The 56338-nt window shown below is 71.6% G+C and carries 41 protein-coding genes, 3 tRNA genes, 1 pseudogene and 1 riboswitch; of the genes and pseudogenes, 27 read left to right on the plus strand and 18 right to left on the minus strand.

All coding sequences use genetic code 11. The features are described from left to right. The coding region (locus ACWC09_RS37490; protein ID WP_450855505.1) for a DNA-directed RNA polymerase subunit alpha at positions 1 to 775 on the plus strand (775 nt) is incomplete at its 5' end. A gap of 203 nt (positions 776 to 978) precedes the next feature. On the opposite strand, the gene narI is transcribed toward ACWC09_RS37490, so the two are convergent. The 6 genes from narI to ACWC09_RS37520 all read right to left on the minus strand — a co-directional run bounded on the left by narI (position 979) and on the right by ACWC09_RS37520 (position 9869). Further along, positions 979 to 1749 carry a respiratory nitrate reductase subunit gamma gene (narI, locus tag ACWC09_RS37495; protein WP_450855506.1) on the minus strand — a complete coding sequence of 257 codons (771 nt, stop codon included), beginning with the start codon at positions 1747 to 1749 and terminating at the stop codon, positions 979 to 981. Further along, the gene (gene narJ / locus ACWC09_RS37500; protein ID WP_450855507.1) at positions 1746 to 2408 is read right to left on the minus strand and encodes a nitrate reductase molybdenum cofactor assembly chaperone; all 663 of its coding nucleotides are present in this window, start codon (positions 2406 to 2408) and stop codon (positions 1746 to 1748) included. Before narJ ends, narI begins: the two co-directional genes overlap by 4 nt. Next, on the minus strand, positions 2405 to 4120 hold the full coding sequence (gene narH / locus ACWC09_RS37505) for a nitrate reductase subunit beta (RefSeq protein ID WP_450855508.1): 1716 nt from the start codon (positions 4118 to 4120) through the stop codon (positions 2405 to 2407). Before narH ends, narJ begins: the two co-directional genes overlap by 4 nt. Further along, a complete protein-coding gene (locus ACWC09_RS37510) occupies positions 4120 to 7809 on the minus strand; it encodes a nitrate reductase subunit alpha (RefSeq protein WP_450855545.1) in 3690 nt (1229 codons plus the stop codon). The genes narH and ACWC09_RS37510 overlap by 1 nt, the downstream gene beginning before the upstream one ends. A gap of 253 nt (positions 7810 to 8062) precedes the next feature. Then, a complete protein-coding gene (locus tag ACWC09_RS37515; RefSeq protein ID WP_450855509.1) occupies positions 8063 to 8539 on the minus strand; it encodes a hemerythrin domain-containing protein in 477 nt (158 codons plus the stop codon). Positions 8540 to 8582: 43 nt separating this feature from the next. Continuing rightward, entirely contained in the window at positions 8583 to 9869 is a 1287-nt protein-coding gene (locus ACWC09_RS37520; protein WP_450855510.1) for a nitrate/nitrite transporter, read from the minus strand. Between the two features lie 303 nt (positions 9870 to 10172). On the opposite strand from ACWC09_RS37520, the gene ACWC09_RS37525 reads away from it, so the two are divergent. The 5 genes and pseudogenes from ACWC09_RS37525 (at position 10173) to ACWC09_RS37545 (ending at position 14337) form a co-directional block, all read left to right on the plus strand. Continuing rightward, positions 10173 to 10595 carry a pyridoxamine 5'-phosphate oxidase family protein gene (locus ACWC09_RS37525; protein ID WP_450855511.1) on the plus strand — a complete coding sequence of 141 codons (423 nt, stop codon included), beginning with the start codon at positions 10173 to 10175 and terminating at the stop codon, positions 10593 to 10595. A 177-nt stretch (positions 10596 to 10772) separates the two neighbouring features. Then, entirely contained in the window at positions 10773 to 10937 is a 165-nt protein-coding gene (locus tag ACWC09_RS37530; RefSeq protein WP_450855512.1) for a hypothetical protein, read from the plus strand. Positions 10938 to 11386: 449 nt separating this feature from the next. Then, entirely contained in the window at positions 11387 to 12979 is a 1593-nt protein-coding gene (locus ACWC09_RS37535; protein ID WP_450855513.1) for an oleate hydratase, read from the plus strand. A gap of 348 nt (positions 12980 to 13327) precedes the next feature. Beyond that, positions 13328 to 13663 (plus strand): annotated as a pseudogene (locus tag ACWC09_RS37540) (respiratory nitrate reductase subunit gamma); the annotation flags it as partial. A 95-nt stretch (positions 13664 to 13758) separates the two neighbouring features. Next, complete coding sequence (locus ACWC09_RS37545; protein WP_450855514.1) at positions 13759 to 14337, plus strand: vitamin K epoxide reductase family protein; 579 nt, start codon at positions 13759 to 13761, stop codon at positions 14335 to 14337. Positions 14338 to 14548: 211 nt separating this feature from the next. Here the strand turns inward: ACWC09_RS37545 and ACWC09_RS37550 are convergent, their stop codons facing one another. Further along, positions 14549 to 15754: a globin domain-containing protein gene (locus tag ACWC09_RS37550; protein ID WP_450855515.1), complete on the minus strand. Its 1206-nt coding sequence runs from the start codon at positions 15752 to 15754 to the stop codon at positions 14549 to 14551. Between the two features lie 649 nt (positions 15755 to 16403). On the opposite strand from ACWC09_RS37550, the gene ACWC09_RS37555 reads away from it, so the two are divergent. The 8 genes from ACWC09_RS37555 to ACWC09_RS37590 all read left to right on the plus strand — a co-directional run bounded on the left by ACWC09_RS37555 (position 16404) and on the right by ACWC09_RS37590 (position 25628). After that, positions 16404 to 17414 carry a zinc-dependent alcohol dehydrogenase gene (locus tag ACWC09_RS37555; RefSeq protein ID WP_450855516.1) on the plus strand — a complete coding sequence of 337 codons (1011 nt, stop codon included), beginning with the start codon at positions 16404 to 16406 and terminating at the stop codon, positions 17412 to 17414. A gap of 107 nt (positions 17415 to 17521) precedes the next feature. Next, on the plus strand, positions 17522 to 17854 hold the full coding sequence (locus tag ACWC09_RS37560) for a cupin domain-containing protein (RefSeq protein WP_450855517.1): 333 nt from the start codon (positions 17522 to 17524) through the stop codon (positions 17852 to 17854). Between the two features lie 120 nt (positions 17855 to 17974). After that, the gene (locus ACWC09_RS37565) at positions 17975 to 18352 is read left to right on the plus strand and encodes a hypothetical protein (RefSeq protein WP_450855518.1); all 378 of its coding nucleotides are present in this window, start codon (positions 17975 to 17977) and stop codon (positions 18350 to 18352) included. Between the two features lie 1052 nt (positions 18353 to 19404). Next, on the plus strand, positions 19405 to 19908 hold the full coding sequence (locus ACWC09_RS37570; RefSeq protein WP_450855519.1) for a hypothetical protein: 504 nt from the start codon (positions 19405 to 19407) through the stop codon (positions 19906 to 19908). Between the two features lie 330 nt (positions 19909 to 20238). Next, on the plus strand, positions 20239 to 21513 hold the full coding sequence (locus tag ACWC09_RS37575) for a TIGR04053 family radical SAM/SPASM domain-containing protein (RefSeq protein WP_450855520.1): 1275 nt from the start codon (positions 20239 to 20241) through the stop codon (positions 21511 to 21513). Beyond that, on the plus strand, positions 21494 to 24130 hold the full coding sequence (locus ACWC09_RS37580) for a multicopper oxidase domain-containing protein (RefSeq protein WP_450855521.1): 2637 nt from the start codon (positions 21494 to 21496) through the stop codon (positions 24128 to 24130). Before ACWC09_RS37575 ends, ACWC09_RS37580 begins: the two co-directional genes overlap by 20 nt. Next, positions 24130 to 24576 (plus strand): hypothetical protein, encoded by a 447-nt coding sequence (locus ACWC09_RS37585; protein ID WP_450855522.1) that lies wholly within the window; start codon positions 24130 to 24132, stop codon positions 24574 to 24576. The genes ACWC09_RS37580 and ACWC09_RS37585 overlap by 1 nt, the downstream gene beginning before the upstream one ends. A 35-nt stretch (positions 24577 to 24611) precedes the next feature. Beyond that, positions 24612 to 25628 carry an Acg family FMN-binding oxidoreductase gene (locus ACWC09_RS37590; protein WP_450855523.1) on the plus strand — a complete coding sequence of 339 codons (1017 nt, stop codon included), beginning with the start codon at positions 24612 to 24614 and terminating at the stop codon, positions 25626 to 25628. Between the two features lie 349 nt (positions 25629 to 25977). On the opposite strand, the gene ACWC09_RS37595 is transcribed toward ACWC09_RS37590, so the two are convergent. Next, positions 25978 to 26050 (minus strand) — tRNA-Glu (locus tag ACWC09_RS37595). A gap of 80 nt (positions 26051 to 26130) precedes the next feature. Then, complete coding sequence (locus ACWC09_RS37600) at positions 26131 to 27717, minus strand: metallophosphoesterase family protein (RefSeq protein ID WP_450855524.1); 1587 nt, start codon at positions 27715 to 27717, stop codon at positions 26131 to 26133. 85 nt (positions 27718 to 27802) lie between these two features. Here ACWC09_RS37600 and ACWC09_RS37605 point away from each other — a divergent pair, with 85 nt between their 5' ends. The 5 genes from ACWC09_RS37605 (at position 27803) to ACWC09_RS37625 (ending at position 33037) form a co-directional block, all read left to right on the plus strand. Continuing rightward, a complete protein-coding gene (locus tag ACWC09_RS37605; protein ID WP_450855525.1) occupies positions 27803 to 28153 on the plus strand; it encodes a metallopeptidase family protein in 351 nt (116 codons plus the stop codon). A gap of 75 nt (positions 28154 to 28228) precedes the next feature. After that, positions 28229 to 28750: a hypothetical protein gene (locus ACWC09_RS37610; protein ID WP_450855526.1), complete on the plus strand. Its 522-nt coding sequence runs from the start codon at positions 28229 to 28231 to the stop codon at positions 28748 to 28750. Positions 28751 to 28986: 236 nt separating this feature from the next. Further along, a complete protein-coding gene (locus tag ACWC09_RS37615; protein WP_450855527.1) occupies positions 28987 to 31155 on the plus strand; it encodes a DEAD/DEAH box helicase in 2169 nt (722 codons plus the stop codon). Between the two features lie 151 nt (positions 31156 to 31306). Then, entirely contained in the window at positions 31307 to 32866 is a 1560-nt protein-coding gene (locus ACWC09_RS37620) for an amino acid permease (protein WP_450855528.1), read from the plus strand. Between the two features lie 98 nt (positions 32867 to 32964). Further along, a tRNA-Lys gene (locus ACWC09_RS37625) sits at positions 32965 to 33037 on the plus strand. 105 nt (positions 33038 to 33142) lie between these two features. Here the strand turns inward: ACWC09_RS37625 and ACWC09_RS37630 are convergent. Then, the gene (locus ACWC09_RS37630; protein ID WP_450855529.1) at positions 33143 to 35059 is read right to left on the minus strand and encodes an N-acetylmuramoyl-L-alanine amidase; all 1917 of its coding nucleotides are present in this window, start codon (positions 35057 to 35059) and stop codon (positions 33143 to 33145) included. A gap of 225 nt (positions 35060 to 35284) precedes the next feature. Between ACWC09_RS37630 and ACWC09_RS37635 the strand changes: the two genes are divergently transcribed. Continuing rightward, the gene (locus ACWC09_RS37635) at positions 35285 to 35833 is read left to right on the plus strand and encodes an NADPH-dependent FMN reductase (RefSeq protein ID WP_450855530.1); all 549 of its coding nucleotides are present in this window, start codon (positions 35285 to 35287) and stop codon (positions 35831 to 35833) included. 30 nt (positions 35834 to 35863) lie between these two features. On the opposite strand, the gene ACWC09_RS37640 is transcribed toward ACWC09_RS37635, so the two are convergent. After that, complete coding sequence (locus ACWC09_RS37640) at positions 35864 to 36460, minus strand: O-methyltransferase (RefSeq protein ID WP_450855531.1); 597 nt, start codon at positions 36458 to 36460, stop codon at positions 35864 to 35866. Between the two features lie 183 nt (positions 36461 to 36643). Here ACWC09_RS37640 and ACWC09_RS37645 point away from each other — a divergent pair, with 183 nt between their 5' ends. Further along, positions 36644 to 37798 carry a histidine kinase gene (locus ACWC09_RS37645; protein ID WP_450855532.1) on the plus strand — a complete coding sequence of 385 codons (1155 nt, stop codon included), beginning with the start codon at positions 36644 to 36646 and terminating at the stop codon, positions 37796 to 37798. 95 nt (positions 37799 to 37893) lie between these two features. Here ACWC09_RS37645 and ACWC09_RS37650 read toward each other — a convergent pair whose 3' ends face one another. Both ACWC09_RS37650 and ACWC09_RS37655 read right to left on the minus strand, forming a co-directional pair. Beyond that, entirely contained in the window at positions 37894 to 38520 is a 627-nt protein-coding gene (locus ACWC09_RS37650; protein WP_450855533.1) for a GTP cyclohydrolase II, read from the minus strand. A 139-nt stretch (positions 38521 to 38659) separates the two neighbouring features. After that, the gene (locus ACWC09_RS37655) at positions 38660 to 39181 is read right to left on the minus strand and encodes a MarR family winged helix-turn-helix transcriptional regulator (RefSeq protein WP_450855534.1); all 522 of its coding nucleotides are present in this window, start codon (positions 39179 to 39181) and stop codon (positions 38660 to 38662) included. A 74-nt stretch (positions 39182 to 39255) separates the two neighbouring features. On the opposite strand from ACWC09_RS37655, the gene ACWC09_RS37660 reads away from it, so the two are divergent. After that, positions 39256 to 40386, plus strand: coding sequence for a dihydrofolate reductase family protein (locus ACWC09_RS37660; protein ID WP_450855535.1), 1131 nt, complete (start codon positions 39256 to 39258; stop codon positions 40384 to 40386). A 144-nt stretch (positions 40387 to 40530) separates the two neighbouring features. Here the strand turns inward: ACWC09_RS37660 and ACWC09_RS37665 are convergent, their stop codons facing one another. Continuing rightward, positions 40531 to 41397, minus strand: coding sequence for a helix-turn-helix domain-containing protein (locus ACWC09_RS37665; RefSeq protein WP_450855536.1), 867 nt, complete (start codon positions 41395 to 41397; stop codon positions 40531 to 40533). Between the two features lie 198 nt (positions 41398 to 41595). On the opposite strand from ACWC09_RS37665, the gene ACWC09_RS37670 reads away from it, so the two are divergent. The 3 genes from ACWC09_RS37670 (at position 41596) to ACWC09_RS37680 (ending at position 44290) form a co-directional block, all read left to right on the plus strand. Next, a tRNA-Met gene (locus ACWC09_RS37670) sits at positions 41596 to 41669 on the plus strand. Between the two features lie 329 nt (positions 41670 to 41998). After that, a riboswitch (cyclic di-AMP (ydaO/yuaA leader) is annotated at positions 41999 to 42155 on the plus strand. Between the two features lie 12 nt (positions 42156 to 42167). Beyond that, positions 42168 to 43196, plus strand: a complete 1029-nt coding sequence (locus ACWC09_RS37675) for a M23 family metallopeptidase (RefSeq protein ID WP_450855537.1) — start codon at positions 42168 to 42170, stop codon at positions 43194 to 43196. A 146-nt stretch (positions 43197 to 43342) separates the two neighbouring features. After that, on the plus strand, positions 43343 to 44290 hold the full coding sequence (locus ACWC09_RS37680; protein ID WP_450855538.1) for an aldo/keto reductase: 948 nt from the start codon (positions 43343 to 43345) through the stop codon (positions 44288 to 44290). Between the two features lie 850 nt (positions 44291 to 45140). Here the strand turns inward: ACWC09_RS37680 and ACWC09_RS37685 are convergent. From ACWC09_RS37685 to ACWC09_RS37700, 4 genes are all read right to left on the minus strand, one after another. Further along, positions 45141 to 46475, minus strand: a complete 1335-nt coding sequence (locus tag ACWC09_RS37685) for a PrsW family intramembrane metalloprotease (RefSeq protein ID WP_450855539.1) — start codon at positions 46473 to 46475, stop codon at positions 45141 to 45143. A gap of 10 nt (positions 46476 to 46485) precedes the next feature. Then, the gene (gene trmB / locus ACWC09_RS37690; RefSeq protein WP_450855540.1) at positions 46486 to 47352 is read right to left on the minus strand and encodes a tRNA (guanosine(46)-N7)-methyltransferase TrmB; all 867 of its coding nucleotides are present in this window, start codon (positions 47350 to 47352) and stop codon (positions 46486 to 46488) included. 39 nt (positions 47353 to 47391) lie between these two features. After that, entirely contained in the window at positions 47392 to 48603 is a 1212-nt protein-coding gene (gene lhgO / locus ACWC09_RS37695) for an L-2-hydroxyglutarate oxidase (RefSeq protein WP_450855541.1), read from the minus strand. Between the two features lie 158 nt (positions 48604 to 48761). Then, positions 48762 to 50186 (minus strand): MFS transporter, encoded by a 1425-nt coding sequence (locus ACWC09_RS37700; protein WP_450855542.1) that lies wholly within the window; start codon positions 50184 to 50186, stop codon positions 48762 to 48764. A 697-nt stretch (positions 50187 to 50883) separates the two neighbouring features. Here ACWC09_RS37700 and ACWC09_RS37705 point away from each other — a divergent pair. Then, positions 50884 to 52983: an asparagine synthase-related protein gene (locus tag ACWC09_RS37705; protein ID WP_450855543.1), complete on the plus strand. Its 2100-nt coding sequence runs from the start codon at positions 50884 to 50886 to the stop codon at positions 52981 to 52983. Positions 52984 to 53302: 319 nt separating this feature from the next. Beyond that, complete coding sequence (locus tag ACWC09_RS37710) at positions 53303 to 56269, plus strand: BTAD domain-containing putative transcriptional regulator (protein ID WP_450855544.1); 2967 nt, start codon at positions 53303 to 53305, stop codon at positions 56267 to 56269. Positions 56270 to 56338 lie beyond the last annotated feature (69 nt).

Consider the following 56338-nt stretch of genomic DNA (forward strand, 5'->3'; position numbering starts at 1 on the left):
AACCGGCAGCGGCACAACACCGAGCACCACCGGCAGGTTGATGTACCTGCGCAAGCAGGGCCCGGGTCTGGTCACCGCCGCCGACATCGCACCCCCGGCCGGAGTCGAGGTGTACAACCCCGACCTGGTCCTCGCCACCCTGAACGGCAAGGGCAAGCTGGAGATGGAGCTGACCGTCGAGCGCGGCCGCGGTTACGTCTCCGCCGCGCAGAACAAGCAGGTCGGTCAGGAGATCGGCCGTATCCCGGTCGACTCGATCTACAGCCCCGTGCTGAAGGTCACGTACAAGGTCGAGGCCACCCGTGTCGAGCAGCGCACCGACTTCGACAAGCTGATCGTCGACGTCGAGACCAAGCAGGCCATGCGTCCCCGTGACGCCATGGCGTCGGCCGGCAAGACCCTGGTCGAGCTGTTTGGTCTGGCCCGCGAGCTCAATGTCGACGCCGAGGGCATCGACATGGGCCCGTCCCCCACGGACGCCGCCTTCGCCGCGGACATGGCGCTGCCGATCGAGGAGCTGGAGCTCACCGTCCGCTCGTACAACTGCCTCAAGCGTGAGGGGGTCCACTTGGTGGGTGAGCTCCTGGCGCGCTCCGAGGCCGACCTGCTGGACATCCGCAACTTCGGTGCGAAGTCGATCGACGAGGTCAAGGCGAAGCTGGCCGGCCTGGGCCTGGCCCTGAAGGACAGCCCGCCCGGATTCGACCCGACCGCCGCCGCCTTCGGCGCGGGCGATGACGCGGACACGAGTTTCGTGGAGACCGAGCAGTACTGAACGCGCTACGGATCGCACGGGAGCCGGGTGCACTCCTGACCAGGCGATCCGGGTGCGGGCCCGACTCGGCGGACGTTGGTGGCACAGGGCAGAGTCCGCCCTCAGGGGCGATACACGTGTGAGGAGGCGGGGAAGACCTCGCACGGGTGCAGGGCGCCCGGTGGGCGAGGCGCCGGATCACCGAGGGTCTGTGGTCGGGCCGCTCACGAACCGGTGCGTTCCCAGCCGCGGTGGGGGGCCCGGGCGCCGAGTCGGGTGTCGCGGCTGCGATAGACGATGTAGGGGCGGGTGAGGTAGCCCAGCGGTGCGGTGAGCATGTGGACGAGCCGGGTGAAGGGCCAGAAAGCGAAGAGCAGCAGGGCACTGATGGCGTGGAGTTGGAACAGGATCGGGGCGCCGGTCATGCGGTCTGGGTCGGGCTGGAGGTAGAAGATGGAGCGGAACCAGGGGGAGATGGTTTCGCGGTAGTCGTAGCCGCCGCCGACGAGGTTGGCCGCCACCGTGGCCGACAGGCCGAGGCCGATGGTGAGGGCCAGGGAGACGTACATGGCCTTGTCGTTGCGGGTGGTGGCGGAGAAGACCGGCCCGACGGTACGGCGCCGGTAGATCAGAATGGCCAGCCCGCCCACGGTGGCGACGCCCGCGATCGTGCCCAGGACGACGGCGGAGACGTGGTACGTGTGCTCGCTGATACCGGCCGCTTCGGTCCAGCTCTTGGGGATGACCAGGCCGCCGATGTGGCCGAGCGCCACGACGAGGATGCCGAAGTGGAACAGCGGGCTGCCGATGCGCAGCAGACGGTTCTCGTACAGCTGGGAGGAGCGGGTGGTCCAGCCGAACTTGTCGTAGCGGTAGCGCCAGACGTGGCCGAGGACGAATACCGCGAGCGCCACATACGGCAGCACGACCCACAGCAGGATGCCGCCGGTTCCGGAGGCCACCGCCAGGGTGACGGGCTGGACGGGCGCGGTCATCGCGGGCCTCCTGCGACGGGGTCGGGGAGGAACACGGGCGACGCGTACGAGTCGAGGCCGACCTCTTCCTCGGGCGGGCCCTGGGCGGCGAGGCGCAGGACGGCTTCGCGGTCGTCGCCGGCGAGGGCGGGCAGGGTGGCGGAGACGGAGTCCAGCACGTGTGCCCAGGGTGAGCCGTCGTCGTTCAGGGCCAGGCGCAGGAGTTCCAGGCCGGCGCGGTGTTCGGTGAGCAGGCGCGCTCCCCGGGCGGGGTCGGCGGCGGCGAATTCGAGGACGACGGCGAGGTGGTCGGGCAGTTCGTCGTCGCCCAGACGCCAGCCGGCCTTGGCGTAGGTCTGCTTGAGCCGCAGCAGGGCGAGGCCGCGCCTGCGGGTGTCGCCGTGGGCATAGTAGGTCAGGTAGGGGCAGCAGCGTTTGCGGTGGTCGAAGGTGGCCACATAGGCGGCCGCCAGGTCCGCGGGGGTGGTCTCCTCGGCGTGGGCGCTGAAGCGGACCAGGGGGCGGGCGACCTGTGCCGGCAGAGTGGCGGCGACCCGACCGGCCAGGGCGAGGCGCTGCTCGAACTGTTCGTCGGGGTAGGCGAGCAGCAGGGACTGGGCCTGCCAGGCGTGGGGGTGCCAGGGCTCGGTGCGAGCGGTGTGCGGGGTCTTCCTTCTCATGGCTTCGGCTCGACCTCCCCACCGGCACCGCTGCCGTCGGATGGTGTGTCCGGGAACAGGCCGGGCGGGGAGCCCTTGCCGTCCCAGTTCAGGAGGTTGACCCGGCCGGCCTTGTCGGTGGGGGTGGCGGGGGTGTCGGAGGTCTGGCGGTCGCGCAGGGCGTGGAAGTTCTCCACGGCGATGGGTGCGGCGCCGCCGGAGGTTTCGCCGAAGGGGCCCGAGCCGCCCATGCCGGGGCCGCCCTCGTAGTCGAGGCTGCACTCGGTGGCCAGCTCTTCGAGCTGGTGGGCCTGTTCAGCGTGGGCGGGCGGGATGACGTACCGCTCGTCGTACTTGGCCAGGGCCAGCAGCCGGTACATGTCGTACATCTGCTCCTCGGTCATCCCGACGGCCTCGGGAATCGACGCGTTCGGTTCCCTGCCGAGGTTGATGTCCCGCATGTAGGCGCGCATCGCCGCCAGGCGGCGCAGCACCGCGTCCACAGGCTGTGGATCGCCCGCGGTGAACAACTGGGCCAGGTAGTCGACGGGGATGCGCAGGGCGTCGACGGCGGCGAACAGGGTGCGGTGGTCCTCGGCGTCCTCGCCGGTGTCGCGGACGGCGTCGACCACCGGGGACAGGGGCGGGATGTACCAGACCATGGGCATCGTCCGGTATTCCGGATGCAGGGGCAGGGCCACCTTGTACGTGTTGATCAGGGCGTGGATCGGGGAGCGCTGGGCGGCCTCGATCCAGTCCCGCGGGATGCCCGCGCTCTCGGCCGCGGCGATGACGTCCGGGTCGTCGGGGTCGAGGAACACCTGCCGCTGGGCCTCGTACAGGCCGGTGTCGTCCGGGGTGGAGGCGGCTTCCAGGACGCGGTCGGCGTCGTAGAGGACGAGCCCGATGTAGCGCAGCCGGCCCACGCAGGTCTCGGAGCAGACGGTGGGGATGCCCACCTCGATACGCGGGAAGCAGAAGGTGCACTTCTCGGCCTTGCCGGTGCGGTGGTTGAAGTACACCTTCTTGTACGGGCATCCGGTCACGCACATCCGCCAGCCGCGGCAGCGGTCCTGGTCGACCAGGACGATGCCGTCCTCCTCCCGCTTGTAGAGGGCGCCGGAAGGGCAGGAGGCCGCGCAGGACGGGTTGAGGCAGTGCTCGCAGATCCGCGGCAGGTAGAACATGAAGGTCTGCTCGAACTCGAGCTTGATCTTCTCGGAGATCTCGTTGAGGAGCACGTCCTTCTCGCCGTGGTCGGCGGATCCGCCGAGGTCGTCGTCCCAGTTCGCCGACCAGGCGATCTTCATGTCCTTGCCGGTGATCAGGGACTTGGGGCGAGCGACAGGGGTGTGCTCCTGCAGCGGCGCGTTGGTGAGGGTCTCGTAGTCGTAGGTCCAGGGCTCGTAGTAGTCGTCGAGGGACGGCAGGACCGGGTTGGAGAAGATGGTGATGAGCTTCTTGAAGCGGCCGCCCGCCTTCAGCGCCAGCCGGCCTCGCTTGTTCAGTTCCCAGCCGCCGCGCCACGTCTCCTGGTCCTCGTAGCGGCGCGGATAGCCCTGGCCGGGGCGGGTCTCGACGTTGTTGAACCAGACGTACTCCACGCCCGTGCGGTTGGTCCACGCCTGTTTGCAGGTGACCGAGCAGGTGTGGCAGCCGATGCACTTGTCGAGGTTCATCACCATCGCCATCTGAGCCATACAGCGTCCAATGGCGGCTTCGCCACGGGGCATCAGTACGTCACCTCCTGGTTGCCGCGGCGGCGGATGACGGTGACCTCGTCGCGCTGGTTGCCGGTCGGGCCGAGGTAGTTGAAGGCGTACGACAGTTGGGCGTAACCGCCGATCAGATGACTCGGCTTGATCAGCAGCCGGGTCAGGGAGTTGTGGATGCCGCCTCGTCGGCCGGTGGTCTCGGTGCGCGGTACGTCGATCAGGCGGTCCTGTGCGTGGTGCATGTAGACGGTGCCCTCGGGCATGCGGTGCGAGACGACCGCTCGGGCGGCGACCACCCCGTTGCGGTTGACCGCCTCGACCCAGTCGTTGTCGTGCACGCCGATCTTCGCCGCGTCCCGCGTGCTCATCCAGATCGTCGGCCCGCCCCGGGACAGCGACAGCATGAACAGGTTGTCCTGGTACTCGGAGTGGATCGACCACTTGTTGTGCGGCGTCAGATAGCGCACCGTCACACCGAGCTCGCCCGTCTCCCCGATACGCGGCTCGTCGAACAGAGCGTGCATGTTCAACGGGGGCCGGTAGACCGGGAGTTGCTCGCCGAGCGCGGTCATCCAGTCGTGGTCGAGGTAGAAGTGCTGGCGGCCGGTGAGGGTGTGCCACGGTGTGAGGCGCTCGACGTTCACGGTGAACGGGGAGTAGCGGCGCCCGCCGGTCTCCGAGCCGGACCACTCCGGGGAGGTGATGACGGGGACCGGGGCGGCCTGGGTGTCGGCGAAGGTGATCCGCTTGCCCTCGTGCTCGGCGGCCAGGTCGGCCAGTTGCCGGCCGGTGCGGGCTTCGAGGGCGTGGAAGCCCTGGGTGGCGAGGTGGCCGTTGGTGGTGCCGGACAGGGCGAGAATCGCCTCGCAGGCGTGCGTGTCGCGGTCGATCGAGGGCCGCCCGTCGGCCGCGCCGCCGCGCACCGTGCCGTTCTTGTGCCGCAGGTACTCCAGCTCGCGGTCGACCTTGAAGGTGATGCCCTTGGTGGTCGCGCCCAGGGTGTCGAGCAGCGGGCCGAGGGCGCCCATCTTGTCGGCGACGGCCGCGTAGTCGCGCTCCACCGTCACCAGCTTCGGCATCGTACGGCCGGGGACCGGCTCGCACTCGCCCGCCATCCAGTCGAGCACCCTCCCGCGCGGGTTGGCCATCTCGTCCGGAGTGTCGTGCTGCAGTGCTGCGGCGACCACGTCCTTGCGGACCCCCAGGTGATCGGCGGCCTGGCGGCTGAACTCCTTGGCGAGGGTGTGGAACGCGTCCCAGTCGGTGCGGGTCTGCCACGGCGGGGCGATGGCTGGATTGAAGGCGTGCACGAAGGGGTGCATGTCCGTGCTGGACAGGTCGTGTTTCTCGTACCAGGTGGCGGCGGGCAGGACGACGTCGGAGAAGACGGTGGTGCTGGTCATACGGAAGTCCAGCGTCAGCAGCAGATCGAGCTTGCCCTCGGGAGCCTCCTCCCGCCACACCACGTCCCGTGGGCGGGCATCCGGCGGCGCCTCGGCCGCCCGGACCGCGTGATCGGTGCCGAGCAGGTGCTTGAGGAAGTACTCGTTGCCCTTGGCAGAGGAACCCAGCAGGTTGGCCCGCCAGATGGTCAGCACCCGGGGGAAGTTCTCCGGGGCATCCGGGTCTTCGCCCGCGAACCGCAGCCGCCCCGCCCTCAGTTCGTCCACGATGTGCTCGGCGACCGGACGGCCCGCAGCGCCGGCTTCGTCGGCCAGGTCCAGGGGGTTGCGGTCGAACGTCGGATACGAGGGCATCCAGCCCATCCGCGCCGACTGCGCGATGACGTCGGCGGTGGTCTTCCCGGCGAACGGGCCGCCCGTGCCCGGACCGGCCGCCGCGAGGGTGTCGGCGGAGAACGGGTCGTAGCGGAACTGGTCGGCGTGCAGGTACCAGTAGGCGGTCTGGATCATCTGCCGGGCCGGGCGGTTCCAGTCGGCGGCTGTCGCGATCGCCGAGTAGCCGGTGATCGGGCGGACCTTCTCCTGGCCCACGTAGTGGGCCCAGCCGCCGCCGTTGACGCCCTGACAGCCAGTGATGGTCGTCAGGGTCAGAAACGCTCGGTAGATGGTGTCGGAGTGGAACCAGTGGTTGGTCCCGGCACCCATGATGATCATCGAACGGCCGCCGGACTCCTCGGCGTTGGCGGCGAACTCCCGCGCGATACGCGCCGCCTTCCCCGCGTCCACACCGGTGATCGCCGTCTGCCAGGCCGGCGTGTACGGCTCCCTCGCGTCGTCGTAGCCCGAGGGCCATCGGCCGGGCAGCCCCTCGCGGGCCACCCCGTACTGGGCCAGCAGCAGGTCGTACACCGTGGTCACCAACCGTCCGGCGACCCGGTGCACCGGCACGCCGCGCCGCAGCCGTCCCGCGCTGCCGTCCGCCGCGTCGAAGCGCGGCAGTTCCACGGCGACGGGGAGCTCGTCGCCGCCCTCGGCGGACAGCAGCGGATCGATGGCACCGAGATCCAGGTTCCACTTTCCCGCGCCGGCCTCGCCGTAGCGGTCACCGAGAGTGCCGTTCGGTACCACCGGCCGTCCGGTGGCCGCGTCCAGCAGCACGGTCCGGAACTCCGCGTGCTCCGCCTCGGCGTGCTCGCCGCCGAGGTCGGCGGCGGTCAGGAATTTGCCCGGCGTGTAGGTGCCCGGCTCGTCCGTCGTCTCGTCGAGGGTGACCAGGAAGGGCAGGTCCGTGAAGCGCTTGACGTAGTCGGTGAAGTACGGCGTCGTCCGTTCGGCGAAGAACTCCTTGAGGATCACGTGCCCCATGGCCATCGCCAGCGCCCCGTCGGTGCCGGGCTGGGCCGCGAGCCACTCGTCGGCGAACTTCACGTTGTCCGCGTAGTCGGGCGACACGGCGACGACCTTCTGGCCGCGGTAGCGGGCCTCGGCCATCCAGTGCGCGTCCGGGGTGCGGGTCACCGGCAGGTTCGACCCCCACATGATCAGGTAGCCGGCGTCCCACCAGTCCCCCGACTCCGGTACGTCGGTCTGGTCGCCGAACACCTGCGGGGAGGCCACGGGAAGGTCGGCGTACCAGTCGTAGAAGGAGAGCATCACCCCGCCGAGCAGCGAGTAGAAGCGGGAGCCGGCGGCGTGCGAGACCATCGACATCGCCGGGATCGGCGAGAACCCGGCCAGCCGGTCCGGGCCGTGCTCCCTGATGGTGTGCACGTGCGCGGCGGCGACCATCTCGACCGCCTCGTCCCAGCTCGCCCGCACCAGGCCGCCCTTGCCGCGCACCGCCTTGTAACGGCGGGCACGCTCCGGGTCCGAGACGATGTCCGCCCAGGCCGCCACCGGATCGCCGAGCCGGGCCTTCGCCTCCCGGTACATCCGCAGCAGCACGCCCCGCACGTACGGGTAGCGCACCCGCGTGGGCGAGTACGTGTACCAGGAGAACGCCGCCCCGCGCGGGCAGCCCCGCGGCTCGTACTCGGGGCGGTCCGGGCCCACCGACGGATAGTCGGTCTGCTGCGCCTCCCACGTGATGATGCCGTCCTTGACGTACACCTTCCACGAGCACGAGCCGGTGCAGTTCACGCCGTGCGTGGAGCGGACCACCTTGTCGTGGGACCAGCGGTCCCGGTAGAACTCGTCCGCCTGCCGGCCGCCCTTGCGGTGGAGGGTGCGCAGGTCGTCGGAGACCTCCGCCCGGGTGAAGAAGCGGCGGGAGCGCACCAGCGCCTCCGCCAGCTCGCCGTCCATGCCCGCCCGTGCCGGCCCCCGGTTGGTCTCCGTGCTCACCGTGCCACTCCGCCCCGGGCACGTGGCCCGTTCGAGTTGTGATCGGTTTCGGCCGTTGACGACTCTACGACCGTCGTCCCCGAGGAGGTCAACAGCCACTCCACGAACACCCTGTGGCTTCGTAAAGATCGTCTGCGTGCGGAGGGCGGTTACCGCTGCTCCGGGCGCCCACACCTGCGTGGACCGCTGCGTTGTCGGGGCCGGAGTGGGGCGGTCAGGCGGTCGGCCGGGACAGGGCGCCGCCCGCCTTGGCGCGGACGGCCTCGACGGCTTCCCACTCCTCGGTGCTGAGGTTGGCGAGCGCGGCCGGGAAGACGCCGTCCTGCTCCTTGAGGATGTGATCGCGCAGGAGGGCCATCGCCTCCAGCAGCCGGTCCGGCCAGGTCGGATCCGAGGGCGTGCTGTCGTCGGCGGCCTCGGCCAGGACCTCCTCGATGCGGCGGTGTTCGGCCTCCAGGGCGGCGATCTGCTCGGGGAACTCGTCGGCCATCGCGGGGAACAGGCCATGCTCCTCCACCTGGGTGTGCGGGTCGAGCACGGTCGCGATCTCGCGGGCGACCTGCGCCATCCGGGCCCCGTCACTGGCCTGGTGGGCGGTGCGGAGGTGGCTGATCAGGCGGACGACCTCGTCGTGCTCCCGGGTCAGCTCGTCGATCGACCCCAGCGACTGGCAGCCGCAGTACTCACACACCGGATCTTCTCCTGTCCTTCGTTCCTGTTCGTCTCGTCCGTGCCTACGCGGTGGTGCCGGCGGTGGTGTGGCGCCCGCGCCGACGGCCGGTGCGCGGCCTGCGCGCGCCGCCTTCGGCCGCCGCGCGGACGCCGGTGAGGGTGAAGGCCAGTGCGGCGGCGGCCACGATCGCGAGCAGGACGAGTCCGGCCGCGTACGTTCCGTACTCGCCGTACAGCGAGCCCATCACCAGCGGCGGCAGGAAGCCGCCCAGGCCACCCGCGGCGCCGACGACGCCGGTGACAGAGCCGACCTGGTCGGCCGGGGCCAGCAGGGCCACCAGGGCGAAGGTCGCCCCGCTGCCGGCGCCGAGCGCGGCGGCCATGGCCAGGAAGGCGATGGTCCCCACCGGTGCCAGGTCCGGGGTGAACGACTGCGCGACAGCACCGGCCACGACCACGGTCAAAGCGCCGGCGAGCACCCGCACCGGGCCGATCCGGTCGGACAGCCAGCCGCCGACCGGGCGCATCGCCACCGCCAGCAGCACGAACCCGGCCATGCGGTTCGCCGCGTCCGCCTGGGTCAGCCCGTAGCCGGTCTTCAGGTACGTGGGCAGGTAGACGGAGAAGGCCACGTAGCCGCCGAACGCGACCGCGTACAGCGCGGATGCCTGCCAGGTGATGCCCAGGCGGGCGGTTGCGGCCAGGCGCCGGGCCAGCGGCTCGGTCGGCACGGTGCGGCCGGGTGCGTCGCGCAGCAACAGCGCGGCCGTCACCGCGTACACGGCCAGGACGGCGGCGGTGATCAGGAACGGGGTGGACATGCTGTGCGCGTCGACCAGCTTCACGGTGGTCAGGGCGCTGACGGCGGTGCCGCCCATGCCGGCCCCGAAGACGCCGATGGCGAGGCCGCGCCGCTCGGGCGGGAACCAGGCGCTGACGAGCGGCACACCGACGGCGAAGGCGGTGCCGCCGATGCCGAGGAAGAACCCGCCGACCAGCAGTGCGGCGAGCGAGGAGTGGCCGGCCAGGCCGAGGTAGAGCACCGGCACGATGGTGGCCGCCGACACGATCGGGAACATCACCCGGCCGCCGAACCGGTCGGTCAGCGCCCCCACCGGAATACGGCCGAGCGAGCCGACGACGACGGGCACCGCCACCAGCAGCGACTGCTGGACGGAGGACAGCTCCAGGGTGTCCTTGAAGCGGGGGCCGAGTGGGCTGAGCAGCGCCCACGCCCAGAAGTTGACGGCGAATCCGACGGTGGCCAGAGCCAGCATCAGCCAGGCCCGGCCGGGCACCGGCGCGCCCGAGCCCGCCCTGTCGCTCTTTGTCGTCGAGGACTGGACCATGGTGTCCGTTCCTTCCCTCTCACGCTTGTTCTGTGACAGCTGTTCTGTGACGGCTGTTCTGTGACGGCTGTTCTGTGACAGCTGTTCTGTGACACGGGGGTCGCACCGGAACCGCAGGTCACTCGCCCGCACATCGGCGCCCCTCAGCCACTGTCCGCTTGAGGACACCTGCGCGGCATGGGCCGTGGGTCCCTGCCACCGGCCAGACGGTCCCGGCCTCGGAGCCGGCCGTTCCCTCCCCTTTGGGCAGAAGAGGGCCGGTCGGCCCTACCGTGCGCCGGGGTGCATACCGACGATGGTTCGATGCTCGAACACGACGCCTTTCGCACGCTCGACCGGCAGGAGTGCCTGCGCCTGCTGGCCAAGGTGCCGGTGGGCCGCGTGGTGTACACCCGGCAGGCGCTGCCCGCGGTCCTCCCGGTCAACTTCTCCCTGGACGAGGACGCCTCGGTCCTGCTGTTCACCTCGGCAGGCTCCGACCTCGTGCGCGCCGTCGACGGTGTCGTGGTCGCCTTCGAGGCGGACGAGTTCACCGCGGCAACCCAGTCCGGCTGGAGCGTGGTGGTCACCGGACGGGCCATGGTGGTGACCGACCCCGCCGAGCACCAACGCCTGTCGCAGAGCGGACCGCGCTCCTGGATGCCGGTGAAGGACGGGGTCTTCGTACGGATCGAGTCGGAACTGGTCACCGGACGCGAACTCACCGGGGCACGCACCACGCAGTGAGCCGCAGTCGGCGCGGCCACCATTGGCCCGTGTCCGGTCGACAAAGCGTCCGTCGGCCAGACACGGTCAAGCGAAGGGAACGGTCCTCACGCCCGTCGGCGGAAGGGGACGACCGGCCCGCCCACAGGCGCCCTGTACGACACGTCCCGCCTGCTCGCGCCGGACCGGAGCCGCCGCATGACACGACCTCGGCTCCGGGAGCACCGTGCGGTGCTGGAGACGGCCGAACGACGGCTGGTGAGGCAGCGGTTGCACGGGCGGATCGACGCGACCACATACCGGGCGGGCATGCGCTTGCTCGCCGACGTACAGCGCGCACCTGGACGCGGACGCCACGGCTGACACGGAACACGGGCCAACCGCCTCGGCACAGGCTTTGGCGCGCCGACCGAGCGGACCGCCCACGGACGGACCGACCGCGGACGGACCGACCGCGCACGAAACCCCCGCCACGGAACGCGCTCCCATGACGCGACGCTGAAGAACGCCCCTTCCTCGGGTTGGTCCGCCCGGGGCTTCGGGCGTGGCTCTTCAAGGAGCGCGCAGGGTCCGGCCGACAGCATGCCCCCAGGTTCGGGCCGCTCGGCAGGCGGGCAGGGACATCCGGCCCCTGCCTGCGCAATCACCGCACGCGTTGACTGATGACCCTAGGCGCCACGTCCCGTCAGATGGCGTCCGCGCCTCCCCGAACGCCACACCGCCGCTGTCGAACCAGGACGCGTGTCCGGCACACGGGATCCCGAACCACAGTCGGCCGCCTGTGAGACCCGGCGGCAGAACGGAGGGACGTCATGACAGACGCTCCGCACCCATCCCGCGCCTACCTCGTCGGCGGCGGCATCGCCTCTCTCGCGGCAGCCGCCTTCCTGATCCGCGACGGCGGCTTCCCCGGCGAAGACATCCACGTCCTGGAGGAGCTCCCGGTCGCCGGCGGCTCCATGGACGGCAGTGGCGAACCCGCGGGATACGTCACACGCGGCGGGCGGATGCTGGAGGAGGAGGCGTACACCTGCCTGTGGAACCTCCTGGAGACGATTCCCACCCTCGCCGACGAGACAGTGACGGTGCGCGAGGAGATCACCGAGTTCAACGCCAAGTGGCCCACCGACGCCAAGGCCCGCCTCATCGGCAAAGGCACGACGATCCTGGACGCCTCCGACTACGGCCTCGACACCCGGGACCGTCTGGAGCTGACCCGGCTGCTGGTGCTGCCCGAGGCGGTCATCGGCGCCCGCCGCATCGAGGACTTCTTCTCCCCGCACTTCTTCGAGACCAACTTCTGGGCGATGTGGCGCACCACGTTCGCCTTCCAGAACTGGCACAGCGCCATCGAGCTCAAGCGCTACTTCCTGCGTTTCATGCAGGAGTTCCCGCGTATGCACACCCTGGCCGGCGTGCGCCGCACCCGCCTCAACCAGTACGACTCGATCATCCGTCCGCTGCGGGCCTGGCTGGAGGCCCGGGGTGTGCGCTTCGAGTACGGGGTGCGGGTCACCGACGCCGACTTCACCACCGACGAGCAGGGCGCCCGGCGTGTAAGCCGCCTGCATCTCGAACGCGAGGGGCAGCCGGACAGCTACGAACTCGGTGACGGCGACTACGCGTTCCTGACCCTGGGGTCGATGACCGCCGACGCCGCGTACGGAAGCGACACCGCCGCCCCCGAACTGGTCTGCGACAAGCGCGACGGCGGATGGCGGCTGTGGGAGACCCTCGCCGTCAAGGCCGATGACTTCGGCCGCCCTCTCGCCTTCAACGGCACTGTGGGCGAATCGAAGTGGGAGTCCTTCACCCTCACGATGCGCAGCCCGCTCCTGCTGCACCGCATCGAGGAGCTGTCCGGCAACCTCCCGGGCACCGGTGCGCTGATGACGTTCAAGGACTCGCGCTGGCTGATGTCCATAGTCGTGCCTCATGCCCCGCACTTCGACGGACAGCCCGACGACGTCTGCACGCTGTGGGGCTACGGCCTGTTCGTCGACCGCGAGGGCGACTTCATCGGCAAGCCGATGGCCGAGGCCACCGGCCGGGAGATCCTCACCGAACTCCTCGGCCACCTCGGTCTGTCGGACATCGAGGAGCAGGTCGCGGCGACGACGACGGTGATCCCGGTGATGATGCCGTACATCACCAGCCAGTTCGCCCCGCGTACCGTCCACGACCGGCCGCTGGTCATCCCGCGCGGAGCCGCGAACTTCGCCTTCCTCGGCCAGTTCACCGAGATCCCGGAGGACGTCGTCTTCACCGTCGAGTACTCCGTGCGCGGTGCCCTGCACGCCGTCTACGGCCTTCTCGGCATCGACGACCACGAGATCCCCGGCATCTACCACGCCCTGGCCGATCCCAGGACCGCCGTCGACGTCCTCAGGGCAGCGCTGGCCTGAGCACTGTCAGCATGCGATGTCCCCCGCCGCGACTCGGACCAGGACCAGGACCAATGGTCCCTGTCACGGCGGCGGTGACTGGGCCGGTCGGCCATCCAGCGGGGACCGACCGCCCCAAGTGCTGCAGGGTTCGCGCCGTCTAGCGTTCCCGATCATGGAGAACGATCAGAGTGCACGGCGCCGGTCGCCGCGCGTCGCAGAGGGCCGGCCGCCGATGCCCGCTCCGCCGAGCCGCGTGCCGCGCACTCCTGGCCACCGTACGGAAGACCGTCGATGAACGCCGCATTCTCTTCCCTGGCCGCGAAGGCGACCCACAGGAGCAGATCGGTGCTGCTCGCCGAGGCGGAGGGCAGCCCGCTGTTCCACCTGGGCGCCTTCATGGTGATCGCCGGACATGCAGTCTGCCTCGCCATGGTCACCGGGCTGGGCATGCTGTGCGCCGGCCGGCTGCTGACCCGCCGGATCCGGCTCACCACCGACCGCGGCGACAAGCTCCTCTTCCCGCTGCTGTCCGCCACGGTCCTCCTCGGCATCACCGCCACTGCCGCCCACAACGTCTTCGGCCCCGGCTACGACTACCGCGAAACCGTCTCCGTCTGGTTCCGCGGCCTGTTCGTCCTCCAGCCGCAACCGGAAGCCATCGCCGGCGCACCGCTGCTGTTCCGGCTGCACGCTCTCACCGCGGGTCGGCCCCGGTCGGCCTCCGGCTCCCGGCGAACCGTATGAGTCACGAACCCGCGTTCGCATCGGACGCCACGACCACACGGAGCACGCAGGCGGTGGGCGCGAGCCGTCGGACGGGCCTGGTGATGCTCCTCACCGGGATCGTCGGCTGGCTCGCCTCGTTCGAGCTCTCGGTGGACGACTGGCGGCTGCTCCGCGATCCCGCCTACCAACCGCCCTGCAATATCAGCCCCGTCGTGAGCTGCGGCAGCGTCATGTCCAGCCCGGAGGGCAGCCTGTTCGGCTTCCCCAACATGCTGCTCGGACTGGGTGCCTTCGCCGCCGTCGCAGCCCTGGGCGTCGCCGTGCTCTCGGGGACGGGGCTGCACCGGCGGTTGTGGCTCGCGCTGGACGCCGGGGCGCTGGCGGGGGTGGTGTTCGTCCACTGGCTGATCGGCCAGTCGCTCTACGAGCTCAACAAGATCTGCCCCTACTGCGCCGTCGTCTGGGTCGTCACCATCGCCCTGTTCTGGTACGTGACCCTGCACTGCCTGGAACAGGGAATCGTCCCGGTGTCCCGGAGCGTGCTGGTGGTCGTCCGGGACACGCACTGGATGCTGCTCGGCGCCTGGTACGGCGTGATCGCACTGCTCGTACTCACCCGCTTCTGGGCTTATTGGAGCAGTCTGCTGTGACCGGCCCGCGGATCTGGCCGTCTCCCGCGACGGGGCCGACCGCTGGGTTGGGCGCCGGGCGGCGGGACCTCGAACCGGTCGGAGTCAAAGGAATTGGCCCCGGCAGCCCGTTGCGGCTGCCGGGGCCGAGGGCTTTCGGCGGCCCAGCCCGGTTCAGGATGGTGACCAAGAGGTGGCCCTGCGCCTGCGAGGGCCGGACCGGCCGCGGTTGTCAGCCCTCGGCGTGGGCCAGCCACAGGTCGGGGCCGAAGACCTCGTAGCGGATGTGGCGGGCCGGGATGCCGGCCGTCAGCAGTTGTGCGCGCACGGCGCGCATGAAGGGAAGCGCGCCGCACAGGTACACGTCGGCGTCTGCGGGCAGGTTCAGGCCGGTGAGGTCCATCAGACCGTTGCGGGCGCCGGGTTCGTCGGCGGCGTCCTGCTCGTACCAGAACTGAGCTCGGGCCTCGGGGAGTTCGCCGATGAGTCGGCGAGTGTCCGCGCGCAGGGCGTGGTCGGCCGGGGAGCGGTCGGCGTGCAGCACGGTGACCGGGCGAGCGGTGCCGGTGGCCGCGAGGTGTTCGAGCATGCCGACCATCGGGGTGCAGCCGATGCCGGCCGAGACCAGCAGCAGCGGGCTGTCGGCGTCGTCGAGAACCACGTCGCCGAACGGGGCGGAGAGGGTGAGTTCGTCACCGGCCCGGACCGTGCGGTGCAGTTGGTTGGACACCTCGCCCTCGGGTGCGTCGGCAACACTCGCGACCCGTTTGACAGTGATACGGCGAAGCCGGTCACCGGGGGCGTTGGACAGGCTGTACTGGCGCAACTGGTGTATGCCGTCGGGCATCTTCACCCGGACGCTGACGTACTGGCCGGCGCGGGCGTGCGGCACCGGCGCGTCGTCGGCCGGGCGCAGCAGGAAGGAGACCGCGTCGGGGGTCTCCTCCCGCCGCTCCACCACCGTCCACTGCCGCCACGGGTCGCGGGGATCGACCTGCGCCTCCTGGTACAGGCGGGCCTCCCGGGCGATGAGGGCGCCGGCCATCAGCCAGTACACCTCGTCCCAGGCGGCGGCGACCTCCGGCGTGACCGCCTCGCCGAGCACCTCGGCGATTGCCCCGAACAGGTACTTGTGGACGATCGTGTACTGGTCCTCGGTGACACCGAGTGCGGCATGTTTGTGAGCGATCCGCGACAGCAGCGCGTCCGGGCGGGCGTCGGGGTCGGCGACCAGCGCCTGGGCGAAGCCTGCGATGGACCCGGCCAGGGCACGACGCTGCTGGCCGCTGGCCTGGTTGCCGCGGTTGAACAGCCCGTCCAGCAGCTCGGGCTGCTCGGCGAACATCGTGTCGTAGAACCGCGCGGTGATCTCATCCAGGGCTCCGCCGACGGCGGGCAGGGTGGCGCGGACGACGGCGGCCGAATCGGGCGAAAGCATGGCTCTCCTCAGCAGTGCGGGTGTGAGGGGGGATTGACGCTCACCATCGTGGCCAGGCCGGTCTCCTGGGGCACATGGGCCGGTGGGCCTTCACAATGGGCCGGTCGGCTCGAATGAGTTCGGACATCCTCGGAGCGGCCCCGACAGCGTCGGCCGGTTCACGTCGTGGATGGTGAGCCCTTGTTCCGAACGACTCACCGGTGACCGCGGCGGCCAAACACCCCACTGGACGCTCCTCGTTCTGCCGCGCTCGCCACCATCGAACGCGTCAACGGCATGGCCCTCATCGACACCTGAGGCGCCGTATGCGGCCTTGTCTCAGGGTTTCGCCAGGGGCGGCTCGAACAGCCGGTGGAGGCACGGCAGTTGCCAAACCCGACTTCACGAGGCCAGGCCCGTCAGCTCCTGCCTCTCGTCACTTCCCGAATAGAACCATCTCCTGCGCGGGCTCACCCGGTCAGCTCGGGCAGCGCGTCCGGCTCCTCCTCCTTCTCGGATCGGCGCCACGACCACACCGTTCGAAGGGCCGGTCGCCGCGTTGGCAGGGCCGGGCGGCCCCACCCACAAGGACGTCCAGGACCTGCCGTCACACCACGACTCGTTCGACTCTGGAACCGCACCGCACCGAACAGTTCTCAAGGAGCAGGCAATGAAGGCAGCAGTCGTCCGGTCCTTCGGCGAGCCGCTGGTGATCGAGGAGCGGCCCGACCCGCAGCCCGGTCCCGGCCAGGTCCGCATCCGGCTGGAGGCGTCCGGACTGTGCCACACCGACATCCACGCCGCGCACGGCGACTGGCCGGTCAAGCCCACCCTCCCGTTCGTGCCCGGCCACGAGGGCGTCGGCATCGTCGAGGCACTCGGTGACGGGGTGACCCACCTGGAGATCGGGCAGCGGGTGGCCGTGCCCTGGCTGGGCTGGGCCTGCGGACGCTGCGAGCACTGCCTGTCCGGCTGGGAGACGCTGTGCGAGCAGCAGGTCAACACCGGCTACGGCCGTGACGGCGGCTACGCGGAGAAGATGCTCGCGCCGGCCGACTTCGCCGCCCCCGTCCCCGACGGCATCGACCCGCGCGACGCCGCCCCGCTGACCTGCGCCGGCGTGACGACGTACAAGGCGCTGAAGGTCGCCGGGGTCCGCCCGGCCCAGCTGGTGGCCATCTCCGGCGTCGGCGGACTCGGACACCTGGCGGTGCAGTACGCGAAGATCGCCGGAGCCACCGTCGCCGCGATCGACGTCACCGACGACAAGCTCGAACTCGCCCGCGAGCTCGGCGCGGACATCCTCATCGACGCCCGCAAGGAGGACCCGGCCGAGGTGCTCAAGCAGCACGGCGGCGCCCACGCGGCGATCGCGCTGGCCGTCAACGAGCAGGCGTTCACCGCCGTGTACGGCGGTCTGCGGCGCGGCGGCAAGCTGGTCATGGTGGCCCTGCCCGCCGGCGGCACCATCCAGGTGCCGATCTTCGACACCGTCCTGAACGGCACCTCCGTCATCGGCTCGATCGTCGGCACCCGGCAGGACCTCGACGAGGTGTTCCGGCTCCACGCCGCCGGACGCACCAGGGTCATCTACGAGACCCGGCCGCTGGAGACCGTCAACGAGTCCATCGCCGAGGTCCTCGACGGGCAGGTCAAGGCACGCATCGTCTTCGAGATGTGACCCGCCTGGTCCATACCGCCGGCGCCACCACCGGCGCCGTGGCGGCGTCCGCCTGCGACCACCCGCACGGCGCGCGTGGCCCGTCACGTCCGTGGAGACTGGAAGCCATGCAGAAACTGTCACTCGACGCACTGGCCCGCGAGCACCTGGAACGCGCCACGGCCGGCTCCACCGGGCGCAGCGCCGCCACCGTCTACGGCGGCCACGAACACGTCCTGCGTCAGACCGTCCTCGCACTGACCGCCGGCACCTCCCTCGCCGAGCACGAGAGCCCCGGCGAGGCGACCCTGCTGGTACTGCGCGGACGCGTGAAGCTCACCAGCGGCGACACCTCCTGGGACGGCCGGACCGGCGACCTGATCACCATCCCTGAGACCCGTCACGGTCTGCAGGCCATCGAGGACGCGGCGGTGCTGCTCACCGTCGCCAAACACGGCTGACGCCGAACCGCCGCCGACGCCGGCACGCCGAGAGGCACATACGACCAGGCCGCTCGACGCCGATGTCCCCGGAACGGCGCATCCGTGACGACCCATCACTTGTCCAGTAAGGGAAGCGAAATGACCAGCGATGACGCCCAGGTCACGCCCACGGTGAGGCTGCGCTCCGACGGCGCGGTGGACGAGGGCACCCTTGCCTACGCGCGCACGAAGATCGACGCCGTGGTGGGCCGGCCGGGTCTGCCCGCCGTCAGCGGCGAGGTGCGGATCGTGCGGGCGACCGCTCACCATGCCGACCGCCCCTGGTCGGCCACTGCCGACCTGCACGTCGGCACCCGACAGGTGGTCGTGGTCGCCGAGGATGCCACCGGCCACGAAGTCGTCGACCAACTCCAGGACCGGCTGCGCCGACAGACCGACAAGGCCGCCCACGCCTGGGACACCGGCCACCGGACGACGGCGCCGCCATGGCGCGGCGGTGATCAGCGCCCGGTGTGAAGCCTCGGGTGAGCCACAGGGCACCAGGGGCCGGCACCCCGAGGCGGTCCGAAGGGACGACAAAAGCCACGCGTCCGGGCGGGCCCTGCGTTCCGGCCCCCAGTGCCCGCAGCAGGCGCGGCGCCCCGCACTCTCCGCCGGGCGGTCCGGCGCAGCACTCTCTGACGCCGCGCCGGTGGACGGCGGACGAGGAAGAAAGCGGGCGCCGGCGGCAGGCCTGGCCGATGGCGCCGCCGGTCAGGGGCAGCCAGCCGTGGCCCGCCCGCGGTTGCCCCGGACAGCCACAAGCCGGAGGTGCGCCCGCGGCGGCCGCACCTCCGTGCGACGTACGGGCACCCGGCCGGTGCAGCGCCCGCCATGATGCAGCCCCGCTCGTTGGACCTTGCCGACGACCACGAGCCGCTGGAAGACCGCGGCGGCTCCTGAAGGAACTCTGCCTCACCCACGCCGGGCCGCTCGATCTTCCGTGGCACGCGCTCAAGGTGGCACACGACGGCGGCGAAGGCGCCGAGGCCGAGCAGCGGGTCGGGGAAGTCGAACAGATTGCCTTGCGGGCTGTTCGTCGTGGATCCTCCGCCCCTGGGGGCTGCCGGTCCGGGACGGGAGTGGCCGGACGGCAGCCGGCACGCTGCGGCACGTGGGCCGAAAGCCCTCCACGCGTGGCCGATGGGCCCTGCTCGGCGGGGGCGGTCGAGGACCAGCGGCCCGCGCGGCGAGGCCCGCCCGGCCCATGCGCCGGCGCCCGCGGCGTTGTGATGCTGGCCCGTGACCGGCCGGGAGGCGCCCTGACAGGGGTGTCAGGCTGCTCGGCCCCGTCTTCTCGCACCCAGGGTCGCGGCAGGCACGGCGCCCCCGGACCGGTCGGTGTCCGGCCCGTCCCCAGTCCCGCCCGGACCCGCCATCCGCCACGTCCCGGCGTCTTCGCCGTGGAGTACCTCCTACGGGGCCCGGCGGACTGGCGCCTCCGGCTCAGCCACCACTGACCCCGGGCCATCACCCATCGGATCGCGGCATCGTGCCGCGGCCGGACCAGGAAAGAAGGAAGTCACGTCATGGACGGTGCACACCGCCGGACCAGCACCCTGCTCGGGGCGGTCGGCCTGGCCCTCGCAGCCGCGGGACCCGTCATGCTGCTGCGTGCCCGCAGCGGCAGGAAGGAGATCCGTGGCGAACTGGCCGCCCAGAAGATCACCTTCCCGGACCACGGGCTGCCCGCAGCGCTCACCGCGTTCGCCGGTCGACGCGTGGAAACCGGCCCGGAGGCGCACGCCTACGCCGAGCTGATCAAGGATCACCTCGTCCACGCCACCGGTGGCCGCACCTACGCCGAGATCACCGAGGAACTGCATGCCACCGGCGGCGACGACGAGAAGCTCGTGAAACTGCGGCAGACCGCTTTCATGGGCGAGACCTTGCGTGGCTCGCTGATGTCCGCCTACCAGGCGTGGCACCTCACCACGCTGGTCGCGGGTCTGGGCGTCGCGTTCACCGGCCTGGGAGCAGCGCTGCTGGCCACCGCCGAGGCCGTGGCGCCGGGGCCCGCCCACCGTCCCTGACCCCCCGGGCACCCCGCCCGTACCGGTCCCCCTCCGCCGCCCGGTTGTGCCGCACCCACCGCCATCCACCGCGGACAGGGACCGTTGGTCCCTTCCCGAGGGAACATCGGCCGCCGCGCGAACCCCGGCGACAGCGGATGCTGGCACCGACCGATCCCGGAGGTATCCCGTGTACGACCGTTCCGAGCACCCGCTCGGCCGATTCCCCCGCTGTCGCTCGCGGTGGGAGCCGCGCACGGTCCGGGCCGGTCACCGTCCGGCCGCCCGCATCGTCTGCCCTGACACCAGGGCGGCCGGACACAGCAGCGGCGTTGTGAGGGGGGCGGTGCGGTGAGCGCCGCCGTCCACGCCATCCGCCGCCGGCGCCACGACGCCGCGGAGCGGCCGTTCATCGTCATCTGGGAATCCACCCGGGCCTGCCCGCTGGCCTGCCGCCACTGCCGCGCCGAGGCCGTACCCGACCGCGACCCGCGCGAACTGGACACGGACGCCGCGAAGGATCTGCTGCGTCAGGTGGCCGCGTTCGGGAAGCCCGCCCCGCTGTTCGTGATCACCGGCGGTGACCCTTTTCAGCGCCCCGACCTGAACGAACTCATCGCCTACGGCCGGGAGATCGGCGTCCCGGTTGCCGTGTCCCCGTCCGGGACACCGACGCTCACCGAGGAGCGGCTGCGGGACGTGCACGCCGCGGGCGCCACCGGGCTCTCCCTCAGCCTGGACGGGTCCACCGCCGAACTCCACGACGACTTCCGAGGCGTGCCCGGAGTGTTCCGCTGGACCCTGGACGCCTGGGACACCGCACGCGCCCTCGGTATGAAGGTGCAGATCAACACGACCGTGGCCCGGCACAACCTGCACGACCTCCCGGACATCGTCCGCCTCGTCGCGGACCACGGGGCGATGCTGTGGAGTGCCTTCTTCCTGGTGCCCACCGGCCGGGGCCGCAGCCTCGGCGCGCTGACCGCCGAGGAGGTCGAGGACGTTCTCAACTTCGTCTACGACGTTGGCCTGACCGTCCCCGCCAAGACGACCGAGGCCCACCACTTCCGCCGCGTCGCCCTGCAGCGCCAGATCCTGGCCGCAGCCGGCGACAACCATGTGACGGCGCTCGGGCTCGGGCCGTTGTACCGGCAACTGAGCGAACGAGCGCTGGAGTTGGGCCTGGATGCCGGAGTACGGCGGGTGCGGCGACCGCCGCTGGACGTCAACGCGGGCCGCGGCTTCGTCTTCATTTCGCACACCGGCAGCGTGCATCCCAGCGGCTTCCTGCCGCTGAGTGCGGGAAGCGTCCGCGAGGCCCCGCTGCTGTCGATCTACCGCACCTCACCACTGTTCACCGGTCTGCGGGCCCCCGACATGCTCGGCGGCCGATGCGGGCGCTGCGAGTTCCGCAGGGTCTGCGGCGGCTCGCGCTCCCGCGCCTACGGCGTCACCGGCGACCCGTACGCCGAGGAGCCGTGGTGCGGATACGTCCCCGGCTCCTTCCCGTACCAGCGGGAACTGGCCGCACTGCTGTCCGGCGGCACCGACGCCGAGCCCGGCGCGCGTGAGGGTTCGCCCGCCGCCTCGGGCGGCAAGGAGCACCGTGTACCGCAAGAGCGATGACCCAGCCGCCGGCGACGGTCCCCCACCCAGCAGGTTCAAGGCGTCCGGGCTGCGCGGTCGGCACCTGGCCGCCCACGCCCTGGTCGCCACGTGGGCCGTCCTCGCGCTGCTCGCGGCGAGCGTCCAGCAGACGCTGCCGGTGGCCCGCTGGCTGGCCATCCACCTGTTCCTGCTCGGCGGTGCCACTACCGCGATCGTGGTGTGGAGCGAGCACTTCGCCGTGGCCATGCTGCACGCACCCCGGCCCGACCGACGGTGGAGCAACGCCCGGCTGGCCGGCGTCAACGTCGCGGTCGCCGGCGTGGTGTCCGGCGTGTGGGGCGACCTTCCCGTCCTGATCGGCGCCGGGTGCGCGCTGCTCGTCACCGCGATCACCGCCCACCTGGTGGTGCTGGTTCGCCTGGGCCGGGGCGCGCTCGGCGGGCGGCTCGCCCCGATCGCCGACTACTACCGGGCCGCCGCCGCGGCGCTGGTCATCGGCGCCGTGCTGGGCTGGTTGCTGGCTACCGGCACAGCAGGCCCGCACCACTACGGCGGGCTGAGGCTGGCCCACCTGCACGTCACGGTGCTCGGCTGGATCGGGCTGCCCGTACTGGGCACGCTGTTCATGCTCTGGCCCACCGTGCTGGGCGTACGGATGAAGGACCGCACCACCCGGGTGGCACGGTGGGTGCTGCGGCTCACCGCCGGCGGCCTGCTGGTGGCCGCCGGCGGTCTGGCGTACGGGTGGCGCTGGCCGGCCGCCATGGGCCTGGCCCTGTACGTGCTGGGAGCGGCAGCCGCCGTGAACCTGTTCGTCCGCACCCTGCGCGGCAGCCGTCCCGTCTCCACGGGTGCGGCCTGCATGCTGGCGGCGGCCACCTGCTGGCTGCTCATCGCGGTGACGGTGGATCTTTCGCTCTTGGTCGCCCGGCCGCTGACGGCGGCGCAGGCCGGGATCGACGCCCTCGTCCCCGTGCTGCTCATCGGCTTCGTCGCGCAGATCCTCGTAGGTGCCCTCACCTATCTGCTGCCCGTCGTCCTCGCCTCCGGTCCGAAGGAGCGTGCCGCGCTGCGGGCGGTGCTGGAGCGGGACTGGACGCTCAGGCTGGTCGTGCTCAACCTCGGCGTCGCCCTGTTCGCCCTTCCGCTGCCCGGCCCCGCCGGCACGGCGGGCATGTTCCTGGCCGCCGCGGCGGGCATCGCCTTCCTCGGCCTGACCGTGGCCGTGCTCGTCCGCAGCGGACGCGTACTCCTGCCGGACGGCGGTTCCCCACAGGACGGCGCGGCACGGCGCCCCGTCCTGTGGGGAACCGCCGCGGGAGCCGTACTGATCGTGCTGGCCGTGCTGGTGGCCGACAGCGGCGGCACCGGCAGCGCCCCGATCGCCACCGGCACGGCCGGCGCGGGCACCGGCACCACCCGTACGGTCGCCGTGACCCTGGCGGACATGCGCATCCGCCCCTCCCGCATCGAGGTCACCGCGGGCACCGACCTGCGGCTGAAGGTCACCAACGCCGACGCCCAGCGCCACGACCTCAAGGTCGACGGCGGCCCCGCCACCCCGATGCTCTCCACCGGGCACAGCCACACCCTCGACGTCGGGCAGGTCACCAAGGACCGCACGGCGTACTGCACCCTGCCGGGTCACCGCGCCGCCGGGATGACCCTGGACATCGTCGTCGACCGGACCTCCGGACAGGAGAGTTCGAGCGGAGCCACGCAGGGGTCCGGGCACAGCGGGCACTCCATGGGCACGAGGGGCGGCCTGGACCTCTCCGCCGGCTTCTCCGCGGGCTGGAAACCGCGCGATGCCGCACTGGCCCCCGCGCCCGGCGGAACCGTCCACCAGGTCGAACTCCACGCCACCCGCACGGAGGTCGAGGTCGCCCCGGGCGTGAAACAGCAGATGTGGACCTTCGGCGGCACCGCCCCCGGCCCCACGCTGCACGGAAAGGTGGGCGACGTCTTCGAGGTCACCCTCGTCAACGACGACCCGTCCATGGGGCACGGCATCGACTTCCACGCCGGCTCCCTCGCCCCCGACTCCTCGATGCGCACCATCCAGCCGGGCCGGCGCCTGGTCTATCGCTTCCGTGCCGAGAAGGCCGGAGCGTGGCTCTACCACTGCAGCACCGCACCGATGCTCCAGCACATGGGCAACGGCATGTACGGCGCCGTGATCATCGACCCGCCCGGCCTGGCGAAGGTGGACCACGAGTACGTGCTGGTCTCCTCCGCGCTCTACCTCGGCAGGCCCGGCAGCACCGCTCAGGTGGCGAAGATGCGTCAGGACACCCCGGACGCCTGGGTGTTCAACGGCATCGCAGCCCAGTACGCCCAGCGGCCCCTGAAGGTGAAGGCCGGTCAGCGGGCCCGCTTCTGGGTGGTCGCCGCGGGCCCCAGCGACGGCATCGCCTTCCACATCGTCGGCACCGTCTTCGACACCGTGTACAAGGAGGGCGCCTACCTGCTCAAGCCCGGTGACCCGGGCGGCTCGCAGGTACTGGACCTGGCGGTGGCGCAGGGCGGCTTCGTCGAGACGACGTTCCCCGCGGCCGGCCACTACTCCTTCGTCGACCACGACATGCGCCACGCCGGGGCCGGGGCGCAGGGCGTGGTGGAGGTGAGCGACTAGTGGGCGGCGTCGGCTGGTGGTCCCTGGTGCGGTTCGTCCATGTGGCCGGAGCCGCCCTGTGGGTCGGCGGGCAACTCGCCCTCACCCTGGTGGTCCTGCCGCTGGCCCGTCACCTCCTCGCCCCCGAGGCCAAGGACCACTTCACCGCCGCGGCCGGCCGCCGCTTCGGACTGCTGACCGGGGCGGTGTTCCTGCCGGCACAACTGGCCACGGGTTGGGCCCTCGCCTGGCACAAGGGCGTCACCTGGGCCTCTCTCACCGAACCCGGTTACGGCCGGACCCTGGCGGCCAAGGTCGCCCTGTTCGCCCTGGTGATGCTCGCCGCGGCCGGCCACGGCATCGCCCACGCCAAGGGCCGCGCCGACCTGGCTCGGGCTCTGGCGGTCGTGTCCCTGGTCGGATCGCTGGGCGTCGTCCTGCTCGCCACCGCCCTGCCCGCCACCTGACCCGCCGGCACGAGGAAGAAGAAGGAGGAGACACCATGCTCACCCGATCCCCGCTCGACGCAGCCACCGTGGAGTCGCTGCTGGAGGCGGCCGTAGCAGCCCCGTCGATCCACAACACGCAGCCCTGGCGCTTCCGCCTGAACCCCGAGAACCAGGTGCTGGAGGTCCGTTCGGCGCCGGAACGAACGCTGCCGCTGGCCGATCCGATGCACCGCGCGCAGTATCTGTCCGTGGGTGCCGCGGTCTTCAACCTCCGCCTCGCCGCCGTCCACCAGGGCTGGCGCCCCGAGGTGAGACTGCTGCCGGACCCGCGCCCCTCCGGCCTGCTGGCCACCGTACGGCTGACAGGTCCACTCGCCGCGGACGACCAGCCCTCCGCCCCTGGCCTCTATGAGGCCATCACACGCCGGCACACCAGCCGGATGCCGTTCACCGGCCGCCCGGTGCCCGAGCCGATCGTGGCGGAGATGACGGCGGCCGCGCACGCCGCGGGAGCCCGGCTGCACCTGCCGGACATCGCCGGAACACGCCGGTTGCTGCGCCTGACCGCCACAGCCGAAGCCCGCAACCACGCTCACGCGGGCCGCACCGCCGAAACCCGCGGCTGGATCAGCGCCCCAGGCGCAAAGGCCCCCTACGGCATACCGGTCACCGCCCTCGGCCCGCCCGACGCGGCCGGACGGATGCCGATGCGGGACTTCACCGGCGCGCTGCCCGCCCTCCGCCTGCCTGCCCTGTGGTTCGAACGCCACGTCCAACTCGCCCTGCTGTGGACAGGCCACGACCGACGGGAGGACTGGCTGCGGGCGGGCCAGGCCCTGCAGTACGTCCTGCTCACGGCGACCGCCCGAGGGCTGCGCACGTCGCTCCTGCACCAGGCCATGGAATGGCCCGATCTGCGCACGGCGATGGCCCTGCCACGCCACAAGCGGTGCCATCCACAGGTGCTGATCCGCTTCGGCTACGGCCCGGACGGCGCCGGCACGCCGCGAGCGACCGGACACACCACCGCTCGCCGCACAACGACCGCGACTGACACCGAAACGCCCTGAGTCCGGGTCCGGCGTGCCCGCGGGGATGTTCCGGTCTTCGACGGCCTGCTCGGTGAGCTCGATCCAGGACCGCGGTCAGTCGGCTCAGTATGGAGCGATCCGGGGCACGCAAGTCCTATGAGGGAGTACGCGCCATGACCAACGCCACACCTGGCCGGATCGCAGATCGCCCATGCGGTACGGACCGTGGCGATCGTCGCTGCGCTCGGCTGTCTCGGCGAGGCGATCCTGGACCATCCGCTTGCCGACCTGCTCGGCCACTCCAGGGATGGCATTCCGTGACCTGTGTCGGCCGCGCCATGCAAAAGCCACCCCTTGGCGGGGTGGCCGAACGGGTCGTGGCTGTACGTGCCCCCAACGGGATTCGAACCCGTGCTACCGCCTTGAAAGGGCGGCGTCCTAGGCCGCTAGACGATGAGGGCTATCGGCCCGCCTGGGCGCTTCTCAGCGCGTCGGGGACGTGAGAAGCATATGGGATGCGGGGAGCTATCGCCAAAACGGTTTACGGGGCGGAGGGAGACGGCGATGACGGGGTGGACGGGGAAGGGCTGGAGGTCGAGGGGGGCGCTCCCGGCTGGTTCTCCTTCGGGAGGTGCCGGGTGACCTCGGCCGTCGTCTCGCCCAGGCCGCCGAGCTTGATCGAGTCCCAGGCCTGGAGGCGCCGGGTGTCGCGGTCGAAGTAGAGGATCGAGGCCTCGACGGGGGCCGGGTACTTGTGCTCCAGGGCCCGTAGGCCGCTGCCGCCGGTGGAGCCCTCCATGCGCAGCCGGGTGCCCCGCGGAAGGATCTCGTCGCCCTCGTGGTGGAGGTGACCGCAGAGGATCAGCGGCACCTCGCCGTCGACCTGACGGGCCGCGGACGGCTCGTGGACCATGGCCACGTCGACGGGGGTGCCGGCCGCCGTCTGGTCCCTCAGCGCCGAGGCGAGGCGGTCGCCCGCCAGCTCCTCGGACTGGTCGGCGCCCAGCACCTTCGAGCGGTCGGGGGTGAACTGCGGGTCGCCGATGCCGGCGAAGCGCAGTCCGGCGACGGTCTCGGCGCGGCCGTCGTCGAGGACGTGGACGTTCTTCATGCGCTGGAGGTAGCGCTGGGTGACCGGCGAGTCGTGGTTGCCGCGGACCCAGACGTACGGCGCCCCCAGATCCGCGATCGGGTCGAGGAAGCCGTTCTCGGCCGCCGTGCCGTGGTCCATGGTGTCGCCGGTGTCGACGATGACGTTGACCTTGTACTGATGCACCAGCGAGGCGATGATCTTCCAGCTCGCGGGGTTGAGGTGGATGTCGGAGACGTGCAGGACGCGGATGGTGGTCGGGTCCGGCTGGTAGGCGGGGAGCGTGGACGTGACGTCGTAGAGCTTGGTCACGTTGGTCACCAGGCGGGCCAACTCCTGCTGGTAGACGTTGAATTCGGTGACGATGTTGCGGGCGTTGCCGACCAGGGAGGGGGCCGAGGAGAGCAGGCCCGAGTACTTCGGCTCCAGCACGGAGTTGGGGTTCCAGGTGGCGTACGCCGATGCTCCGGAGGCCATCAGGAGGGCGAGGGCGGTGCCGCCGGCGGCGAGGGCGTGCCGGGGCCGGCGATAGACCGCCAGCCCCAGGGCGGTGGCGCCCGCCACCACCGCCACACAGGAGCGCAGGGCGAGGTCGAGGGTGCCGTGCTCGACGTCGCGGGCGACCTCCTCCTGGAGGCCGGAGATGCGCTCGGGGTGGTCGACGAGGGCCTGTGAGCGGACGGGGTCGAGCTGGTCGACGTTGACGTCGAGCCGGACCGGCGCCTGGTGGGTGTCGAACTGGAGCGCGCCGAGCGGGGAGATATTGATCTTCGTGCCGCCGGAGAGGGACGGCCGCAGCGTCATCGTCGTGTTCATGGGCCCGACGGGCACCCGCACATTGCCGACGATCAGCAGCCCGAGCCACGCCCCGAGCAGCACCACGGTGACCAGACCGAGGGCCCGGACCCATGGGTGCGGATGGTGCACCAACTCCAGGGTCGGCTGCTGACGCCGGGCACGGTAGTACCGGGTCAGCGCACGCGGGGACCTGCGTATGCGGTTCACGAAGGCGGCGGTAACAGCGGGGACGCGGACCATTGGTCCCGTATGCCCAAGTCCGGGCGCGGATATGCGGGAGAGCCCATGACTCTCCCGCGAGCGTCCGGTGGCCGACAATGGGCCTGTGCTGGAGATGACGCGTGAGGAGTTCGAGGAGCTGGTCGCCGAGGCTCTGGACCGGATTCCGCCGGAGCTGACGCGGCTGATGGACAATGTCGCGGTGTTCGTCGAGGACGAACCGTCCGCGGACGATCCCGAGCTGCTCGGGCTCTACGAGGGGACTCCGCTGACGGATCGCGGGGAGTGGTACGCGGGGGTGCTGCCGGATCGGATCACGATCTATCGGATGCCGACGCTGCGGATGTGCGAGAGCAGGGCGGACGTGGTCGCGGAGACCGAGGTGACGGTGGTGCACGAGATCGCCCACCACTTCGGGATCGACGACGCGCGGCTGCACGCCCTCGGGTACGGATAGCGGCCGCGCGTGTCCTCTTGTGGGCGGCGGGAGTTGGGCATGTTGACGTCTCCCTCCGCCTGAGAGGTGGCCACCGTGCGCCCCTTGTACGTGCCCGTCCGTCTGGCCGCCACGGTCATGGCCGTCGCCGCGGCCGCCGGCTGTATGAGCGTGGGGGAGGACGGTGGCGGTGGTGCGAAGCCGTCGCACTCGGCGGGGCAGCACGGGGACGCGGCGGCCGACGGCGGGACCGCGGTGTCCGGGGGCGGTTCCGGGCCGGGGGCGGCCGGCGCCGACGGCAGGCACGGGGGGAAGAAGGGCAAGGGAGAGGCCGGCGGCGAGTCGGCGTCTCCGTCCGCCTCCCCGTCGGCCGGAGCGAGTGCGTCCGCTCCGGCGAAGGGCGGCTCGGGGCAGACGCAGCAGCCGGGCGCTCCCACGCCGACGAAGGCGACGCCGACCCCGCCGCACACGGACGCTCCGCCGACGCCGAGTGAGCAGCCGACCTCGTCCGCGCCGGAGCCGCCGCCCTCGGCCGAGCCGTCGTCCTCGGCGCACCAGGACACGGGAGCGCAGCTGGTGGAACGGGAGCCGGCACCGGCGGCGGGGGCTCCGGCATAGCGGTGCGGGACGTCGGAGTGTGATCTCGCCTACGTCCTTGGGGTTCGGTTTGCCTTCGGGGGTGGTGGGTGCGTATGGTGGTAGATCGTTTGATCCCATTTGCCCGGCGCCACTGCAGAGCGCGCCGTGTGGCGCGTACTCTCCCTTGCCGTGGCGGACCGCATAGAGGCGGTCGTAAGCGAATCACGGAGTTGACGGGCGCGTGCCGACGAGACTCCGGAAGGTTTCGCTTACGCATGTCCATTTCCAGTACTGATCACGTCGTCGTGCCCGAGAACGAAGGCACTGAGGGCGCGGTCGACGCTCCCGAGGTCACCTTCGCGGAGCTCGGTCTCCCCGAGGGCGTCGTACGCAAGCTCGCCCAGAACGGCGTGACCACCCCCTTCCCGATCCAGGCCGCGACCATCCCGGACGCCCTGGCCGGCAAGGACATCCTCGGCCGCGGCCGCACCGGCTCCGGCAAGACCCTCTCCTTCGGTCTGCCCACCCTGGCCACGCTGGCCGGCGGGCACACCCAGAAGCACAAGCCGCGCGCCGTCATCCTCACCCCGACCCGTGAGCTCGCCATGCAGGTGGCGGACGCCCTGCAGCCCTACGGCGACGTCCTCGGCCTCAAGATGAAGGTCGTCTGCGGCGGTACGTCCATGGGCAACCAGATCTACGCCCTCGAGCGCGGGGTCGACGTCCTCGTCGCCACCCCCGGCCGCCTCCGCGACATCATCAACCGCGGTGCCTGCTCCCTCGAGGACGTGAAGATCACCGTTCTCGACGAGGCCGACCAGATGTCGGACCTGGGCTTCCTGCCCGAGGTCACCGAGCTGCTCGACCAGGTCCCGGCCGGCGGTCAGCGCATGCTCTTCTCCGCGACCATGGAGAACGAGATCAAGACCCTGGTCGACCGTTACCTGACCAACCCGGCCACCCACGAGGTGGACGCGGCCCAGGGCGCGGTGACGACCATGTCGCACCACATCCTGATCGTGAAGCCCAAGGACAAGGCGCCGGTCACCGCGGCCATCGCCTCCCGCAAGGGCCGCACCATCATCTTCGTCCGCACCCAGCTGGGCGCCGACCGCGTCGCCGAGCAGCTGCGCGACGCCGGGGTGAAGGCCGACGCGCTGCACGGCGGCATGACCCAGGGCGCCCGCACCCGCACCCTGGCCGACTTCAAGGACGGGTACGTCAACTGCCTGGTGGCGACGGACGTCGCGGCCCGCGGCATCCACGTCGACGGCATCGACCTCGTCCTGAACGTCGACCCCGCCGGCGACCACAAGGACTACCTGCACCGCGCCGGCCGTACCGCTCGCGCGGGCCGCACCGGCACGGTCGTCTCCCTCTCCCTGCCGCACCAGCGCCGCCAGATCTTCCGGCTGATGGAGGACGCGGGCGTCGACGCCGGCCGTCACATCATCAACTCCGGTACGGCCTTCGAGCCCGAGGTGGCCGAGATCACCGGCGCCCGTTCGATGACCGAGGTCCAGTCCGAGTCCGCGGCCAACGCGGCTCAGCAGGCCGAGCGTGAGGTCGCGCACCTCGCCAAGCAGCTGGAGCGGGCGCAGCGGCGCGCGACCGAGCTGCGTGAGGAGGCCGACCGTCTGGTCGCCCGCGTCGCCCGCGAGCGCGGCGAGGACCCCGAGGCGGCGGTGGCCGAGGCACAGGCCGCGGTGGCCGAGGCCGCTGTCGAGGCGGTCGAGGTGTCCGTGCCCGAGCAGTCGGTGGCGCAGTCCGCGGATCAGGCCGACAAGGCCGAGGCCCCGGCGTCGTACGAGCGTCGTGAGCGTCGGGACAACGACCGTGGCGGGTTCCGTCGCGACGAGCGTCGTGACGACCGCGGTGGCCGTTCCTTCAACCGGGACCGTGACGACCGTGGTGGGCGTTCCTTCGAGCGCCGGGACAACGACCGTGGCGGGTTCCGTCGCGACGAGCGTCGTGACGACCGCGGTGGCCGTTCCTTCAACCGGGACCGTGACGACCGTGGTGGGCGTTCCTTCGAGCGTCGGGACAACGACCGTGGCGGGTTCCGCCGCGACGACCGTCCGGCCGGCCGTTCCTTCGAGCGCCGTGACGACCGGGGTGGCTTCAACCGGGACCGTGACGACCGTGGTGGGCGTTCCTTCGAGCGCCGGGACAACGACCGTGGCGGGTTCCGTCGGGACGAGCGTCGTGACGACCGTCCGGCCGGCCGTTCCTTCGAGCGTCGTGACGAGCGTGGCGGTCACCGTGGCAGCGACCGTCCCTTCAACCGCGACCGCCGCGACGACCGTCCGGGCTTCCGCTCCGGCGGCCACGAGCGTCCGTACGGCCGCCGTGACGACCACCGTGGCACCGGCACCGGCACTGGCACCGGCGGCTCCTCCTTCGGGCGCCGCGACGACAAGCCGCGCTGGAAGCGCAACGGCTGACGCCGAGTGAGCTGAGCGATTCAGCCGAGCGGAGGGCCCGTACGACTTCTGTCGTACGGGCCCTCCGGCGTTCCGCGACCGCGATAACTCTTGGCCAAAGCACCTACTGTGTGACGCATGTCACGCCTCCGGGGCGGGAATCGCTCGTGGCATGACAGATGACGCCACAGCGAGCGGGCAATCGGGGATTTCCGAACTCTCCGACGAAGAACGGCTTGCCCAGCTCGGCTACACGCAGGTCCTCGCCCGCCGCATGTCGGCGTTCTCCAACTACGCGGTCTCCTTCACGATCATCTCGGTCCTGTCGGGCTGCCTGACGCTGTATCTGTTCGGCATGAACACGGGCGGCCCGGCGGTGATCACCTGGGGCTGGGTGGCGGTGGGCCTGATGACCTTGTTCGTCGGGTTGTCGATGGCCGAGATCTGTTCGGCGTACCCGACCTCGGCGGGCCTCTACTTCTGGGCCCACCGACTCGCGCCACCTCGCTCGGCCGCCGCCTGGGCGTGGTTCACGGGCTGGTTCAACGTGCTGGGCCAGGTGGCGGTGACGGCGGGCATCGACTTCGGTGCCGCGTCCTTCCTCGGCGCCTACCTGAACCTGCAGTTCGACTTCGAGGTGACACCGGGCCGGACGGTGCTGCTCTTCGCGGCCATCCTGATCCTGCACGGCGTGCTCAACACCTTCGGCGTCCGCATCGTCGCCTTCCTCAACGACGTGAGCGTGTGGTGGCACGTCCTGGGCGTCGGGGTGATCGTCGGCGCCCTGGCCTTCGTACCGGACCACCACCAGTCGGCGTCCTTCGTCTTCGGCAGGTTCGTGAACAACACGGGCTGGGGGAGCGGGGTGTACGTCGTCCTGCTGGGTCTCCTGATGGCCCAGTACACCTTCACCGGCTACGACGCCTCGGCCCATATGACGGAGGAGACGCACGACGCGTCCACCGCGGGCCCGAAGGGCATCGTGCAGTCGATCTGGACGTCGTGGATAGCCGGCTTCGTCCTGCTCCTGGGCTTCACCTTCGCGATCCAGTCCTACGACAAGGAACTCGGGTCCGCGACGGGCGCACCGCCGGCCCAGATCCTGCTGGACGCGCTCGGCGCGACGGCCGGGAAGCTGCTCCTGCTGGTCGTGATCGGGGCGCAGCTGTTCTGCGGGATGGCCTCGGTGACCGCCAACAGCCGCATGATCTACGCCTTCTCCCGCGACGGCGCGCTGCCGTTCTCGCACGTCTGGCACACCGTGAGCCCGCGCACCCGGACCCCCGTGGCGGCCGTGTGGCTGGCGGTGCTCGGGGCGCTTCTGCTGGGCCTGCCGTACCTGATCAATGTCACCGCGTACGCGGCGGTGACGTCGATCGCGGTGATCGGCCTCTACATCGCGTATGTCGTCCCGACGCTGCTGCGGTTGCGCAAGGGGGACGCCTTCGACCGGGGGCCGTGGCATCTGGGCCGGTGGTCGCGGCTGATCGGGATCGTGTCGGTGGCGTGGGTCGGCGTGATCACGGTGCTGTTCATGCTGCCCCAGGTCTCGCCGGTGACGTGGGAGAGCTTCAACTACGCCCCCGTGGCGGTCCTGGTGGTCCTCGGCTTCGCGGCGGCGTGGTGGGGGGCGTCGGCCCGGCACTGGTTCATGAATCCCGACCACGAGCGGACTCGGGCGCGGGAGGCGGCACGGTCCGCGGGGGGTGGGGCGGAAAAGGTCGATCCGTAACACTCCCGGCACCTGCTCGCCGCGCGGCACGGCCGTGTGCCGATACCCGATCGGAGACACGGCCGTCTCCGGCTATGCTCGGGGAGGCAACATCGCCTGGGCCGTTAGCTCAATTGGCAGAGCAGTGGACTTTTAATCCATTGGTTGTGGGTTCGAGTCCCACACGGCCTACCGAAACACCCCCAGCTCAGAGGAGTTTCGAGCTGGGGGTGTGGCATGTTTCCAGGAGGTCCTGGGACCTCTCGGGTGACGGTTCCGGTGGGTGTCAGCGGACGGTCATGAGTCCCCGGCCGTGACGTCCCCCGCGTACACCAGGGCGACCCGGTGGTTGTACTGGATGGTGTACATCGCCTTGGCGCCGGTGACGACCGCGCCGCTGGACGGGAAGAAGTCGTCCGTGAGGGCCGGGGCCCGCGTGGCCACGTAGGCCTGGCCGGTCGGGACGGTGTACATGCTCAGCGGGGCCTGCGTGGAGGGGGACAGGCCCGAGGGGTACTCGGAGGCGTCCGGGTAGCTGGAGCCGTAGACCGCCACCGGGGAGGTGCCGGCCGCCGCGATCACCTTCACGCCGTGGGCCGGCGCGGTGTTGCAGCCGTGCGGGTTGTAGAACCAGACCTTCGAGCCGCTGTACCAGATGGCGGTCCAGTCACCGTCCTGGTCGGCGACCACGAACTGCTGTCCGGCCGCCGCGGTGCTGCCCCAGTCGTTGATCCGGTCGGTGCCGGCCGCGCCGGGGTGGATCGCCTGGTCCCCGAAGAGCGGGGCGGTGTCGCTCGGCGCGGTGCGCAGATAGACGAAGTTCGACGGCTGCTGCGTCTCGGTGCACGCGGTGGTGGCGCCGGTCGGGTCGTCGGCGGGGCAGATCTGGACGGTCTGGAGGTTGGTGGAGAAGCGGGGCGCGATGGTGATCGGCGAGCCGACGGGGGCCACCCCGTGCCGCCCCGTGTGGACCCCGAGCAGGCTCATGAAGTGGTTCCAGTCCCAGGACGGGCCCGGGTCCCAGTGCATGCCGCTGACGAGGTTCGAGCGCGGCCCGGCGACGTTGTCGTGGCCGATGATGTGCTCGCGGTCCAGCGGTATGTCGAACCGGTCGGCGAGGTACTTCACCAGCTCGGCCGTGGCCTCGTACTGGGCCTCGGTGTACCAGGTCGCGCCGTGCGCCGCGTAGCCCTCGTGCTCGATGCCGATCGAGTGCATGTTGGTGGAGTAGTTGCCCGCGTGGAAGGCGAGGTCCTTCGTGGGCACCATCTGCGTCACCGCGCCGTCAGAGGACCGCATGACGTAGTGCGCGGCGGCGCCGCCCGCCTGCTGGAAGGCGGCGATGGCACCGTCGTAGGAGCCCTCGGTGTCATGGATGACGATGGTGTCGATCCGGATGCCGTTGGCGGGCCGGTTGGAGACCTGGCCGTTGGACGGCGACGCCGGGACGAAGGTGCAGTCCACGGTGGCGGGGCACTCGGTGTCCGTGGTCGCCGCCGACTTGAGCTTCAGGGCGGCGAGTTGGGCGGTGGCCGGGCGTACGGCGTCGGCCTTCAGGGCGACGCGCTGGCCGTCGGCCGTGGTGCGGGCGGCGCCCTTCTTCAGGGTGGCGTAGACGCGGTCGGCGAAGGCCGATGCGCCCTGTCGCTGGGTGGACTGGCTGTAACGGGCCACGGCGGCGTACCAGTTGGCGGGATCGGCCGACGTGCTGCCGGTGGCCTTCTTCTGGTACGAGGCGAGCAGCGCCGCGCCGCCGCGGATGTTGGCCGACGGGTCGTTGCGCAGCTGCTCGGCGGACAGGCCGGTCAGCTTCGCCGCCGCCTGGACGGTGTGCAGGGCCGGGGCCGCGGCCATCTGGGCGAGGTCGGCGCGGCCTGCGGCGCCCGCGTCGCCGCCGGCCAGCATGGCGGGGGTGACATCGGTGAGGTGCATCGGCCCGTAGCCGCCGTCGGCGCTGTGCTGCGCGGCGTGCGTGTCCCAGGCGGATTCCTGGTACGCCACGGCCAGCAGCACCTGACGCGGGACGTGGTACGCGTCGGCCGCGGCGGTGAAGGCCTGGTTCAAGGTGGGTGCCGGACGGCCGGCCTGGTCGGTGGCGAGTGCCGTCACCGGCGTGGCTATCGCGCTCGTGACGGCCAGCGCCGCGACCGCGGCCAGCAGGGCCGGACGGCGGCGCCGCGCCGCGAGTCCCTGTCTGGGAATACCTGTGGTCATGAGAGAGTCCCGGACCTAGACGGAGTCAGATGGTTGCGGAGACAGGGTGTGCGGCGGTGCGTTGGTCCGCCGACGTCCCAGAACGGAACGGATGATCCTGCTCCGGGCGGACTATACGTCAACTGACATGAACGAACAGGGATTTGAGAGAGGAGGAATGGGTGAAGACACCCGCGCCCAGGGGGTCGAGGACCGAGGTGACCTGCTGGGAAGTAGGTTGGGCGGATGTCCGTGCCACCGGTGATTCTGCTGCTGTCGGGGAGCCTGCGCGCCGGCTCCACCAACGAGGCCGTGCTGCGCACCGCGCAGGCCGTGGCGCCGTCCGTGGCGCTGCGTGCGGACCGCTACGAAGGTCTGGCGGGGCTTCCGCACTTCAACCCCGATGACGACACCGACCCGTTGCCGGCGCCCGTGGCGGAGCTGCGGGCGGCGATCGACGGGGCGGCCGGCATCCTGGTCTGCACCCCGGAGTACGCCGGGACCCTCCCGGGCTCCTTCAAGAACCTCCTGGACTGGACGGTCGGCGGCACCGAGATCTGCGACAAGCCGACGGCCTGGGTCAATGCGGCGGCGCCGGGCCGCGGCCGGGGCGCGGAGGCCACGCTGCGGACGGTGCTGGGCTACACCGGCGCGGACATCGTGGAGCCGGCCTGTGTGCGGATCCCGGTGGACCGGGGCAGGTCGGTCGGCCCGGACGGCCTCATCGACGATCCGGAGATCCGGCGTCAACTCGGTGAGGTGCTGGCGTTGTTGGCGGGGGCCGGCAAGGGGTGACCAGGTACCCGGGCCGGGCGACCCCGGGGTTCAGCCGGCTTCCCGCACCCGCACCGCGGTGAGCACCCCGTCGCCCACCTCGTGGAGCTGGACCGAGAACTCCGGTGCGGCGGTGAGCAGTTCGCGGAAGTCGGCCACCTGGTCGCGGTGGCTCACCGCGTTGTCGACCGCCAGGACGCCGTACGGCTTCAGCACCCGCCGCAACTGCGGCCAGTACTCCACATAAGCGGGGCGTTCCGCGTCGAGGACGACGAGGTCGACCGAGGTGTCGGGGGTCTTGGCCAGTACGTCGGCTCCGTCGCCCTGGACCACGTCCACATGGCCCTCTACCCCGGCGCGCTCCAGGTTCCGCAACGCCGCGGCGACACGGGCCTCGTCGATCTCCACCGTCGTCAGCCGCCCGCCGGTGTCCCGGACCGCGTCGCCGAACCAGATCGCCGAGTAGCCGTTGGACGTGCCGATCTCCAGCACGGAGGTGCCGCGTCCGACGCGGATCAGCAGGGCGATCAGACGCGCCGCGTCCGGCGTCATGTTGCGCAGCCTCAGCAACCGGTCGGCCAGGGGACCGTCATGCGCCCGTCCTTCCTGGTAGAGGTCGTCCAGAACGCGCGCCAGTTGCGGGTCCATTACGGCTCCTGTCGTGAGGGAAGGCTCCGGGCTTGTTGCTAGCACGGCCGGTAGGGGTTCGTACACGGGGCGTTCGTGTGCTGCCCTGAGGCGCTGATCCTCCGGGTGACCTCTGCCTGACCGGCCCCGATGGTGTAGCCCGCTACACCGCGTCCCCGGCCCCCGTTCGCCTAGCGTGGCCGTATGCGGAAAACGGTCCGGCAGGCGGCTGCCGCCACGGTGCACCTTCTTCTGGCCGCGGCGATGGCCTTCGGGCTGTGGATCTTCATCACGGTGCTGCTCATCACGGCCATCGGGACCGTGGCGGTGGTCGGCGCCTGGATGCTGCCCGAGACGGTGCTGATCATCCGGCGGATCGCCGGGGCCAAGCGGGCGATGACGGCCAGATGGACCGGGCAGCGGATCCCGGAGGCGTACCAGCCGATCAAGGGGACGGTCCGCGAGCGCATCCGCGCGGCGGTGCACGACCCGGGCACCTTCACCGACTTCAGGTGGATGGTCGCCGACTACTTCTACGGCGCCCTCCTCGCCCTCGCCCTGCCGCTGTGGCCGCTGGGCCTGGTCGTCGACGGCGTCTGGTCCGGACTGCTACGCCGTACGCCCCTGGTCCTGCCTCTGATCGTCCGCCTCGCGGACCTGGAGGCCGACTGGTCCACCGCGCTGCTCAAACCGTCCCCGAAGGCCCAACTCGCCGCTCGTGTCGAGGAGTTGGCCGCGACCCGCGCCGACGCCATCGCCGCGCACGGCGCCGAGCTGCGCCGTATCGAACGCGACCTGCACGACGGCGCCCAGGCCAACCTGGTCGCCCTCTCGATGCGGATCGGGCTGGCCAAGCGCGCCTACGACCGCGACCCGGACACCGCCCGCAAGCTGCTGGACGAGGCCCAGGCGCAGGCCGAGAAGGCGCTGACGGAGCTGCGCCATGTCGTACGGGGCATCCACCCGCCGATCCTGACCGACCGGGGGCTCGTGGGGGCGGTGCGCGCGCTGGCGGCCGGGAGCGGGCTGGAGGTGGCCATGGAGGTCGAGCGGCTGGAGGAGGACGGTCTGCGGGCGCCGGCCGCGGTGGAGGCCGCGGCGTACTTCGTGGTGGCGGAGGCGCTGACCAACGCGGCGAAGTACAGCGGGTCGGCGCGGGCCTCGGTGCGGCTGGCGCGGGTGAAGCGCGGGCTGCGGGTGCGGGTGGCCGACGAGGGGTGCGGAGGGGCGGACGAGAACGCCGGGTCGGGACTGCTCGGGATGCGCCGCCGGGTCGCCGCCCTCGACGGGAGCGTGGAGGTGTCGAGTCCGGTCGGGGGGCCGACCGTGATCGACGTGATGCTGCCGTGCGTGTGGTGACGGCGGCGCCCGATACAGACAGACGGGAAGATCGGACGCCGCCGATTCGAACGTAGAACAGCTACGAACAAATTGTCAGCAATTTTGTTCTCTTTTTAGGCCAGCTCGGCCAGGGGCAGCGTGTGCTGGGTCTGCAGGACCTTCGCGCGCAGGTAGCGGACGTTGTGGGCGGTGGTGAAGACGCCGGTCGGGACGCGGTCGTGGACCGTGATGCCGAGGTCGCGCAGCTGGCCGGCCTTGTCCGGGTTGTTGGACAGCAGGTCCAGCTCGTCGATGCCGAGGGCCCGCAGCATCTGGGCCGCCGCCGTGTAGTCGCGGTCGTCCTCGGGCAGTCCCAGGGCCGCGTTCGCCTCGTATGTGTCCAGCCCCTGGTCCTGGAGGGCGTAGGCGTCGAGCTTGTTGTAGAGGCCGATGCCGCGCCCCTCCTGGCGCAGATAGAGCAGAACTCCGCCACGCTCTGCTATCCGCTCCACCGCCTCGCGCAACTGCGGGCCGCAGTCGCAGCGTGCCGAGCCGAAGACGTCACCGGTCAGGCACTCGGAGTGCAGCCGCACCAGGGGGACCTGGCCGGGAGCCGGGTCGCCGAGCACGACGGCGACATGCTCCTGGCCGTCGGTCAGGCCGTGGAAGGTGACCAGTTCGGCGTCGACGCTGTAGCCGTCACCGAAGCGCAGGGGCACGCGGACGCGGGCGCGCGGGGTGGCGGCGGGGTAGTCGGGCATGCGGGTCTCCCGGGTCCGGGTGCGGAGTACTGTCGTGGGAGCTGCTTCAAATCTGAAGCAACCGGATCCACGGGTGAGACCCTACCCCATGCTTTAAATTTGAAGCAACAGAATTGAGGCGCGGCTCACTCGCCCCGGCTCACTCCGTCGACGAACAGGGGGAGGAGCGGCGACGCCAGGGGACCTCGTCCGCGGCGGCTCGCGCCCCGTCCTCCTCCAGCGACTTCGCGACCCCCGTGAAGATCTCCTCCACCTGCCTGACCTGCTCCTCGGTGAGGTGGTCGAAGAGATGGGTCCGTACGGTCTCGACGTGGCCCGGCGCCGTCCGCTCCAGCACCGCCATCCCCTTGTCCGTGAGGGCGGCGATACTTCCCCGCTTGTCCCACTGGCAGTTCTCGCGCCGGACCAGCCCGTCCTTCTCCAGCCGGGCCACGGCGTACGTCAGCCGGCTGCGGGTGATCTTCGTCCGCTCGGCGAGATCGGTCATCCGCAGCCGGTGCTCCGGCTCGTCGGAGAGGTTCGCCAGAATCGAGTAGTACAGATGGGTCATGCCGGCGTCCTGCTGGAGCTGCCGGTCGAGCGCGTCCTCCAGGAGGTGCGCCGCGGCGATGTACGCGCGCCAGGCGCGCTGCTCCTCAGGGGTGAGCCAGCGAGTCGTCATACGTCCAGTGTAGGTTTGTTTCAAACTTGAACCAAGAACCACGCCCCGTCCGCTTCCGAGAGCGAGCGCGTCCGATGCCGTACCCCTACGTCCTGCTGTCCGCTGCCGTCTCCCTGGACGGCTACCTCGACGACACCGGCCCCGAGCGCCTGCTGCTCTCCTCCCCGGCCGACTTCGACCGCGTCGACGAGGTACGGGCGTCCGTCGACGCGATCCTCGTCGGCGCCGGCACCATCCGCGCCGACAACCCGCGCCTCCTGGTCAACTCACCCGAGCGGCGCGCCGCCCGGGTGGCCGCGGGAAAACCCGAGTACCCCCTCAAGGTCACGGTCAGCGGCTCCGGCGACCTCGACCCGGAGGCGAAGTTCTGGCACACGGGCGGAGAGAAGATCGTCTGTACCACGGACAAGGGCGCCGAACGCGCCCGCGCACTCGGCCTCGCCGCCGACGTGGTCCCGCTCGGCCCCGATCTCGACTGGCGCCGCTTGCTGGAGCATCTGCACGAGGCCCGCGGCGTACAGCGGCTGATGGTCGAGGGCGGCGGCACCATCCACACCCAGCTCCTCCAGCAGGGCCTGGCCGACGAACTCCAGCTGGTCCTCGCTCCCCTCTTCGTGGGCGATCCGGAGGCACCTCGGCTGTTCGGGCCGGGCGGATACCAGGCCGGCCGGCTGCGCCTCCTGGAGACCCGGCGCATCGAGGACGTGGTCCTCATGCGCTACGAGCCGACGGCACCCGGCGCCGGCACGGTGACGTCCGCCGCCGACCGCCACTGGCTGCGGCTCGCCTGCGAGTTGGCGGCGCTGTGCCCGCCGTCCGAGACGGCGTTCAGCGTCGGGGCGGTGGTGGTGGCGGCCGACGGCACGGAGCTGGCGCGCGGACACTCCCGTGAGGCCGGCGATCCCACGGTCCACGCGGAGGAGGCCGCCCTGGCCAAGCTGGACCCGGCCGACGCGAGGCTGGCGACCGCGACGGTGTACAGCAGCCTGGAGCCCTGCGCACGACGGGCGTCCCGACCGAAGCCGTGCTCGCGGCTGATCCTGGAGGCGGGGGTGCGGCGGGTGGTGACGGCTTGGCGGGAGCCGGACACGTTCGTGGAAGAGGCCGACGGGAGTGGGCTGTTGGCCGCGGCGGGGGTCGATGTGGTGGTGCTGGGGGAGTACGAGGGGCCGGCGAAGGGGCCCAACGGGCATCTGTTGAGCTGAGTCCTGGGGTGCGGGCGGGCGGGGGCCGGCCGGCAGTTCCCCACGGCCCTTGCCGGCTGCCCCGCGACTGATATCGGCTGTACCGGCCCGGGGTTCGGCTGGGCCGGTTTGTCCGGCTCCGCAAGCCGTAGCCGGCGTCGGGGTTCAGCCGCCGACCCGCTCCACCGGAATCCACACCTCCGCGTCCGCGTGCGTACCGTCCTCGGACACCCGCGTGCGCGAGAGCGACGGACCCGGCCGGCTCCGGTACGGGTTCGACGGGAACCACTGGGTGTACACATCCCGCCAGAGGTACTGCACCGCCAGCGGAAACGCGCCCGAGGACTCGAACACCGCCCATGTCCCCGGCTCGACGTCCAGACTCTCCGAAGCCCCGGGCACCTCCACGTCGCTCACCACCCCGTGGAAGTAGTCGATTTCGGTGCCTTCCGCATCGTCCGCGGAGTGGTTGCTGACGGCGGCCACGACACCGCCGGGCTCCCCGGCCACACACTCCTGCCAACGCCCCAGCGTCTCCTTGCCGATGCTCTTGACGAACTCCACGATGGCCGGGTTCATCCCCTCGTAGACCAGCGGGACCTGTGTCCCCCTGCCCACGAGCCTGAACCCGTCCTTCTCCACTATCCGGTACCGCATGCTGCCGCTCCCTTCGACGATCAGCCGGAAGGACATCCGAGGCTGGGAGTGCAGCGCGGCGCCGGTCCGCCGCGCCTCACCGGGACCGACCCCGTGCACGGCGCGAAAGGCACGCGCGAACGCCTCGCCCGAGCTGTACCCGTAGCGCACCGCGACATCGAGCAGCGTCCGCTCCCCGGCGAGCACTTCGGCCCCGGCGAGCGTCAGCCGCCGGCGGCGGATGTACTCGGAGAGCGGGATGCCCGCCAGCGCGGAGAACATCCGCCGGAAGTGGTACTCCGACGTCATGGCGATACGGGCCAGCTCAGCCGCGTCGATGGGCTCATCGAGGTGCTCCTCGATGTGGTCCATGGCCTGATTCAGCCGCTCCAGCACTCCTGGCCGTCCTTCCTTCACTGATCTCCACGCTAGGGAAGCCCCACCGTGCCGGACCCGACATCCTGTGCCCGGTGCGGTCGGGTCGCCGGCGCCGCGCAGGGACCGCAGGCCGGCCCCGGCCCACGCCCCAGAACCGGCCGCGATAAACCGTGGTGCTGGGCGTCCCGCGGATGGCGTATGCTGGTGTCACAACGACGCGGGGTGGAGCAGCTCGGTAGCTCGCTGGGCTCATAACCCAGAGGTCGCAGGTTCAAATCCTGTCCCCGCTACTCAGGCTCAGGGCCGGAGTCCAGTACATGGACTCCGGCCCTGAGCGTTTTCCCGTTTCCCAGTTTCCCGGTTTCCCGCCATGGCCCTCCTGTCGTACGGCATCACCCGGGGTGATCGTTCGGCCGCCCTCCGCATAACAACTGACATACGGTCAATGGCTGTGAAGATCCTGAGGAGTGGCCAACTCGCCCGTTTTTCGCCGGTCATGAGTCCTACGTCCAGGCCAAGAACGTTAATGATCAAGCGGAACACCTTGGAATCCACACCCCGGGTCTATTAACGTTCGATAACGCAGCGCGGTCGTCCCAGCCGTCACAAGAGTCGGCTCCGTGCGCACGCGCCGAATCCCGCAAGGGAACCGGGGAACCACCACCCTGGGGTGAATCGCGCGGATGCCGTCGTGGGCCCACGACAGGTATACGCGCGTAGGAGACCTTCCTGCTCCGAACCCGTCAGCTAACCCGGTAGGCGAGAAGGAAGGAAAGGAGCACGCCCACGTGGCGTCCAACCCGCCTGCCCCGGCAGCCCCGTTCGTGCCGAGCACCGAGCCTTTCGGCTTTCCCGGACCCCGTACCGACGAGGGTCAGTGGGAGGAGTGGAATCCCACCGAGGATTCCCTACGGCCGGTACGTGGTAGGCACCGCGTCGCCAAGCAGCGCGGCGGCGGCGGGCTCGCCCGTAGCTCCACGGTTCTCGGCGTCGGTGTCATAGCCGCCGTCGGCGCGGGCGGCATGGCCAGCGCCAACACCGGCAAGCCGCCGGTCTCCATATCGATGCCCGATCTGGCCTCCGTGACCCATGTGTTCGGCGGGGACTCGGATGCCCCGAAGGGCTCCGCCACGGCGCTCAGCAGCGTCGGCGTGACCTCCGAGGACACCACGCAGGGTGCCAGGGACGCCGGCGAGGCGCTGCGCGACCGCATCATGGCGCAGGCCGAGTCGCAGCAGGTCCAGGTCGACAGCAAGGCCCAGTACGCCACCGAGACCGCCCTCGCCCGGCAGATCGACGACGCCGCCGCCAAGGCCGAGAAGGACGCGGCCGCCAAGGCCGAGGCCGCCAAGGAGAAGGCGGAGGCCGCCGCCAAGAAGGCGGACGAGGCCGCGCGCCTGGCCGAGCTGGCCAAGCAGTACAAGCTTCCGGTCGTGTCCTACACGATCACCGGCACCTTCGGGCAGGCCGGCTCGATGTGGTCCTCCGGGTATCACACCGGGCTCGACTTCGCGGCGCCCACGGGCACCCTCATCAAGGCCATCCACTCCGGCACCGTCACCGAGGCCGGCTGGGCCGGGTCGTACGGCTACCGCACGATCATCACCCTCGACGACGGCACCGAGCTGTGGTTCTGCCACCAGTCCTCGATCAGCGTCAGCGTCGGCCAGAAGGTCGCCACGGGTGACGTCATCGGGCGTATCGGCGCCACCGGCAACGTGACCGGCCCGCACCTTCACCTGGAGGTCCACCCGAACGGGCAGTCCACCGGCATCGACCCGATGACCTGGCTGCGCAGCAAGGGCCTCAACCCGTAGGACACGTCCCGTCGATTCTCCGGCGGCCCTGGCGACGACCCCCGACGTCAGGGCAGCCGGTTTCGGAGCGGAGCCCTCCGGTTGTTCACGGGAAATTCGCGGCCGTTCCGGAAGATCCGTATCCGGTGCGGGTGTTGACGTAGGACATGACTTCTCTTCGCAAGCTGGGCTCCTCCGACCTCGAGGTCTTTCCGCTCGCCCTGGGCGGCAACGTCTTCGGCTGGACCGCCGACGAGGCCACGTCCTTCGCCGTTCTCGACGCGTACGCGGCGGCGGGCGGCAACTTCGTGGACACCGCGGACTCGTACTCGCACTGGGTCGACGGCAACGCCGGTGGTGAGTCCGAGACGATCATCGGCAAGTGGGTCAGGTCCCGCGGCAACCGGTCCGACGTCGTCATCGCGACCAAGGTGAGCCAGCACCCCGATTTCCCGGGCCTGACCGCGGCCAACATCAAGGCCGCCGCCGACGCCTCCCTGCGCCGCCTCGACACCGACCACATCGACCTCTACTACACCCACTTCGACAAGATCGAGGTGCCGGTCGAGGAGATCATCGGGGCGCTCGACGAGCTGGTGAGGGCGGGCAAGGTGCGGCACATCGCCGCGTCCAACATCACGGCCGAGCGGCTCCAGGAGTCCCTGGACCTCTCCGACCGTGAGGGCCTCGCCCGGTACGTCGCCGTCCAGCCGCAGTACAACCTGGTCTCCCGGGACACCTACGAGGGCGGCCTCCAGGACCTCGCCTCCCGGCAGGGCCTCGCCGCCGTCCCGTACTTCGCCCTCGCCTCGGGCTTCCTCACCGGCAAGTACCGGCCCGGTGCGACGGTCGAGGGCGCGCGCGCCGCGGCGGGCGCCGGCAAGCACCTGGAGACCGAGCGCGGTCAGAAGGTCCTGGCGGCCCTGGACGAGATCGCCGAGGTACACGACGCCCCGGTCCCGACGGTCGCCCTGGCCTGGCTCGCGGCCCAGCCGACGGTGGTGTCCCCGATCGCCTCGGCCCGCACCCCGGAACAGCTGCCGGCCCTACTGGGAGTGGAAACCCTGACGCTCACGGACCAGGAGATCGCCCGCCTGACGGAGGCATCGGCCTGACCGGCCGACCCGGGACCTGACCGGTCGACGGGCCGGGTCTTGGTCGGTCGGTGGGTTGGGGCGTGCTCGGCTGGCGGCGGGTCTTGGCCGGTCGACGGGCTGGGACCTGACCGGTCGGTGGGTTGGGGCTTGGTCGGCTGGCGGCCGGGGCTTGGCCGGTGGGCGGGTTGGGGCGTGCTCGGCTGGCGGCGGGTCTTGGCCGGTCGACGGGCTGGGACCTGACCGGTCGGTGGGTTGGGGCTTGGTCGGCTGGCGGTCGGGTCTTGGCCGGTGGGCGGTTTGGGGCGTGCTCGGCTGGCGGCGGGTCTTGGTCGGTCGACGGGCTGGGACCTGACCGGTCGGTGGGTTGGGGCTTGGTCGGCTGGCGGTCGGGTCTTGGCCGGTGGGTGGGTTGGGGCTTGGTCGGCTGGCGGTCGGGTCTTGGCCGGTGGGTGGGTTGGGGCTTGGTCGGCTGGCGGTCGGGTCTTGGCCGGTCGATGGGCCGGGGCTTGCTCGAATCGGCGGGTCGGGGCGTGCTCGGCTGGCGGCGGGGAGCCAAACCGGTCGATGGGCCGGGGCTTGGTCGACTGGCGGCAGGGCTTGGCGGTGGGCGGGGCAGGGCTTGCTCGGCTGGTGGTCGGTCGGCGAGCCGGGGCTTGGTCGGGCGGCGGGCTTCGGCCCGGGTCGGCGGGGTTCGCGTCGGCCGATGACCGGTGGCGTCGGACTGACCGCCGGTGGCTGCCGCTTCGCGAGGCTCGGCCCGCTGCCCGTCTCTTCACTCTGCCGGTCTCGTTGTGTCGGCCCTTTCCCTCCGCCGCAACGGCGCTCAGCCACGACCGCGCGGACCGGCGGTGTCGCACCCTCCGCGGTCCTACGACTGATACGGGTTGTACGCCGGGTACGGGCCGTACGTGGGATTCGGCCCCGTCGGATACCCGTACGCCCCGTACACCGGCCAGGGCGGCGCGGCCACCGGTACCGGTGGTGCCGTGGCCCGCGCCGCGTAGTCCAGGGCCGGCCGGGCCACCTCCCGGCGGTGCCACAGCTCGGCCAGCAACTCCCGTTCCCGTACGACGAAGTCGGCGCCCGCCCGCCCACGGCGCCCCCGGTGCCGTAGAAAAGCCAGCGAGGTCGCGAAGGCCTCGTACTGCTGCACCGTCTGCGCGGCGGGCTTTCCGAGGTGACGGGCGGCGTAGTCGCGGGCCAGTCGGCGCGCCCGCATCGAGCCGAGGGCGTACGGCTCGGCGGGGGTCAGCCAGCCGGTGACGGCGTAGGCGGGAAGTTCCTCGCGGACGGTGCGCAGTTCGCGCTGGCGGGTCCAGATGACCAGCCAGGTCAGCAGGCCGAACGCGGGAACCATGAAGGCCGCGTAGACCGCGAAGAAGCCATACTCGCCGAAGGTCGAGGAGCCGTTCCACATCGCGTGCATGCCCATCGCGAGGAGCAGGCCGCACAGGGGGATCAGGACACGGCGGGTGTGCTGGCGGTCGGCCGCCGTTGCTGCGAGGCCGAAGCCTATGCCGGTCAGGACGGTGAACAGGGGGTGCGCGAAGGGGGACATGATGACGCGTACGAAGAAGGTCGCCGCGGTCACGGAGGCGATGCCCCGGTCGCCGGTGAGCTGGTCGGTGCCGAAGGCCGTGCCCAGGTAGAGGATGTTCTCGGTGAACGCGAAGCCGGTCGCGGTGACGCCGGCTATCACCACTCCGTCGACGATCCCGGTGAAGTCCCGTCTGCGGAAGAGGAAGACGAGCAGAACGGCGGCCGCTTTGGCCGACTCCTCGACTATGGGCGCTATGACGGTCGCGCCGAGGGTGTCCGCGCTGGACGGGTCGGCCGTCGCCGTGGCTATCCACTTCGTCGCGAAGCTGTTGGCCACGATCGCTATCAGTGCCGCCGCGCAGGCGCCCCAGGCGAAGGAGAAGAGGAGATTCCGCCAGGGGCCGGGGGCCACCCGGTCCAGCCAGCGGAAGGCGGCTATGAGGAGCGGGACGGGGAGTACGGCGAGGCCGAGACCGACCAGGAAGCCCTCGGTGCCGGTCTGTTCGCGCACCAGGGCCAGGATGACGAGCCCGGAGAGCGCGAGCAGGGTGACGAGCGCGCCGTAGCGCACCCATCCGCGCTGCCACCAGTGCGCGTGCCCGAGCGCGGCCGGAGGTCCGCCCGCGTGCGGCGGCTGCGTCGGGTACGGAGGGAAGGTGGCCACGGCATTGACCCTAGGTGGGGGGTTGGTTGTGGTGCTGTACGCGACGGAAGAGCAGGTCGTTCACGACATGTCCCTTGTCCAGTCCCTGGCCCTCGAAACGGGTCAGCGGCCGGAACTCGGGACGGGGCGAGAAACCGCCCCCGGGCTGTGTGTTCTCGAACGCCGGATGCGCGGTGAGCACCTCCAGCATCTGCTGCGCGTACGGCTCCCAGTCGGTCGCGCAGTGCACGATCCCACCGGGCCTGATGCGGGTCGCGGCGAGGTCGAGGAACTCGGGCTGGATCAGCCGCCGCTTGTGGTGCCGTTTCTTGGGCCAGGGGTCGGGGAAGTAGACGCGCAGTCCGTCGAGCGCGTCCGGGGCGAGCATCTCGCGCAGCAGGATGATCGCGTCCCCGTTGCCGACGCGGACGTTGGACAGTCCGTCGTGGTCGGCGAGGTTGAGCAGGTTGCCCTGTCCCGGGGTGTGCACGTCCACGGCGAGGATGTTGGTCTCCGGGTCGGCGCCGGCCATCTGGGCCGTCGCCTCGCCCATCCCGAAGCCGATCTCCAGCACGACGGGGTTGTCGTTGCCGAACAGCTCGGCCAGGTCGATGGCGTGCTGCCCGTCGATGTCCAGCCCCCACTTGGGCCACAGTCGCTGCAGCGCGTCCGCCTGTCCGGCGGTCACCCTGCTGCGGCGCGGCTGGAAACTCCTGATCCGCCGCTCGAAGTGCGAACCGGCCGGGTCCGCCTTGGGCCCGTCGGGAAAGCGGGGCTCGCCCTTGGCCCTGGTGTGTCGTACGGAGACGCCGGGGGCATGCGAGAGGTGCTCGCCGGTCTCGCCGGAGGCGGGTTCGGCGGGCCGGCGGGCTTCGGGGGAGTTGAGGGAGTCAGACACAGTGCGGTCGATTTTACGGCGGCTGCGACATGGTCAGCCTCATAGGGAGCCCAGCATCGCCAGCGCCCTGCGCGCGACCTCTCTCCCGATCGGCAGGGAGGCCGTGGCCGCGGGCGACGGTGCGTTCAGTACATGCACCGCCCGCGCCCCCTCCTTGATCAGGAAGTCGTCCACCAGCGCCCCGTCCCGCAGCACGGCCTGCGCCCGCACCCCGGCGGCCGTCGGCACCAGGTCCTCCGCCTCGACGGGGGGCAGCAGCCTGCGCACCGCCTCGACGAACGCGCCCTTCGACACCGACCGCCGCAGCTCCCCCGCGCCGTACCGCCAGTGCCGCCGGGCCATTCGCCAGGCCCCGGGCCACGCCAGCGTCACCGCGACCTCCCGCGGCCGGACGACGTCCCAGCCGTACCCCTCGCGGGCCAGCGCCGGCACCGCGTTCGGCCCGATGTGGACGCCCCCGTCGATCCCGCGCGTGAGATGCACCCCGAGGAATGGGAACGCCGGATCCGGCACCGGATACACCAGCCCCCGCACCAGGTCGGGCCGCGCGAGCTCGTAGTACTCACCCCGGAAGGGCACGATCCGCATCCCGGGCTCGTCGCCCGTCAGCCGCGCGATCCGGTCGCAGTGGAGCCCGGCACAGTTCACCAGCACGCGCGCGCGTACGACGTCACCGGCGGCGGTCCGGACGGCGACCCCGAGCTCCGGCCGCCGGTCGACCTGGACGACGTCCGCCCCGTAGCGGATCTCCGCCCCCGACGCCTCCGCCAGCTGCCGGGCGACTCCCACGAAGTCGCAGATCCCGGTCGTGCCGACGTGTATGGCGGCGAGACCGCGCACCTCCGGCTCGTACTCCTGGATCTGGGATCCGCCCAGTTCCCGCACCGGAATCCCGTTCTCCCGGCCGCGCTGCACCAGTGCGTGCAGCCGGGGCAGCTCCTCCCGGTCGGTGGCGACGATCAGCTTGCCGGTGACGGCGTGCGCGATGCCGTACTCCGCGCAGAACTTGACCATCTCGGCGGCGCCCCGCACGGCATACCGCGCCTTGAGCGACCCCGGCCGGTAGTAGATCCCGCTGTGGATGACCCCGCTGTTCCGCCCCGTCTGATGCCGGGCCGGCCCCGCCTCCTTCTCCAGCACGGTGACCCGGGTGCCGGGCGCGGCGCGCGTGATCGCATACGCGGTGGACAGCCCGACGATCCCCCCACCGATCACGAGCACGTCACAGTCATAAGCGATCTCGCGTGGCACCGGCACCACCTCCCACCTCGATAGTGCACTGCGCCACTGACATCCACTTCAAACGCTGGATGCGGATACGCCGGCAGGGAGCGCGGGGAACTGCGAGCAACCCACGACGGAGCCGCACTCGCCACGAGACACCAACCCGGCAGACGACTAGGCGCCGCTCACGCCGGCGCCATCAACAACGGCCGCGCCCTCTCCCGCAGCTCCACCACCCGCGGCTCGTCCCCATACGGCTCCAGCCGATGCAGAAGATCCTTCACATACTCGGTGGTGCGCGCGGAGGAGATGCGCCCCGCGACCTCCACCGCCCGCACGCCCTGCTCGCACGCCGCATCGAGGTTGCCCGACTCCAGCTCGGCGACCGCCGAGACGACGAGCCGCAGCCCGTGCGAGCGCACGAACTCCTCCGTCGGCTTCGACAGCGCCTGCTCCGTGAAGCGGCGCACCTGGCGTGGTGCCTTCAGGTCGCGGTAGCACTCGGCCGCGTCCGCGGCGAACCGGTCGTAGGAGTAGAAGCCGAGCCAGGACGGGTCGTTGTCGCCCTCCCGGGACCGCTCCAGCCAGCCCTCGGCCGCCTTCAGTGCCGCCCCCGCCGCGACAGCGTCCCCCGCACGCGCGTGTGCCCGCGCCTCGACGAGCCGGAAGAAGCTCATGGTGCGGGCGGTCGCCAGGCCGCGGTTGCGCTCCAGCGCGGCCTGCGCGAGGTCGACGCCCTCGTCGCCGAAGCCCCGGTAGGTCGCCTGGAGGGACATGGAGGCCAGTACGTACCCCCCGAGGGGCACGTCGGCCGCCGCGCGCGCGAGCCGCAGCGCCTGGATGTAGTACCGCTGCGCGGCCTCCTGCTGCCCGGTGTCGAAGGCCATCCAGCCGGCGAGGCGGGTGAGCTCGGCGGACGCCCCGAACAGCGCTCTGCCCACCTCGTCCGAGTACGAGCCGAGCAGCAGCGGTGCCGCCTCCACCCGTAAGCACTCGGGCACCATGGACGAACGCCAGTCGCCGCCTCCGTACTTGGAGTCCCAGCGCCTGGCGTCCTCGGCGGCCTCCCGCAACTTCTGCACATCGCTGTGGCCGACTTTGAGCGGTGCGCCCGAGTCCTCGGCCGAGTTCGCCTCGCGCGCCACCGAGCTGTCGGCCGGTGTTATCAGCCACCGTGAGGCGGGCGTTGCGTACGCGCTTACTGCGAACGATCCGGCCAGTGACTGCCAGATGCCGCCGGAACCGGCCCGGCGACCGGCGAGGTCGAGACGGTAGAGCTCCGTGGCCGACCTCACCGCCTGTCCTACGTCCCTGGGGAAGGCGAGGCCCACTTCGGGTGCGGGATCCGCGTCCGCCAGGCCGATCTCGTGGAGCGGCACCGGGCGGCCGAGTTTCTGGCCGATCGCGGCGGCGATGAGGTGGGGCGCGGCGCCCTGCGGCACCATGCCCTTCGACACCCAGCGCGCGACCGAGGTCTTGTCATAGCGAAGTGTCAGTCCTCGCTGGGCGCCAAGGTCGTTGACGCGTCGGGCGAGGCCTGCGTTGCTGATTCCCGCGAGGGCGAGAACGGCGCCGAGTTTTTCGTTCGGCCCGCGTTGCTCCCTGGACATTGCGCCACCCCTCGACACAGACGGCTGCCGCGTTGGCATAACCACGCGGCATTCGTAAACCCAGCGTAGTTCGCCGCATCCCAAGCGTTAAGAGGCATTGTTCCGGATGGCGGGATTGTGGTCCGTACTGAAGTGCGGGTCCGATACGCGCAGTTGCGTCGTGCTCCCGCTGTGTGGCCGTGCGCCCGTCCGTGCGCTCTTCTCCGGCCACCGCGGGAGCGATTCCATGGGCCGTGCGTGGGTCGGCCCGCTGTACTGGATCCAGTGGGCTGGGGGACACCGCCACCTCCATCCCCGCGGGTGGCGGAACGGTCCGGGAGGCGAACTCCGTCTCCCGGGCTGCGCACCCGACTCGGTGGTGCGCAGAGCCTGTACGGAGCGTGTCCACACCTGTCCCCGCCTCGCCAATTTGGCCGAAAATCGCCCCCGCATTCGCAGGGCGATTACCGCTCCCACCACGGAACTTGAGGGCGCGAAGGGCGTTCTCGGGGCGCGTAGTGGGGGCGCATTCACGTCGCAGAACCCTTGTCCTGTACGGGTGTTCGGGCCCTCGGGGTATCCCCGCACGGGTGAGCGCTCCGGCGCGCCACAGGGATCGTATGCGGCTCCTCCGCACCTCCACGCGCGCGTTCTTCGTGGCAGCATGGTGAACCGGTTCGTACGGTGCACTGGTTGTCCACAGCCTGTGGAGGCGTCGATGCGGTGGTTGGTGGGTTGGAGCAGCACCGCACCGGTGACCGCCGGCATCGGTTCCGCGGGCGCCACCGGGAGCGACGGGGAGACGGTGCACCCGGTGGGTTCCCAACTCCTGTGGGGCGACCCCGATCCGCTGTGGGCGGTCGGCGACTGGCGCCCCGACGAGGTGCGGGTGATCAAGGCGGACGCCCAGAACCGGATCGCGGTCCTGGGCACCTGCGGCGCCTCCGACGAGGAGCTGCGGGTCGGTCTGTTCGCCGCGCGCGGGGGCGCGCTTCGGCATCTGACGGCCTGGTCGGGCAGTTACACGGCCGTGGTCCAGGTGGGCCGCCGGGTCACCGTCTGCGGCGATCTGGCGGGCGCGCGCCCGGTGTTCTACACCCCCTGGGCCGGCGGCACGGCCTATGCGACCGCCGCCCTCCCGCTCGCCGACCTGATCGAGGCCAACCTCGATTTCGGCCATCTCGCCGCTCTCCTCGCCGCTCCGGACGTCCCGGCCGCGCTGCACGACTCCACTCCGTACGACGGCGTACGGCGCATTCCGCCGGGGCATGCACTGATCCTGCGCGCCGGAGCGCGCGAGATCGCCGGCTACGAGCCGGTCGCCTCCCTCGCCGTGGCGGCGCCCTCGGCCGACCCGGACAGCGCGGTGGACGCGGTGCGGGACGCGCTGGTGGAGGCGGTGCGCGCGCGTCTGTCGGCGCCGAGACACGTCCCGGGCGCGGACATAGACCCCGGCCCGGTACCGGGCATGGGGCCCGCCGAACGCCGCGCCGCGCGCGGGATGCCGGTCGCGGGCATCGGCGCCGACCTCTCCGGCGGCCCGGCGTCGGGCACGCTGGCTTTGCTGGCCGCCGGCCTGCCGGGCATGCCGGGAACGGTCCTCGGACACGGCACGGGCGCCGGCGAACGCCTGCTGGCGGTCACCTTCAACGACCTGGCGGTCGGCGGGCGCGAGGCCGAACTGGAGCGCGCGGGCACCCTCGCCGCCAACCCCCGCCTGCACCACGTGGTCGTCACCGGAGGCGAGGAGTCCCTCCCGTACGCCGACCTCGACGGCCCCCTGACGGACGAACCGGCCCAGTCCCTGGTCACGGCCGCCCGGCACCGGGCCCGCCTGGCCTCCGGCAGCGCGGACCACTTCACCGGCTACGGCGCCCGCCAGGTCCTGGACGCGCACCCGGCCCGCCTGGCCGACCTCCTGATGGACCGCAAACGCCGCCACCTGGTACGCCCCGTCGCCGCCCTGGCGAAGGCGGACGGTTCGGTGCTGGTCCCCGCGCGCGTGTACGGCGCGGCACGGCGGCTGGCCCGCACGCCGTATTCGGCGGGCCTGGAGCTGCTGGCCGAACGCCTCCTGGAGCGCCGTTTCGACGAACCCGGAGGCGCGGTGGGCGCCTCCCTGGCCGCCCTCACCTGGGCCAGACCGGGCCCGGCGGCACGCTGGCTGACGGGTGAGGCGCTGGCTGAAGTATCGGTTCGCCTACAGACGTCCACGAGCCGCGCGGGCGTCGGCCCCGGCCTGCGCCCCGGCGACCACCGCGCGCGTGCGGCGCTCGCCCGCCAGGCCGCCGACCTCCGCGTCCTGGAACAGGCCGCCGAGATCCGCTCCCAGCGCCTGCACGCCCCCTTCCTCGACAACCAGGTGGTCCGCGCCTGCCGCGCCCTCCCCGAGGCCCTGCGGGTCCAGCCGGGCGCCCGCGCGGCCATCCTCCGTACGGTCCTGGAGGGCGCCGGCGTCCGCGATCTCCCGCCGGGCTGGGGCGCCCCCTCCCACGCCTCGGCGGCCGTCGCGGCCCGCACGGGCATCCGGGTCGCCGCGGACTCCCTGATGGCCCTCTTCGGCACCCCCCTCCTGGCGGAGGCGGGCCTGGTGGAGGCCCGAGTGGTCCGCAAGGCCCTCCGCGCGGCGGCCCAGGGCGAGCCCCTGCCCCTGGACGGCCTGGCCGACCTGGTCTCCCTGGAAATCTGGCTCGGCCGCCTGCTGGCCCGCCGAGGCACCTGCTGGACAGGCACCCCGGCGCGCCAGCGTGCGGTACCGGCGGGGATCACGCCCAAGCGGGGGGCGCTGGCGTCGGGCGGTGGAGCGGGCGTCGTCTAGGGCCTGGGCGGATACGCCGGTAAAGGGCGCGGGGCCGTATCGATGTGTGCCTCCGCCGCGTGGGCGCGACCAGCCCCCATCGACCCGCGCCGGACCACTCGGCGGGACTCAGTCTGCGGTCGCCGCCCGGATCTGGACGCCTTGGACTGATGGTGGGCGCCGTGCGCGCCCTGGTCCATGACCGCGGCCGCATGGGGGTTGAGCTCCACGCAGGCCACCAGGGGCTGATGGCCGGTGCGGGCGTCGTCGGTGACCAGCGCGGCGGCGCGACGCACCCAACACCGTGCCCCACTCCGGACCCCCCGGCGACAATGACCCGGTGCAGTACAGAATCCTGGGCGTCACCGAGGCGGCGGACGATCGCGGCATTCCCCTGCCCGTACCGGGCAGCCGCCTTCGCACACTGCTCGCCGCCCTCGCGCTGCGCCCCGGCCGGGTCGCGCCCCTCGACGCGCTGATCGACGAGGTGTGGACGGACGCTCCTCCGCAGGATGCCCCCGCCGCCCTCCAGGCCCTGATCGGCCGCCTGCGCCGCGCGCTCGGCAAGGACGCCGTCACCTCCGCCCCCGGCGGCTACCGCCTGGAGGCGACCGAGGACGACGTGGACCTGTACGTCTTCGAGCACCTGGTCCACCAGGGCACGGCAGCCCTGGCCCGGGGCGACGCCGCGCGGGCCGCCCATGTCCTGGACGAGGCCCTGGCCCTGTGGCGCGGCCCCGCGCTGGCCGACCTCCCCGACCGCACCGCCGCGGCGACCCGCCCGAACGCCCTCCACCTGGAAGCGACCCGCGCCCGCATCGACGCGGACCTGCGTCTGGGCCGGGCCGACATCGCCGTACCGCATCTGAAAGAACTGACCGCGGCACACCCGTACGACGAACCCCTCCACGCCCTCCTCATCCGCGCCCTACGGGACACGGGCCGCACCGCCGACGCCCTGGCCGCCTACGAGTCCACCCGCCGCTCCCTCGCCGACTCGCTGGGCACGGACCCGGGCCCCCAACTCCGCGCCCTGCACACCGAACTCCTCGCCGAGCCGCAACCGCAGTCGACGCCGCTCCCGCAGTCCGCCTCGGGGCCGCACGCTCACCCGGCCCCCGCCCCACCACCGTCCCGCACCGGCAACCTCCGTCCCCGCCTCACCTCTTTCGTGGGCCGGGAACCAGAACTCGACGCCATCCGTTCCGAATTGCACAGGGCACGACTGGTCACCCTCACCGGACCGGGCGGCTCCGGGAAGACCCGTCTCGCCGAGGAGGCCGCCGGCGGCATCCCGCAGGCGTGGCTGGTCGAGCTGGCGCCGCTCGACCGGCCGGAGGCGGTACCGGGCGCGGTGGTCAGCGCGCTCGGTCTACGCGAGACCGTGCTGATGACCACCGAGCTGACGGCCCCGCAGGACGACCCCGTCGCCCTGCTCGTCGAGTACTGCGCCCCGCGCAGCCAACTCCTGATCCTTGACAACTGCGAACATGTCATCGACGCGGCGGCCGCCCTCGCCGAAACACTGCTCACCCACTGCCCCGGCCTCACGATCCTCGCCACCAGCCGTGAACCCCTGGGCGTCCCGGGCGAGTCCGTGCGCCCGGTCGAACCCCTCGTCCCCGACCAGGCCCACCGCCTCTTCGAGGAGCGCGCCTCCGCCGTCCGCCCCGACGCGGACACCGTGCTGCGCGACCGGGCGGCGGTCGAGGAGATCTGCCGCCGCCTGGACGGCCTGCCGCTCGCCATCGAGCTGGCCGCGGCCCGGCTACGGCTGCTCACACCCCGCCAGATCGCCGACCGCCTCGACGACCGCTTCCGCCTCCTCACCTCCGGCAGCCGTACGGTCCTGCCCCGCCAGCAGACCCTGCGCGCGGTCGTCGACTGGTCCTGGGACCTGCTCGACGAGCGGGAGCGCACGGTCCTGCGCGAGGTCTCCGTCTTCGCCGGCGGCTGGGACCTCGCCGCGGCGGAGGCCGTGTGCACCGGCCCCGCGGCCGACCTCATCGGGGCGCTCGTCGACAAGTCCCTGCTGGTGGCCGCTCCGTACGAGTCCCCGTACGACGTGGGCGGCCCTTCCAGCATGCGCTACCGCATGCTGGAGACCATCCACGAGTACGCCGTCGAGCGCGCCGCCGAGGTCCCCGGGCAGCGCGTCGAGGCCGAGCGCCGGCACCGCGCCTGGGCGGGCGCGCTGGTGACGGAGGCCGAACCCCGCCTGCGCTCGGCCGGCCAACTCCCGTGGATCACCCGCCTGGAGACCGAGCTGGACAACATCCGCGCGGCCCTCCACCGCGCCCTCGCCTCCGGCGCCGAGGAGGAAGCGGGCACCCTGGCCCTGTCCATGGGCTGGTTCTGGTGGCTGCGCAACTACCGCCAGGAGGGCGTGAGCTGGACCGACCGCATCCTGCGCCTGGGCGCGGTCCTGGACAACACGGGCGCGCCGCACACGGACGGCGGGCCGCCCGCCCACAGCGTGCCGCACGCCGACGGCCCGCCCTTCCCCGACGATTCCGTGACCGAGCCGCCTGCTTCCGCCTCCTCGCCCGCCGTCGTCCCTTCCCCTTCGCCCGGGCCCCCTCCGCAGCCCTCCCTCTCGGCCGCCCTCGACCGCACCGACCCGGTCGACGCCTACCTCGCCGCCCCCGACGCCGAGGCGCGCCACCCCCTCCACACGCACCGGATGAACCTCCGGATGCTGCACCTCTTCCTCAGGTCCGACGTCGAGCCGATGGACGGCGTCCTGGACGAGCGGCTGCGTGAGTACGCCACCAGGGTGCGGGAGTTCTACGAGCCGGGCGGTCCGGAGGCGGCCAGGTTCCCCGGCATCGTGTGGCCGTTCGCCGCCTCCATCCTGAGCGGCCCGGCGGACGTCCGTGCCGTCATGGACGTCGCGGTCGCCCACTGCCGCGCGTACGGCGACGACTGGGCGATCGGCGTGACCCTGATGTTCCGTACGCACATGGTCGTCGACTCGCCGGGCGGTATGACGGGCGTCGACGAGGACCTCGCCGAGCTGAGGGTGCTCAGCCGGCGGGTGGGCGACCGCTGGATGCGGGCCCAGGTGTGCAGCGCGGCCGGCGAGGCGGATATGGTCCGCGGCCGGCACGAGGAGGCCAGGGGTGAGTACGAGGAGGCGCTGCGGCTGGCCCACGAGGTGGGGGCGTACGCGGAGACACCGTTCCTGATGGCCCGGCTCGCGGAGCTCGCCTACCGCGCGGGCGACCGTACGGCCGCGCTGGCCGCACTGGACGAGGCGTCGGCCACGGCGGACCGTTACGCACGGAGCCGGGGCGGCCGCCGGTGATCGCCAGCTGGGCGGAGTCGAGATACCCGATGAACAGCTCGGTGTGGGCGGGCATCGCGTCCGGGAAGA

This window comes from Streptomyces sp. NPDC001617, assembly GCF_053596855.1.

Excerpts from the sequence above, each read along its gene's own strand:
- ACWC09_RS37705 (WP_450855543.1), top strand. The coding sequence starts at position 50,884 with ATGCGGTGGTTGGTGGGTTGGAGCAGCACCGCACCGGTGACCGCCGGC.
- narJ (WP_450855507.1), bottom strand. The coding sequence starts at position 2,408 with ATGAGAAGGAAGACCCCGCACACCGCTCGCACCGAGCCCTGGCACCCC.
- ACWC09_RS37520 (WP_450855510.1), bottom strand. The coding sequence starts at position 9,869 with ATGGTCCAGTCCTCGACGACAAAGAGCGACAGGGCGGGCTCGGGCGCG.
- ACWC09_RS37530 (WP_450855512.1), top strand. The coding sequence starts at position 10,773 with ATGACACGACCTCGGCTCCGGGAGCACCGTGCGGTGCTGGAGACGGCC.
- ACWC09_RS37680 (WP_450855538.1), top strand. The coding sequence starts at position 43,343 with ATGACTTCTCTTCGCAAGCTGGGCTCCTCCGACCTCGAGGTCTTTCCG.
- ACWC09_RS37635 (WP_450855530.1), top strand. The coding sequence starts at position 35,285 with ATGTCCGTGCCACCGGTGATTCTGCTGCTGTCGGGGAGCCTGCGCGCC.
- ACWC09_RS37630 (WP_450855529.1), bottom strand. The coding sequence starts at position 35,059 with ATGACCACAGGTATTCCCAGACAGGGACTCGCGGCGCGGCGCCGCCGT.
- ACWC09_RS37700 (WP_450855542.1), bottom strand. The coding sequence starts at position 50,186 with ATGTCCAGGGAGCAACGCGGGCCGAACGAAAAACTCGGCGCCGTTCTC.
- ACWC09_RS37570 (WP_450855519.1), top strand. The coding sequence starts at position 19,405 with ATGGACGGTGCACACCGCCGGACCAGCACCCTGCTCGGGGCGGTCGGC.
- ACWC09_RS37550 (WP_450855515.1), bottom strand. The coding sequence starts at position 15,754 with ATGCTTTCGCCCGATTCGGCCGCCGTCGTCCGCGCCACCCTGCCCGCC.
- narH (WP_450855508.1), bottom strand. The coding sequence starts at position 4,120 with ATGCCCCGTGGCGAAGCCGCCATTGGACGCTGTATGGCTCAGATGGCG.
- ACWC09_RS37590 (WP_450855523.1), top strand. The coding sequence starts at position 24,612 with ATGCTCACCCGATCCCCGCTCGACGCAGCCACCGTGGAGTCGCTGCTG.
- narI (WP_450855506.1), bottom strand. The coding sequence starts at position 1,749 with ATGACCGCGCCCGTCCAGCCCGTCACCCTGGCGGTGGCCTCCGGAACC.
- ACWC09_RS37510 (WP_450855545.1), bottom strand. The coding sequence starts at position 7,809 with ATGGACGGCGAGCTGGCGGAGGCGCTGGTGCGCTCCCGCCGCTTCTTC.
- ACWC09_RS37650 (WP_450855533.1), bottom strand. The coding sequence starts at position 38,520 with ATGCCCGACTACCCCGCCGCCACCCCGCGCGCCCGCGTCCGCGTGCCC.
- ACWC09_RS37565 (WP_450855518.1), top strand. The coding sequence starts at position 17,975 with ATGACCAGCGATGACGCCCAGGTCACGCCCACGGTGAGGCTGCGCTCC.
- ACWC09_RS37525 (WP_450855511.1), top strand. The coding sequence starts at position 10,173 with ATGCTCGAACACGACGCCTTTCGCACGCTCGACCGGCAGGAGTGCCTG.
- ACWC09_RS37660 (WP_450855535.1), top strand. The coding sequence starts at position 39,256 with ATGCCGTACCCCTACGTCCTGCTGTCCGCTGCCGTCTCCCTGGACGGC.
- ACWC09_RS37655 (WP_450855534.1), bottom strand. The coding sequence starts at position 39,181 with ATGACGACTCGCTGGCTCACCCCTGAGGAGCAGCGCGCCTGGCGCGCG.
- ACWC09_RS37640 (WP_450855531.1), bottom strand. The coding sequence starts at position 36,460 with ATGGACCCGCAACTGGCGCGCGTTCTGGACGACCTCTACCAGGAAGGA.
- ACWC09_RS37535 (WP_450855513.1), top strand. The coding sequence starts at position 11,387 with ATGACAGACGCTCCGCACCCATCCCGCGCCTACCTCGTCGGCGGCGGC.
- ACWC09_RS37555 (WP_450855516.1), top strand. The coding sequence starts at position 16,404 with ATGAAGGCAGCAGTCGTCCGGTCCTTCGGCGAGCCGCTGGTGATCGAG.
- ACWC09_RS37560 (WP_450855517.1), top strand. The coding sequence starts at position 17,522 with ATGCAGAAACTGTCACTCGACGCACTGGCCCGCGAGCACCTGGAACGC.
- ACWC09_RS37615 (WP_450855527.1), top strand. The coding sequence starts at position 28,987 with ATGTCCATTTCCAGTACTGATCACGTCGTCGTGCCCGAGAACGAAGGC.
- ACWC09_RS37600 (WP_450855524.1), bottom strand. The coding sequence starts at position 27,717 with ATGGTCCGCGTCCCCGCTGTTACCGCCGCCTTCGTGAACCGCATACGC.
- ACWC09_RS37645 (WP_450855532.1), top strand. The coding sequence starts at position 36,644 with ATGCGGAAAACGGTCCGGCAGGCGGCTGCCGCCACGGTGCACCTTCTT.
- ACWC09_RS37620 (WP_450855528.1), top strand. The coding sequence starts at position 31,307 with ATGACAGATGACGCCACAGCGAGCGGGCAATCGGGGATTTCCGAACTC.